Below are 55,661 nucleotides of genomic sequence, written 5' to 3' on the forward strand. Positions count from 1 at the left end.
GGCGAAGCCCAGCTGATCTACAACTGGGAGGCGCTGCCGGCCGAGGTGGCCCAGCTCATCCTCTCCCGCCCCGCAGGGGCCACTTGACGCTCCGGACCAGGCCACTTAGCGTCCGGTCAACACATGTGGACAGGTAGGGCGGCGATGGCAGACTCCTCGGATTCCCCCGACAACAGATCCACCGGCCGGCAGCTCCAGATGGAGGCGCACGGGCTCGACGTGATCGGCGACACCGAGCGCAAGGGCACTCCACGGACGCTGTTCTGGCCCTGGTTCGGGGCGAACGTCTCCGTCCTCGGACTGAGTTACGGCGCCTTCGCCCTCGGTTTCGGGATCTCCTTCTGGCAGGCGCTCGTCTCCGGAGCGATCGGGATCGTCTTCTCCTTCCTGCTGTGCGGGTTCATCGCGGTCGCGGGCAAGCGCGGGTCGGCGCCCACGATGGTGCTCAGCCGCGCCGCATACGGAGTGCGCGGCAACAGGCTCCCGTCGGTGATCTCCTGGGTGCTCACCGTCGGCTGGGAGACCGTCCTGACCGCGCTCGCCACCATGGCCACCGCGACCGTCTTCGGACGGCTCGGCTGGGGCGGCGGCACCGGGACCAAGGTGGTCGCCCTGGTCCTGGTCGGCGCGCTGACCGTCATCGGCGGCGTCATGGGCTTCGATCTGATCATGCGGCTGCAGACGGTGATCACCGTGGTCACGGGCGTGCTCACCGTCGTCTACGTCGTCCTTGTCGCCGATCACATCCACTGGCACACGGTCGGCGCCCTTCCGGCGGGCTCGGCCCAGGAGTTCATCGGAGCGCTGGTCTTCATGATGACCGGCTTCGGCCTCGGCTGGGTCAACGCCGCCGCGGACTACTCGCGTTATCTGCCGCGCGGCGCGGCCGGCCGGGGCGTGATCGGCTGGACCACGTTCGGCGCGTCGGTGGCGCCTCTGCTCCTGCTGGTCTTCGGCCTGCTGCTCGCCGGTTCCTCCAGCACACTCGACAAGGCCGTGGCCGCCGACCCGATCGGTGCGCTGACGACGATCCTGCCCACCTGGTTCCTGGTCCCGTTCGCCGTGGTCGCGGTCCTCGGCCTGGTCGGCGGTGCCGTGCTGGACATCTACTCCTCCGGGCTGGCCCTGCTGTCGGCCGGCCTGCGCGTGCCCCGCTACCTCGCCGCACTCGTCGACGGGGTTCTGATGATCGCGGGCTCGGTCTACATCGTCTTCTTCGCCGACAACTTCCTCGGCCAGTTCATGGGCTTTCTGACCACGCTCGGCGTCCCCATCGCGGCCTGGTGCGGCATCATGCTCGCCGACCTGGCCCTGCGCCGCCGTGACTACGACGAGGACGATCTCTACCGCCCGCACGGCCGCTACGGGGACGTACCGCTCACGCCCCTGCTGCTCACCCTCGCGGCCACGGCGATCGGCTGGGGCCTGGTCACCAACACCGCCGCGAGCTGGCTGGACTGGCAGGGCTATCTTCTCGGCCCGCTCGGCCTCGGCGGCACGACGGGCGCCTGGGCGTACGCCAATCTCGGTGTCCTGGCCGCTCTGGTGGTGGGTTTCCTGGGCACCCTGACCCTGGGCCGTGGGCGCGTGCACAGGCAGGAACAGCAGGCGCCCGGCCCGGCGGTCGACAACGGGGTGCCGATCGCATGACCACCAGCGACCTGCTCGCCGTCATCGACATGCAACGCGTCTTCGCCGAGCCCGGCAGCCCCTGGGCCGCTCCCCGCTACGGGGAGGCGGCGGACGGCGTACGACGACTGCTGCCGGCCTTCAGGGAGCGCGTCACCTTCACTCGCTTCCTGGCACCGGAGAAACCCGTCGGCGCGTGGCGGGCGTACTACGAGCAGTGGCCCTTCGCGCTGCAGCCGCCGGATGCCCCGCTGTGGCGTCTGACCGACGACTTCGAGACCCGGGCACGGCACGTGCTGGACGCCACCACGTTCGGCAAGTGGACACCTGAGCTGGCCGAGCGCGTCGGCCCCGAAGGCCGTCTGGTGCTGGCCGGCGTCAGCACCGACTGCTGCGTGCTGTCCACGGCCCTTGCCGCGGCGGACGCCGGAGCCGAGGTCGTGGTGGTCGCCGACGCCTGCGCGGGCGCCGACGACGACGCGCACGAAAAGGCTCTGCACATCATGGACCTGTACCGTCCGCTGATCCGCGTGGTCACCTCGGCCGAGCTGCTCGGGGAGTCCCGGGCCTCGGGGAGTCCCGGGCCTCGGGGAGTCCCGGGCCTAGGGGAGTCCCGGGCCTAGGGGAGTCCCGGGCCTAGGGGAGTCCCGGGCCTGGAGGGGAGTCCCGGGCCTGGAGGGGAGTCCCTGGCAGCGGCCTGTCTTCCGGCCGTGGACTTCCCGGCATCCGATATCCCGGATGGGCCGGCCGCATGGGAAGGAATGTCCTGGCCTTGGAGGGGTACGCGACGGGAGCGCCCGGTGCCGTTGGTACCCGGGCGTGCCTGTCCGTACTACCCGGGGATTTGCCATGGACACGCCTGAGAACAGGAACCATCCGACCGCGGCCCAGGCAGCACTCGACACCCTCGCGGTGGACGCCGCCGACTCGGACGCGCTGGATGCGCTGGCCGGAAGCGACGTGCTCGTCCCCGTGCCGGACGACGTCACCGAGGAGGACGCGGGCAACCCCAACACCGTGGCGCTGCCCGTCCTGGAGCAGCCCGACGGGGAGCAGACGGTGCCGGTGTTCACCTCCGAGACCGAGATGGCGGACCTGCTGCCGTTCGTCTCGCGCTACCGGCTCGTGCCCCTCGGCGCGCTCGCCTCCCAGTGGCCGACCGACGACCTCACGCTCACCATCGACGCGGCCTCCCCGCACGGCCTGACGCTCAACTCCGAGGGGGTGCGTACGCTCCTTATCCGGCCCCAGGGGTGACCCGGGGGAGGAGGCGGACCGGCCGCCTGCGGCGCCCTGCGGGGGCTGCTGCTCCGGGGGAGCCGGAGTACGGTTCACAATGACCGAATGAAATGGATCATCGGCGTCGCCGGCGCCCTGCTCCTCGTGCTGGTCCTCGCCAACATCCTGCGTACGCTCGTCGTGCCCCGTGGTCTGTACAGCGCGTTCGTGATCCGGCTGTGGCGCACGATGCGCTTCGTGCTGCGGCCGGCGGCCCTGCGCGGCGGCTACCTCGCCCACGACCGGGCGCAGACCTGGCTGGCCCCGCTGATGCTGATGAGCATGCTGGTGAGCTGGCTCGGTGCGTCGCTCGTCAGCTTCTCCCTGCTCCTGTACTCCCTGTCCTCGCTGAGTTTCGCCGACGCCCTCCGCGAGGCCGGTTCCAGCATGTTCACGCTCGGCTTCGCCAGCGGCGCCCGGCTGCGTCTGTCCGCTCTGGACTTCGCCGCGGCGGTCACCGGACCGGTCGTCATCGCCCTCCAGATCGCCTACCTGCCCACGCTGTACGCCGCCTACAACCGCCGCGAACTGGAGGTCACCCTCCTGCAGTCGCGGGCCGGGGAGCCCGCCTGGGGCCCGGAGATCCTCGCCCGCCAGTTCCTGGTCGACACCGAGACGGCCCTGCCCGAGCTGTACCGCGCCTGGGAGCGGCTCGCCGCCGACATCGGCGAGAGCCACTCCACGTATCCGGTCCTGCTGGCCTTCCGCTCGCCGCGTCCCCACCGCAGCTGGATCGTCGGCCTGATCGCCGTGATGGACGCGGCGGCCATGCAGCTCTCGCTGGCGCCGGCCGCGGCCTCGCCCCAAGCGCGACTGGTGCTGCGCGCCGGGTTCACCGCCCTGCGTGACATCGCCCGCGCCCTGCGCTTCGACTTCGACGTCGACCCGGCCCCCGACGCCGCGATCCACCTCACCTTCGTCGAGTTCGAGGCGGCCGTGGCGATGGTGGAGGCGACGGGCTTCCCGTCCGAACGCACCGCCGAGGAGGCATGGCCGCACTTCCACGGCTGGCGCGTCAACTACGAGGCGATCGCGTACGAGCTGTGCCGTCGCGGGGATGCCGTGCCCGCGCTGTGGACCGGGCCGCGCGACTACCCCTGGGCCCCGCTCCCGCCGCAGCGGCCTGTGGACCGTCGGCCGGGTCAAGGACGGCCAAAACTGCCCCCTGCCATCGAGTAGTCCGGCCCGACCCGGCGGGAAGATGCCAGCGGAGGACATCGACACGGAGGGTGGGGTTGTGGTGAGGGTCGTCCTGCTGGGTACGGCCGCCGGCGGCGGATTCCCGCAGTGGAACTGTGCATGCGCGCTGTGCGCAGCCGCCCGCGCCGGTGAACTGCCCTCCCGCACCCAGGAGTGCGTCGCCGTCACAGGCAACGGCCGCGACTGGTGGCTGCTCAATGCCTCACCGGACATCCGTACGCAGTTGGCGGCCACCGCCGCGCTCTGGCCGGGCCCGGGACCCCGGGACACCCCGCTCAGGGGTGTTCTCCTGACGGACGCGGAGGCGGACCACCTCGCGGGCCTGCCGGTGCTGCGCGGCGGCGCGGGCCTGAAGGTGTACGCCGCCCCGCCGGTCCTGGCCGCACTGGGCCCGCTCCGCACGGCACTCGACCGCTATGCCGCGTGGGAGTGGGCGGACGCGCTGACCGAGGGCGGTTTCGTCCTGGCGGGCGGGCTGGTCGTCACGGCGCACCCGGTGGGCGCGAAGGCTCCCAAGTACCTCCCGGCTGCCGCGGCGGACGACCGCTGGGTGATCGCGTACCGCATCGAGGACCTGGCCACCGGCGGAACCCTGGTGTACGCGCCCTGCGTGGGCGCCTGGTCGCCCGTCCTGGACGAGCTGCTGCGCACGGCGGACTGCGTGTTGCTGGACGGCACGTTCCATTCCGCCGACGAGATGGACGTCACGGTTCGGGGCGAGGCCGGGCAGGCGGCCATGGGCCACCTGCCCGTGGCGGGCCCGCACGGCAGTCTGACGGCCTTCGCCCGCCACCCCGGCCCGCGCCGGATCTACACCCACCTCAACAACACGAACCCGCTGCTCGATCCGGCCTCGGCGGCCCGGCACAGGATCGCCGAAGCAGGCGTTGAGGTCCTCGCGGACGGGGCCGAGCTGGTCGTCTGAGGCCTACTCCGGGGCCGTGCCCGTTCCCTCCGCGGGCGGCTGGGCATTCAGCATGCGGGCCAGGACGTCGCGTTGCAGCGGCAGCACCTCGGCATGCAGCTCCCGGCCCTTCTCGGTGAGGGCGACCCACACCCCGCGGCGGTCCTCCTGGCACACGGAGCGCTGCACCAGGCCGTCCTTCTCCAGCCGTCCGATCAGCCGGGACAGGGCACTCTGGCTCAGATGGACGCGCCCGGCGATGTTCTGCACCCGGCACTGATCGCCGTGCGCCGATGTCTCGGCGGCGAGGATGTCCAGCACCTCGAAGTCGCTTGCGCCGAGCCCGTGCGGGTGCAGCACGCGGTCGATCTCGCACATCGTGCGGGCGTGCACCGACAGGATGTCCCGCCACTGTTCCTCGAGCCGGGCACCGGCCGTTCTCGCTGCCATACTCGCACGGTAACAGAAAACGGCTCATTTATTTACTGTGCAACTAGTGCGCCTGCAAGCAACCGGCCATGGATGGAGATGTGCGACCGTGCCCCGCACAGTCCCTATGCGGCGGTGTCCTGGATGATCCCCACGAGGTTCCCGTCCGTGTCCTTCACCGACGCGATCAGCCTGCCGCCACCGACGTCCTGCACGTCCTGCAGCAGCTCGGCCCCAGCGTCCAGCAGAGCCGCGAGCCGCGCCCTGATGTCGTCCACGTGCCAGTAGGGCACCGGACCGGTCATCCCCTTGGCGTGGCCGTTCGGGTCGAGGCCGACGTCCTGCCCCGCGTCCTTGAACCCGACGTAGTACGGCTCGTCCGCGTACGGCTCCACCTCCAGCAGGGCGCTGAACAGGGCCTTTGCCCGGGCGAGGTCCTTGACGGGGTAGATGATCGTCTTGAGGCCGGCGGTCATGGCGTACTCCTCCGAGATGCGTGGGCCGACGTCGTTCGTCGGTGGTTCCACGCTAGGCCGGGGGATCGTCGGAAGGCTTCTCCAAAACTGACGGGTCGCGCGTGGCGACGGTCCGCGCCCTGTGCCGGGCCGTCGGACGTCAGCAGCGAGCGGATGGCTCTCGGGGACAGCCCGGCCTCCTTGGCACGCAGGACCACCGCCACACGGGTGAGGTCAGCCGCCGTGTACCGGCGGGCTCCGCGGGGTGGCGCGCGGGCACGATCGATCGTGCCGGCCGACCGCACGCCGAGCCCCAGACCGCGCGCCGCCATCGCGCTCTGCTGCTGGACTTCCGCGTCGTGGCCGCGTACGGACAGCCATTGCCCGACCGCTCGGCAAGGGGCTACCGCGCCGAGAAGGTCCTCCGCGAGCTCGCCGCACCCGAGCCGCCCTGGCCGGACCCGCCGCGTCCTGGTGCCCGGAGGCCGGATCGTGCACGCCCGCGCCGACCTGATCCCGCCCCAGGCCGCGCGCCGCCATCGTGCTCTGCTGCTGGACGCCGGCTGAACAGAGGTGCCGGCCGAGGTGCGGGCCGGGATCCTCACGGGAGCCGGAACGCAGCCCACGCTCACCGGCCCCGCCGAGGCCGCCTGCGCGGTCGGAGCCGTGAGCCGCGGGCGCGCCGACGCCCCCGTCGCCGAGCAGCGCGCCCGTACGGATGCCGACCGGCGTGATCCTCAGGTCGACTCGCGTCTGACCAGCTCCGTCGGCAGGATCACCGCCGCCGGGTCCTCCCCGCCGATCTGGGCCAGCAGCACCCGTACCATCTCGTTGCTGATCCGGTCCCACGGCTGACGGATCGTGGTGAGCGCGGGACTCACCGCCGTAGCGGCGGGGGAGTCGTCGAAGCCGCCCACCGCCACGTCCTCCGGTACCCGGCGCCCGGCCTTCTGGAGCGCGCTCAGCACCCCTTGGGCCATCAGGTCGGAGGCCACGAACACCGCGTCCAAGTCGGGTGCCTGCGCCAGGAGCCGTTCGGCGCCCGCCTCACCGCTGGCCCGGCTGTAGTCGCCCGGGACGACGAGCCTCTCGTCGATGTCGATGCCCGCCCAGGTGAGCACCTCTTTGTAGCCCGCGAGCCGCTCCACGCCTCCCGGCGTGTCCAGCGGACCCGTGACCACACCGATCCGCCGCCGCCCCAGCGACAGCAGATGGCGCACCATGTCCCGCGCGCCGTCCCGGTCGTCCGCCGCCACATAACTCACCTTGGAGCCCAGCCCGATGGGCTTGCCGCACGCGACCAGCGGTACGCCCGCCTCGCGCAGCTCCTCGGCGACCGGATCGCCCGAGTGGCTGGAGACCAGCAGCACCCCGTCGACATGGCCCGCGGTGATGTACCGGGTGATGCGGCGCCGCTCGTCCTTCGTGCCGGCGAGCATCAGCAGCAGCGGGATGTCATGCGCGGCCAGTGCCTGGGTACAGCCGCGCAGCAGGACGTTGAAGTTAGGGTCCTCGAAGAACCGCTCCTGGGGCTCGGTCAGCAGGAAGCCGATCGAGTCCGAGCGGCCGGTGATCAGCGAGCGGGCGTGCCGGTTCACGACGTACCCGGTCCTGCGGATGGCGGCGTTGACCGCCTCCTGCGCCGCCGGGCTCACGTAGTGTCCGCCGTTGAGCACGCGCGAGACGGTGCCGCGTGAGACACCTGCCTCGCGCGCGACGTCGTGGATCGTCGGCGGTCTGCGCCGACCCCCCGTGTTGCTCATGGTCATGACTTTACGGCCCCGGAGAGCAGATCGAGGCTCCAGAAGCGCTGGACGACCAGGAAGAGGGCGATCAGCGGGATGACCGCGAGGAACGCGCCCGTGATCACGAGGGTGTAGAGCGCCGGAGTGTTCGCGCCCTGCTCCAGGAGGGTCTGCAGGCCGAGCGTGATCGGGAACTTCTCGTCGTCGCTGAGCATGATGTACGGCAGCAGGAAGTTGTTCCACACCGCCACGAACTGGAACAGGAACACCGTGACCAGACCGGGCACCATCATCGGCAGTGCGATCCGCGTGAAGATCCGCCACTCGCTCGCGCCGTCCATCCGCCCGGCCTCGACGACGTCCGCGGGCACGGCGGCGCTCGCGTAGATGCGGGCGAGGTAGACGCCGTACGGCGACAGGACCTGGGGCAGGAACACGGACACGTAGGAGTCCGTCATGTTCACCTTCGCCAGCAGCAGGTACTGCGGGACGGCGAGGATCACCGGTGGCATCAGCACGCCCGCCAGCAGGATGTTGAACATCGTCTCGCGGCCCCTGAAGCGGTAGACCGCGAGCGCATACCCGCTGACCGCCGAGACGGCCGTCGACAGGAGGGCACCGAGTCCGGCGTAGAGCGCGGAGTTGCCCATCCACTTCCAGTAGATGCCGTCGCGGTAGGCGTTCAGGTCCTTCAGGTTGTCGGCGAAGCCCGTGCCCGGCCAGAAGGTGAAGGTGGAGAACAGCTCCTTGCCGGACTTCGTGGAGGCGATCACCACCCAGGCCACCGGCAGCAGACAGTAGATCGCTCCGGCCAGCAGTGTGACCGTCGGGACGAGACCGATCCGGCGGCGCAGCGGCGGACCCTGCGCCGTGCCTGGGGTGGCGCCGGCGGCCGGAGCGGACTTGCGGATGGCAAGAGAACTCATCGTGCTTCCTCCTGCTTGTTCCGGGAGTTCGCGGCCCACAGGAAGCCGAAGGACAGGACGAGCGTGACGAGGGCGATGAGTACGGCCTCCGCGGCGGCCGAGTAGACATCGCCCGCACCGAAGGCGTCCCGGTACACCTTCATCAGCGGACTCCAGGTCGTGGAGACGGAGTTGGTGAGGGGCTTGAGGATGGTCGGCTCGCTGAACACCTGGAGCGTCGCGATGATCGAGAAGAAGAAGGTGAGCACCAGCGAGGGAGCCACCATCGGGATCTTGATCTTGAGTGCGATCTGCAGCGGGGTGGCGCCGTCGAGCTTGGCCGCCTCGTACACCTCGGCCGGGATGGCCTGCAACGAGGTGTAGATGACGATCATGTTGAAGCCGGTGCCGCCCCAGACCGCGATGTTCGACAGGGCCAGGTACAGCGGCCCGCCGTCGAGGAGGTTCGGCTGCGGCAGCCCCAGCCTGTCGAGGACGAAGTAGAACGGGCTGACGTCCGGCAGGTACAGGAAACCCCACAGGGTCGCCGAGACGACGCCGGGGACGGCATACGGCAGAAAGATCGAGAGCCGGCTGAACGGGGCGAGCCGCACCCGGTCGGTGTCGAGCATCAGCGCGAACAGCAGGGCGAGACCGAGCATCACCGGGACGACGATCGTGCCGTACCCGAGCACGCGCAGCGCGCCGTGCAGCAGTTCGGAGTCCTTGAAGGCGTCGGTGTAGTTCTCCAGTCCGGCCCAGACTTCTTTCCGCACACCGGACCCCAGGCCCAGACCGGAGACGTGCACCTTGTGGAGGCTGAGCCAGAGCGCGTAGCCGATGGGCAGCGCGAAGAACAGGGCGAAGAGCACCGTGGCGGGGACAAGGAAGAAGTAGGGCGCGCGCAGCGCTCCTTTGAGGGCGGTGGTGGGAGACGGGTGGGCGTACGGGGCCGCCTTGACCCCGTACGACGTCTGACGTGCGTCGGTCACTGAGCGACCTCGAAGCCCTGCTTCTTCATGTCGGCGACCGTGCTGTCCTGCATGGTCTTCAGGGCGGTCAGGAAGTCCGACTTGTCCTTGGCGGCCGCGCCGAACGCGTCCTTGAAGGACTGGTACGCGACATTCACGTTCGGGCCCCACGCCGAGGGCGCCGTGGTCTTCGCGATCTCCGAGGCGCGGGTGTAGAAGTCGGACTGGCCGGAGAAGAAGGCCGGCGGCTGGGCGAACGCGTCACTGGTCTGTGCGGTGGTGGCGGCCGGGTAGATGCCGCCCTCCTTCGCGAGCGCGGTCAGCGCCTCGGGGTCGGTGTTCAGCCAGGCCGCGAACTTCGCGGCGGCCGACTTGTGCTGCGAGTCGGTGGTGACGGCGGTCGAGGAGCCGCCCCAACTGCCCGTCACATCCTCCGTCTTCGACCACTGCGGCAGCGGCGCCATCGCCCACTTGCCCTTGGTGTCCGGCGCGGCAGTGGTCAGCGTGCCCGGCGCCCACACCGCGCTCACCCAGGCGATCTGCTTGCCGGTGTCCAGGGCCTTGTTCCAGGCCGGTGTGTACATCGGCTGGTTGTCGATTGCGCCCTCCTTGACGAGGCCGCCCCAGAAATTGGCGACCTTCTGCGTCGCCTCGTCGTCGATGCCGACCTTCCACTTCTGGCCGGAGGTTGTCCACCACTTGGCGCCGGCCTGCTGGGCGAGACCGGCGAAGAGTCCCGAGTCATTGGCGGAGAACGTGGTCAGGGCCTTGTCCGGGGCCTTCTTCTTCAGGTCGCGAGCGGTCTGCGCGAACTCGTCCCAGGTCGTCGGGACCTTCAGGCCGTACCGCTTGAACAGGTCCGTGCGGTAGTAGAACATCATCGGCCCGATGTCCTGCGGGATCGCGTAGACCGCGTCCGAGCCGAGCGTGGTCTGCTGCCAGACGCCCGCCGCGAACTTGCTCTTCGCGTCGCCCGCCTCCTTGGAGATGTCGGCGAGCGCGTCATTGCTGACCAGCGTGGGCAGCGCCTGGTACTCGGCCTGCACCAGGTCGGGCGCCTTCTTCGCCTTGTGCGCGGTGAGGATCTTGGTGACCAGTGTGTCGCCGGAGGCCTGCTTCTTCGCGGTGACCGTGATCTGCTGCTTCTTGCCCGGCCCCTTGTTCCACAGGTCCACGACCTTGTCCATGCCCGGGGTCCAGGTCCAGTACGTCAGCGAGACGGGCCCGGACTGGGCGTCGCTCTTGTCGTCGGACGAGCCGCAGGCGGCGAGCGTGGTGGCGCCGAGCGTGACGGCGACGGCGGTGGCTGCATATCTACGGAGCCGCATGTGCTTCGTGCTGGGCATGGATCGTTCTCCCCTGACCTGGGTCTCCGCCTGCTGCGGAGACCAGCCCTGATTCATGCGCGGCTCGCCTCCGAGGGTCGTGCCGCGCTCGCGGTGCTTCTGTGAGCGTTCACAGTAGAGAAACATCCAGGACACTTGTCAATGCTTGTTGCTGTGCGGTTATGTTGGGCTCGCGCAGCTGACCATGTGTGTGCACGTTCCCAAATGATCGATCCACCGGGAGATTCCATGCCGGACACCACCCCCACGGGCCTCACCAGGCTCGCCTTCGGCGGGGACTACAACCCCGAGCAGTGGCCGGAAACCGTCTGGCACGAGGACGTGCGGCTCATGCGCGAGGCGGGCGTGACCATGGTGAGCGTCGGGATCTTCTCCTGGGCGCTGCTCGAACCCTCACCGGGAGAGTTCGACTTCGGCTGGCTGGACCGCCTCCTGGACCTGCTGCACGAGAACGGCATCCGCGTCGGCCTGGGCACGCCCACGGTGGCACCGCCCGCCTGGTTCTACCGCGAGCACCCCGACGCGCTGCCCGTGACCGCCGACGGCACCCGGTACGAGTTCGGTTCCCGCGGCGCCATCTGCCACAGCAACACCGACTACCGGTCGGCCGCCGCGGCCATCACCACGCAGCTCGCGACGCGGTACGGCGACCATCCCGCGCTCGCGCTGTGGCACGTGCACAACGAGTACGGCGTCCCCGTCTCGGCCTGCTACTGCGAGTCCTGCGCCGCGCACTTCCGCCGTCGGCTCGTGGCCACCTACGGCACGGTCGAGCAGCTCAACGAGGCCTGGGGCACGGCCTTCTGGGGCCAGCGCTATACGGACTTCGCCCAGATCAACCCGCCACGCGTGACACCCACGGCCGGCAACCCCACCCAGGCACTGGACTACAAGCGGTTCACCGACGCCACCATCCGCGAGAACTTCGTGAGGGAGCGGGACATCCTCCACCGGCTGTCCCCGGGCGTCCCCGTCACCACCAACTTCATGACCGCGCTCAGCCAGTGCGACTCGATCGACTACTGGGCCTGGGGCCGCGAGGTCGATCTCGTCACCAACGACCACTACCTGATCACCGACGGCCGACGCACCCACGTCAACCTCGCCATGGCCGCCGACATCACCCGCTCCGTCGCCGGCGGCGCGCCCTGGCTGCTGCTCGAACACTCCACCTCGGGCGTCAACTGGCAGCCCCGCAACCCCGCGAAAGCACCGGGCCAGATGGCCCGTAACTCCCTCGGGCACGTGGCCCGCGGCTCCGACGGCGCCATGTTCTTCCAGTGGCGGCAGTCGCGGCGCGGCGCCGAGAAGTTCCACTCGGCGATGCTCCCGCACGGCGGCACGGACACCAGGGTGTGGCGCGAGGTCGTCGAACTCGGAGCCGCCGTAGACTCGTTGAGCGCGATCCGTGGCACCCGTACACAGGCCGATGTGGCCGTCCTGTGGGACTGGCAGTCCTGGTGGGCGCAGAACCTCCAGTGGCGCCCCAGCGAGGACCATGACCCGCGCGAGCGCGCCGACGCCTTCTACGAGGCCCTCTACGACCGCCACCTCACCGTCGACTTCGCCCACCCGGAAGCCGACTTGTCGGCGTATCCCCTTGTCGTCGTTCCCGCGCTGTACCTGATGACGGAGGCGGCCGGGAACAACCTCAGGGAGTACGTCGAGAACGGCGGCACCCTCGTCGTCTCGTACTTCTCCGGCATCGTCGACGAGCACGACGCCGTCCACGAGGGTCCCCACCCGGGCGCCCTGCGCGACGTCCTCGGCCTGACCGTCGAGGAGTTCTCGCCGCTGCTGAAGGACGAACGGATCCGCATCACCGGCCCCGACGGCTCGGAGCTGAGCGGTGACGTGTGGAGCGAGTTCGTCGTCCCGCGCGGCGCCGAGACCGTGTGGACGTACGCCGACGGGCTCGCCGCGGGCCACCCCGCGATCACCCGGCACCGGCTCGGCGAGGGCTCCGCCTGGTACGTCTCGACCCGCCTCGATGTGCACGGCCTGGACGCGCTGCTGGGCTGGGCCGCCGACGACGCCAGGATCGCGCCGCGCGCCGATCTGCCGCACGACGTCGAAGTGGTGCGGCGCACGGGGGAGTCGGGCACGTTTCTGTTCGTGATCAACCACTCCGCGCTCGACGCCAAGGTGCCGCTGGAGGCGCACGGCACGGAGCTGCTCACCGGCGAGCGCGCCGCCGGGCACCTGGGCGTGCCGGCGGGCGCCGTCAGGGTCGTACGGCTCGACGGCTGAGCTGCGCCATTTTGGGCTCGGTTCGCCTCCGGGGCGCCGCTGTGTCGACATCGCCTGACGGCTCACTCGCCACCGGGACCGAGCTCTTCGAACCCCGGCCGGACTTCCTGGGGGACCTCCGGCCGGTCCGGGCGGCGTCGGGGTCATACCTGCGGGTACGGCGCCGCTCGATCCCCCACTCCCCAAGGTCCCCGCCTTCGTCGAAGGGACGACGATGTTCCACGCGAGACGCGCTCTGAGGCCCCTGCTGATACCGCTCTTCGCAGGCCTCGCCCTCACCACGCTGCCCGCCACCGGCGCGCACGCCGCCTCGACGCTCACCAACGGCGGCTTCGAGTCGGACGGCACCGGCACCGCGACGCCGGCCGGCTGGTCCGAGTACGGCGACACCGGCGCCTCGTACACCGAGTCCGGCGGCCACAGCGGCAGTTACCGCCTGACCCACTACTCCGCCTCCGCGTACAAGGTGGAGACGTACCAGTACCTGTCGGGGCTGACCAACGGGAACTACAAGCTGACCGCCTGGGTCCGTTCCAGCGGTGGCCAGAACTCCGCGTACATAGCCCTGAAGAACTGCGGCAGCGCGGAGCAGCACACCGACCTGCCGGTGTCCTCCAGCGGCTGGATCCGGATCGTCACCCCGATCAAGGTCACGAACAACCAGTGCACGATCAGCATCAACTCCGATGCCCATGCGGGCAACTGGATCAACGTCGACGACCTCACCTTCGCCTCCGGCACGTCGAGCCTGTCCATCAAGGGCGCCGACATCTCGTCCCTCGCCAAGAGCGAGGCTCTGGGCGGTGTGTACAAGACCACCTCCGGCACCACCGGTGACGCGCTCGCCATCCTCAGGTCCGCCGGTATGAACTACGCGCGCCTGAAGGTCTGGGTCAACCCGGCCGACGGCTACAACAACAAGACCCGCGTCCTCGCGATGGCCAAGCGCATCAAGGCGCAGGGCATGAAGCTCCTGGTCGACTTCCACTACTCGGACACCTGGGCCGACCCGGGTGCCCAGACCAAGCCGGCCGCCTGGGCGGGGCACTCGTACAGCCGGCTGAAGACGGACGTCTACAACCACACGTACGACGTCCTCAACGCCCTGAAGGCGCAGGGCACCACGGCCGACATGGTGCAGATCGGCAACGAGATCAACGGCGGAATCCTGTGGTCCGAGGGTTCCACGAGCAACTGGCCGCAGCTCGCCGGTCTGCTCAACTCCGGCTACGACGCCGCCAAGGCGGTCTCCTCGTCCACCGTCGTGGCGCTGCATCTGGCGAAGGGCGGTGACAAATCGGGCACGGAGTGGTGGTTCGACAACGCGGTCGCCAACGGCATCAAGTTCGACGCCATCGGCCTGTCGTACTACGGCTACTGGCACGGCCCTCTCGCCGACTTCCAGACCACGCTCGACGATGCGGCCTCCCGCTACGGCAAGCCGGTGTTCGTCGCGGAGACCGCGTATCCGTTCCGCCTGGACAGCAAGGACTCGCTCACCAACCAGATCGACACCACCGGTGAGCTGGTGAACGGGTACCCGGCGACCACGGCCGGGCAGGCCGCCTGGCTGCGGGACGTGATGAACATCGTGGAGGCCGTCCCGAACGGCCGCGGTCTCGGCGCCTTCTACTGGGAGGCCACCTGGACCGCGGTCACCGGCAACGGCTGGGACCCGACCGACCCCTCCTCCGGCAACGGCTGGGAGAACCAGGCCATGTTCGGCTACGACGACAAGGCACTGCCCGCGATGAACTGGTTCAGCCACCGCTGAACCACCCGCAACACGAGGCCCGGCCGCCCGCGCGGCCGGGCCCGACCCCTGACCGCACCGTTCGACCCGGCCATTTCGGCCCGTTCGGATCTCGGCCCGGCACCGCACGACAGGCGAAAGTGGCCGGGAGGGCGGTACGGAGGGGACGAGATGCTGAAGACACCCGCGAGTGGGAAGCGGCTGCGGATCCTTGAATGGCTGAGGGACCCGGTCGCCCACTTCCCGCCGCAGCGCCACGGCGACCTCGTCGAGGACGGGGTGACGGCGGCGGCCGTCGCCGCGAAGCTCGGCGTGCCCCGGTCCGTCGCCGAAACCGATCTGCGCCTCCTCGCCGCCATCGGCCTCTTGCGCACCAAGAGGATCCGGCGGCGCACCTATTACCGCCGTGACGAGGTCCGTATCGCGGAGGTTGCGCGCATGTTCGAGAAGGGGTGGTAGCCGACGGCTCACAGAGGCACGCGCCTGCGAGGATGGGGTCGCCTCCGACAGTGAAGGGCAGGCGCACATGGACCGCCGCACGGCTCTCGTCCCACTCCGCTACGTCGCGATCGGCGGCCTGGGTCCGGAGGACGTGGTCGCCGATGCGCGCGGCCGGGTGCTGACCGGTGTGGAGGACGGCCGCATCCTGCGCCTCGACGGTCTGGCCGATCCGGCCCGGACCCGCATCGAGGTGCTCGCGGAGACCGGCGGCCGGCCCCTCGGCCTCGAACTCCTCCCGGACGGCGCCCTGCTGGTGTGCGACGCACACCTCGGGTTGCTGAGGGTCGACCCGGACGACGGCACCGTACGCATCCTCGCCGACTCGGTGGCGGGGGAGCCCCTGCGGTTCTGCAGCAATGCCGTCGCCCTCTCCGACGGCACGGTCTTCTTCACCGTCTCCAGCCTCCGCCACCCCCTGGAACAGTGGATCGGCGAGATGGTCGAACACACCGGGACGGGCCGGCTGCTGCGGCTGGCGCCCGGTGCCGACCGCCCCGAGGTGGTCCTGGAGGGGCTGCAGTTCGCCAACGGGCTCGTCCCGGGCAAGGACGAGTCCTTCCTGGTCGTGGCCGAGACCGGAGCCTGCCGGCTGACCCGCTACTGGCTCACCGGGACGAAGGCGGGCCGCGCCGAACCCTTCGTCGAGGGCCTCCCGGGCATGCCCGACAACCTCTGGCGCGAGGGACCCGACGGCCCGATCTGGGTGGCCCTGGCCAGCCCCCGAGTCCCCGCCCTGGACCTGCTGCACCGCGCGGCCCCGGCCGTGCGCCGCACCGCGGCCCGTGTCGCGGTGCGCGCTCCGTACCGCCCCGCGGCCACGGCAGGCATCCTGGCGGTCGACGACGAGGGGCGCATCCGCCGTCACCTGGCCCGCCGCCGCTCGGGCTTCCGGATGGTCACGAGCGCCTGTGTCGCCGACGGGCACCTGATCCTGGGCAGCGTCCTGGAGCGCGGTGTCGCCGTGTGCGAGCTGCCCGCGGGCGGCGACTGACCCGGGTGCGGTGCGCGAGCGCTCCGGTCAGGGTTACCCTTTTCCCCGGCCACGATCATGCATCGCGGCGCGGTGGTGGGGCCCGCCGTACCCGAACCGCGGCAGCACCGCCGCCAACGGTCCCTACTTGCGAACGAGCGTGCCCGTCCGTCAGGGCCCCTGCGAGTAGGAGAAGTACGTCCATGAGAGTCCCGCGCCCCAAGAGCGACGACCGGACCGGTGCCGCGGTGCCCGAGCCCGCCCGGCGGCCGTCGCCCTGGCAGGGGCAGGCCCCCGTCGTGGCGGTCGTCGCCGTCGGCGGCGCCATCGGTGCGTGCGCCCGTTACGGGGCTTCCCTGGTGTGGCCCGCGCAGACCGGCGGATTCCCCTGGGCCACCTTCTGGATCAACGTCGTCGGCTGCGCAGTGATCGGCGTCTTCATGGTGGTGATCACCGACGTGTGGGCGGCCCACCGGCTGGTGCGGCCCTTCTTCGGCACCGGTGTGCTCGGCGGCTTCACCACCTTCTCGACGTACGCCGTCGACATCCAGCGACTGATCGCCGCGGGTCACCCGCGCACCGCGTTCACCTACCTGTTCGCGACACTGCTCGGGGCCCTGGCGGCGGTGTGGCTCGCGATGACGGCCGCCCGTCGAGCCCTGGCGTGGCGGCAACGATGAACCAGAACCTTGGACCGGCCCCCGCGGAGGCGGCGATGACACGACTGACCGGAAGGGCCCTGCGGCTGACCGTCTTCATCGGCGAGCACGACCGGTGGCACCACAAACCCCTGTACGCCGAGATCGTGCACCGCGCGCACACCGCCGGCCTCGCCGGGGCAAGCGTGTTCCGCGGTATCGAGGGCTTCGGGGCCTCCTCGCTCATCCACACCTCGCGGCTGCTGTCGCTGAGCGAGGACCTGCCGGTGGCCGTCGTCATCGTCGACACCGAGGACCGCGTCCGCGCCTTCCTGCCGCAGCTCGACGAACTCGTCGCCGAGGGACTCGTGACGCTCGACGACTGCGAGGTCATCAGGTACGTGGGGCGCGGCGACGCACCGCGTGCGGGGGACGGGAAAGGTGAGAACTCGTTGTGAACTGGCTGCTGGTGATCATCGGCGCCATGGCCGGCGCCCCCCTGCGCTATCTCACCGACCGTGCGGTGCAGTTCAGGCATGACACCGTCTTCCCCTGGGGCACCCTGGTGGTCAATGTCACGGGCTGTTTCATCCTCGGCCTGCTGACCGGCGCAGCCTCGGCCGGTCATGCCTCACCGCACCTGCAGCTGCTGGTCGGCACCGGCCTGTGCGGCGCGCTGACCACATACTCGACGTTCTCCTACGAGACCCTGCAGCTGACCCGGACCGGCGCCGGGTTCTACGCTGCCGCCAACGTCGTCGCGAGCGTGACGGCGGGGCTCGGTGCGGCTTTTGCCGGAGTTTCGTTCGCCGAAGTCTGGTGAGACCCAGGTCCGCGGACGGCTCCCGCGCATAGTAAAAACGTCTCCAGCACCACCGTCTACAGCACTGTCGACCAACTCCTCAGAACTGGATCCCATGAGCGCCATCAGCCTCGGTCAGGCCGTCGTCCTCGGAATCGTCGAGGGCGTCACCGAATTCCTGCCCGTCTCCTCCACTGGCCACCTGAAGATCACCGAGGGGCTCATGAGCATCCCCGTCGACGACAAGTCCGTCGTCGGGTTCTCGGCCGTCATCCAGGTCGGCGCGATCGCGGCCGTGCTCCTGTACTTCTTCAAGGACATCCTGCGGATCGTCTCCGCCTGGTTCCGTGGTCTCACCAACCGGCAGGAGCGCCAGCACCACGACTACAAGTTCGCCTGGTGGGTGATCTACGCGACCATCCCGATCGTGATCGTGGGTCTTGCCGCCAAGAAGCTCGTCGAGGGGCCGCTGGGATCGCTGTGGGTGGTGGCCGGTTCGCTGATCGTCGGGTCCGGTGTGATGTGGGCGGCCGACCAGATGGGCCGGCACAAGCGCGGTGAGGACGACACCTCGTTCAAGGACGCGATGCTGGTCGGCTGCTCGCAGATCCTCGCCCTGCTCTTCCCCGGCTTCTCCCGCTCCGGCGCCACGATGTCCACCGCGCTCATCCTCGACCTGGACCGTGTCGCCGCCACCCGCCTGTCCTTCTTCCTCGGCATCCCGGCCCTCACCGGCGCCGGCATCTACGAACTGAAGGACGCGCTGGGTGCGGGCGTGGGCGCAGCGCCGCTGGCGGTCGGCACGATCGTGTCGTTCGTGGTCGCGTACGCCTCGATCGCGTGGCTGCTGAAGTTCGTCGCCAAGCACTCCTTCAACGCCTTCGTCGTCTACCGGATCGTCGTCGGTGTGGCGCTGCTCGGCCTGCTGGGGACCGGCGTCATCAGCAGCTGATCTGCGCAGGCCGTCAGCTGATCGCAGCAGATTGCCCAGGGGGCGTGAAGCCGATATACAGGCTTCGCGTCCCCTGAAAGTTTCCTTTCCGCACCCTTGACAGTCGCGTCCTGTTACCCGGAGGATCGCCCCGTGAACCTGTCAGACAGCCAGACAGGTGGTCCGGCACCGCGGCGCGTCAGCGCCATGGAAGCGGTACTCACCCACCTTCGCGGCGCGATCGAGCGCGGCGACTATGCGATCGGTGACAAGCTCCCCTCCGAGGCAGAGCTGTGCCGCACCCTGGAGATCAGCCGCCCCGTGCTGCGCGAGGCCCTGCGGGCCCTGCAGACCATGGGGCTGACGGTCTCCAGGACCGGCAAGGGCACCTTCGTCGTCGCCAACACTGTCGAGGACCCCACCTTCGGCGACTACGCGGCCAGTGACCTGCTGGAAGTGCGCCGCCACGTCGAGATCCCGGTCGCCGGGTACGCGGCGCAGCGCCGTACCCCGGAGAACCTCGACCACCTGGCTCACCTCCTGGACCGGATGGAGCGGGAGACCGACACCACCGCGTGGGTGGCGATGGACACCCTCTTCCACCTCGCCGTGGCCGAAGCCGCCCAGAACCCGGTGTTCCGCCGGGTGATCGAGGAGATCCGGGACGCACTGGCGCGTCAGTCGGCCTTCCTCAACGAGCTGGGCGGCCGGCGCGAGCAGTCCAACCGTGAGCACCGGGCGATCGTCGAGGCGCTGATCGACGGTTCCGAGAACGACGCGGTGGAGGCCATGTCCCACCACCTCGACCGCGTCGAGACGACCCTCACCGACATCGTGCGCCCCGCGCGCACGGACATCCCCACGGAAGGCGGACCCGAGGCGTGAGCGAGCAGCACCTCAAAGAAGAGACGCGCCCATCGTCCGGTCACGTCGACGCCGGCGACACGGGCTACAGCAAGTCCCTCAAGTCCCGGCACGTCAACATGATCGCCATCGGCGGCGCCATCGGCACCGGCCTCTTCCTCGGGGCGGGCGGCCGCCTCGCCGACGCCGGTCCCTCCCTCTTCGTCGCGTACGCGATCTGCGGCGTCTTCGCCTTCCTCGTCGTGCGCGCACTCGGCGAGCTCGTCCTGTACCGGCCCTCCTCCGGCGCGTTCGTCTCCTACGCCCGGGAGTTCCTCGGCGAGAAGGGCGCGTACACCGCGGGCTGGATGTACTTCCTCAACTGGGCGACCACCGGCATCGCCGACATCACCGCCGTGGCCACCTACACCCACTACTGGGGCATGTTCTCCGACATCCCGCAGTGGGTGATCGCGCTCATCGCCCTGGCCGTCGTCCTCACGGTGAACCTCATCTCCGTGAAGATATTCGGCGAACTGGAGTTCTGGTTCGCCATCGTCAAGGTCAGCGCCCTTGTGATCTTCATGGTGATCGGTAACTTCCTGCTGGTCACCCAGCACCAGGTCGACGGCAACACCCCCGGCCCGTCGCTGATCACCGACCATGGCGGCGTCTTCCCCAACGGCGTGCTGCCGATGCTGCTGATCATCCAGGGCGTCGTCTTCGCCTACGCCTCCGTCGAGCTGGTCGGCGTCGCCGCGGGCGAGACCGAGAACCCCGAGAAGATCATGCCGAAGGCGATCAACTCGATCATGTGGCGCGTCGGCCTCTTCTACGTCGGCTCGGTCGTCCTGCTGTCGATGCTGCTGCCCTGGAACAAGTACCACGCCGGTGAGAGCCCCTTCGTGACGGTCCTTTCCCACATCGGCGTCCCGGCGGCCGGCGGCGTGATGAACCTCGTCGTCCTCACCGCGGCCATGTCCTCGCTCAACTCCGGTCTGTACTCCACCGGCCGCATCCTGCGCTCCATGGCGATGTCCGGCTCGGCGCCGAAGTTCACGAGCGTGATGAGCCGCACCCAGGTCCCGTACGGCGGCATCCTGCTCACCAGCGGCATCTGCGTCCTCGGCGTGGGCCTCAACTTCGTGGTCCCGGCGGACGCGTTCGAGATCGTGCTCAACTTCGCGGCCATCGGCATCCTGTCCACCTGGGGCATGATCATGGTCTGCCACCTGCTCTTCTGGCGGAAGACCCAGAACGGCGAGCTGTCCCGCCCGAGTTACCGCCTGCCCGGCTCCCCGTGGACCGAGATCGTCACGCTCGGCTTCCTCGCCTCCGTGTTCGTCCTGATGTACGCCGACGGCGGCGCCGGCCGCACCACCGTGCTGTGCCTGCCGCTGATCGTCGCCGCCCTGGTGGCCGGCTGGTACGGCATACGAGGACGGGTCGCCCGTAGTAAGTCCTCCAAGGTGAATGTGTGAACCACGCAGTGATGTACGGAAGTCCCGTGGCCGAGGCTCCTGTGATCCGGGAACCCCTCCACGCACCGGTCGCCCACCTCATCCGCGGTGGGGTCATCGAAGGCATCCACTACGGCTCGGTCGTCGTCCTCGGCGCCGACGGATCCGTGGAGTTCCAGCTCGGAGACATCGAGGCCGCCTTCTACCCGCGCTCGGCGCTCAAGCCGGTGCAGGCGGTGGCGATGCTCCGGGCGGGGCTGCCGCTCGAGGGGGAGCTGCTGTCGCTGACCGCGGCCAGCCACTCCGGCGAGGAGCGGCATCTGGCCGGCACCCGACGGATCCTGGAGCTGGCCGGGGCCGGTGAGGACGACCTGCGCAACGTCCCCGACCTGCCGTACGACCCGGTCGTACGTGACGCATGGGTGCGCGAGGGGCGCCTGCCGTCCCGGCTTGCGCAGAACTGCTCCGGCAAGCACGCGGCCATGCTCTACACCTGCAGGCTCAACGACTGGCCGCTGAAGGACTATCTCGATCCGGCGCACCCGCTCCAGCGGGCCATCGCCGAGATCGTCGAGGACCTCACCGGCCAGGCGATCGCCCAGGTGACCGTCGACGGCTGCGGAGCGCCCCTGTTCTCCGTCTCGCTGCACGGGCTCGCCCGCGCCGTGGCCCGGATCACCACCGCACCGGCCGGCACCCCGGAGGCGCGGGTGGCGGACGCGATGCGTGAGCACGCCGAGATGGCCTCCGGCACCGGGCGCGACGTCGCGGCGCTGATGCGCGCCGTGCCCGGTCTGCTCGCCAAGGACGGCTTCGAGGGGGTGCAGGTCGCCGCACTGCCCGACGGCCGGGCCATCGCCGTGAAGATCGCCGACGGGGCGAACCGGGCCCGGATCCCGGTCGCCGCAGCGGCCCTCGCCCGCGCCGGAGTCGACCCGGCCGCGCTCGCCGAGTTCGCGGGTGAACCGCTGCTCGGCGGCGGCGAGCCGGTCGGCAGCGTCCGCCCGGTCCGTGCGCTCGACCCTCCCCCAAGCTCTCGGCTTCGCCCGAACGGGGGGCACCCCCATCCCCAGACGTACGCCTGACCGAATCGTCCACCTCCGAAAGAGGACCCGCACAGCCATGACCGCCGCAGCCCACCGCAGCGAACACGATCTGCTCGGCTACCGGGACGTACCCGCAGAGGCGTACTGGGGCATCCACACCCTGCGCGCCAAGGAGAACTTCCCCATCACGGGGACGCCGATCTCCGCGTACCCGCACCTGATCGACGCCCTCGCCGCCGTCAAGGAGGCCGCCGCCCTCGCCAACGAGGAACTCGGCCTGCTGGAGGCGAAGAAGGCCGCCGCCGTCGTCGAGGCCTGCCGCGAGATCCGAGACGGCAAACTGCACGACCAGTTCGTCGTCGACGTCATCCAGGGCGGAGCCGGCACCTCGACCAACATGAACGCCAACGAGGTCGTCGCCAACCGGGCGCTGGAGCTGCTCGGCCACGCCAAGGGCGAGTACGAGCACCTGCACCCGAACGAGGACGTCAACCTCGGCCAGTCCACCAACGACGTCTATCCGACCGCCGTCAAGATCGCCACGGTCTTCGCCGTGCGCGGTCTGCTCAAGGCGATGGCCGTGCTCCAGGACGCCTTCGCCCGCAAGGCCGTCGAGTTCCGCGATGTGCTGAAGATGGGCCGCACCCAGCTGCAGGACGCGGTGCCCATGACGCTGGGGCAGGAGTTCTCGGCGTACGCGGTCATGCTCGACGAGGACCGCAGCAGGCTCGCGGAGGCCGTCGAGCTGATCCATGAGATCAACCTCGGCGCCACGGCGATCGGCACCGGCCTCAACGCCCCCGCCGGATACGCCGAGTCGGCGCGCCGCCACCTCGCGGAGATCACCGGGCTGCCTCTGGTGACGGCCGCCAACCTGGTGGAGGCCACCCAGGACTGCGGCGCCTTCGTACAGATGTCCGGAGTGCTCAAGCGGATCGCCGTCAAACTCTCCAAGAGCTGCAATGACCTGCGTCTGCTGTCGTCCGGTCCGCGCGCGGGCCTGAACGAGATCAACCTGCCGCCGGTCCAGGCCGGTTCGAGCATCATGCCCGGCAAGGTCAATCCGGTGATCCCGGAGGTCGTCAACCAGGTCGCCTTCGAGGTGATCGGCAACGACGTCACCATCACGATGGCGGCGGAGGCCGGGCAGCTCCAGCTGAACGCCTTCGAGCCGATCATCCTGCACTCCCTCTCCGAGAGCATCACGCACCTGGAGCGCGCCTGTCTGACGCTCGCCGATCGGTGCGTCGCCGGGATCACGGCCAACGAGGCGGAGCTGCGGGCCGCCGTGGAGAACTCCATCGGCCTGGTCACCGCCCTCAACCCGCACATCGGCTACGAGGCCGCCACCGGCATCGCCAAGGAGGCCCTCGCCAGCGGACGCGGTGTCGCCGAACTCGTCCTGGAGAAGGGGCTGCTGCCCGCCGAGCGGCTGGAGGCGCTACTGCGCCCCGAGGTGCTCGCGGGCAGCGGTTCACCGGTGGTCTGACGGCGGCCGGCGCGTTTCCCGGGCGGCGGCCGACGGCTGCCGCCCACGGCGGGGAACAGCGGCCATGGCGTCATAGGATCCATCGCATGATCATGAGGTGCCTCGGATGAGCGATCCGTCCCGTGGGGCGGCACGATGGTGACCATGGCCCCGTCGCCGACCTTCCAGCCCGTGCTGGAACGTATCGCGGAAGAACTGGAGAAGACGCCCGGGCGCGGGCGGGCCGCCGACTACATCCCGGCGCTCGCCGCCCGCGACCCGCGCCGCTTCGGCATGGCGGTCGCCGAGCTGGACGGCACGGTGTACGGCGTGGGGGAGTGGCGGGAGCCGTTCTCCGCACAGTCCATCACCAAGGTGTTCACGCTCGCCCTCGACCTGGCCCGAGAGGGAGACGAACTCTGGGAGTACGTGGGCCGGGAACCGTCCGGCAACCCGTTCAACTCCCTGGTCCAGCTGGAGTATGAGAACGGCATCCCGCGGAATCCTTTCATCAATGCGGGCGCCCTCGTCGTCACCGACCGGCTGCACACCCGCACGGGTGACGCGGCCGGCACCCTGCTCGACTTCCTGCGGACCGAGAGCGGCAACCCGGACATCTCCTTCGACACGGAGGTCGCCGCCTCCGAGGCCGCGCACGGCGACCGCAACGCCGCTCTCGGCCATTTCATGGCGTCCTACGGCAACATCGACAACCCGGTGCCGGTGCTGCTCGAGCAGTACTTCCGGCAGTGCTCCCTGGAGGCGTCCTGCGCCGACCTCGCCCTCGCCACCGGCTTCCTGGCCAGGCACGGCGTCCGAGCCGACGGCACCCGACTGCTGACCCGCAGCCAGGCCAAGCAGGTCAACGCGGTGATGCTGACCTGCGGCACGTACGACGCGGCGGGCGACTTCGCCTACCGGGTCGGTCTGCCCGGCAAGAGCGGCGTCGGCGGTGGCATCATCGCGGTCGTCCCCGGCCGCTGCACGCTGTGCGTGTGGAGCCCCGGCCTCGACGAGCGCGGCAACTCAGTGGCGGGCGTCGCGGCGCTGGATCGCTTCACCACGCTGACGGGGCTGTCGGTGTTCTGAGGACCCTGACCGGGACCTCCGTGTCCCATGAGAGCCGTTGGTCATACGGCGGTCATGTTCAGGCCGCCCCCGCGAGGGACAGGCGTCGCTTTCCGGCCACCCGGTGTTGACACGCTTCCCGAGTGTTGGCCATGGCTTTTCCCGTCGATCTCCGCCGCTGCCAGGCGCTCGGTCTGGCCGGTACCGCCTTTCTCGCGTTGGGCGGTGAGACCGCCGGGGCCCTGCCGGTCGCGGATCTCGTCTCCCCCGAGTCCGGGCGCGCCGCCCTCGGACTCGTGGGGGTGTACTTCGGTGTCGTCCTGCTCATCGCCGCATGGGCGCTGCTCGGCCGGGTGATACGAGGACCGGAGCCGCCGACGCCACGCGCCCTGCTGCTCGTTCTGGCCACATGGGCCGCGCCGCTGCTGCTCGCGCCACCGCTGTTCAGCCGGGACGTGTACAGCTACCTCGCCCAGGGCGCCATGGTCGACGCCCACATCGACGTGTACGCGCACGGGCCCGCGCAGCTCGGGGGTCCACTGGCGGACGAGGTGGCGCCGGTGTGGCGCGACACCGCGGCCCCGTACGGACCGGTGTTCCTCGTCGCCGCCTCCGCACTCTCCGCCCTGACCCGCGGCGAACTGCCGGCCGGGCTGCTGGGCATGCGGCTGCTCGCGCTCCTCGGCGTGGCCCTGATGGCCGCGGCGCTGCCACGGCTCGCCCGGCAGTGCGGCGCCGATCCGGCCGCCGCACTGTGGCTGGGCGCCCTCAACCCGCTGGTACTGCTGCACCTGGTCGCGGGAGCGCACAACGACGCCATCATGCTGGGGCTGCTCGGCATCGGCCTGCTCGCCGCCCGTGGCCGCCTGCACATCCTCGGCGTCGTCCTGGTCACACTCGCCGCGCTGGTCAAGGCCCCCGCCGTGCTCGGCCTGCTGGCGGTGATCGCGTTGCGCCGACACGTCGGCGTCGCGCGGGCGGTGGCGACGACCACGGCGGTCGCGCTCGCCACCACGGTCGTGGCCACCGCCGTCGCCGGCACCGGATACGGCTGGATAGCGGCCCTGAAGACGCCCGTCTCCCCGCACAACTGGTCCCCCACCAGCCTCCTCGGCCGGGTCACCGGCAATGTGCTCGACCGGCTCGGCAGCGACCTCTCGCCTCTCGCGATCCCGGTCTGGCATGCGGCGGGGCTTTTCGCGACCATGGTTGCCGTGGCGTTCATATGGCTGAAACTACGACCCGGACCGATCTACGCGCTCGGTCTGAGCCTCGCCGCCGTCGCCGTCCTCGGCCCGGCGATCCGTCCCTGGTACGCCCTGTGGGGGCTGTTCCTCATCGCCGCCGCGGCACCCAGCACCTCCGTACGCCACCGGGTGGCCGCCGCCACCGCCGTCCTCGCGCTCGCCGTGCTGCCCAGCGGTGGCCCGCCGGACCTCGCCCAGGTGCTCCTGGCCGTCTCCGGCGGTGTCCTCGGCGTGGTCGTGCTCTGGCAGGCCCACCAGGCGGCCCGCACCCCGGCCCTGGGACGGGCCGCGTGAGACCACCCCGTACCGAGAGGGGACGGCTCGTCCTCGTCCTGTGCCTCGCCTCCGCCGTTGCCGTCTTCACCGCCACCGTGCCGCTGCTGCGCGGCTGGTTCGACCTGCACGTCTACTACGGAACCGTGAACGCCTGGGTGCACCACGGCGGCCACATCTATGACTACCGGGAGCCGGGCACGACGTACGGCTTCACATACCCGCCGTTCGCCGCGCTGGTCATGCTGCCGATGGCGTTCGTCGGCCGCCCCACCGCGATCGGCCTCGCACTGGTGCTCAACCTCGTGGCGGTCGCCGCCGTCGTGTGGATCCTCGTCGGGCAGGAACTTCGTCGCTACGGCTGGTTCGGCTGGGCCCTGGCCGCGTGTGCGCTGGCCCTGCTCGAACCGGTGCGCGACACCTTCAGCTTCGGTCAGGTCAACCTACTGCTGCTGGCCCTCGTGCTCGCCGACGCCTGGCTGCTGTCCACCGGGCGCGGGCGCCTGGCGGGCATCGGCATCGGCCTGGCGGCGGCAGTCAAGCTCACGCCCGCGATCTTCATCGGCCTGCTGTTGCTCGCCCGGAAGTGGCGGGCCGCTGCCGTCGCGACCGCCGTCGCCGTGGGCGCCACCGCGCTCGCCGTCTGTGCGGTACCGGACGCCTCCCGCTTCTACTGGACGCACGCCGTCTGGGACACCACCCGCGTGGGCCGCCTCGACTATGTCTCCAACCAGTCCCTGCAGGGCGTCCTCGCCCGCCTCGTGGCACCGGCCGAACCGAGCCGTGCCGCCTGGGAGCTGGCCGTCGTCCTGGTCCTGGCGGTGTGGGTGTGGCGCACGCACCGGGCGCTGCGGGCAGGTGACTGGCGGGCCGCCTTCGCGCTCACCGGCCTCGCCGCCTGCCTGGTCAGCCCGATCACGTGGGTGCACCATCTCGTGTGGCTGCTGCCGTCGTTCGCCGTGCTCGTGCACAAGGGACGGCTGCGGCTCGCGGGTGCCCTGTACGTGGTGCTGTGCAGCAGTGTGGTGTGGCTGTGGTTCGACGACGCGTCCGGGATCGACGGTTTCCTCGGCAGCAACGCCTACGTGTGGATCACCCTCGGGCTGCTGCTCTGGCTGCCGGCCGGTCAGCCGCGGGTGAGCCGCTCGCTCTTCAGCCGAAGTGCCAGCGCGACCGCGGTTCCCACGCCCACACCGACGGCACCCGCGAGCAGCTCTCTCTCCGGCCAGTCGGCCCCCTCACGGTCCGCCGCCGGCGTCGTCGTGGGCAGCGGAGCGGGACCGGTGCGCGATGTGGGCCCGCCGCCCCGGGAAGGCAGGAGCGAGCCGACCGGCGTGACACGTCCGGCAGCGTCGAACCCCCAGTCGAGCAGCAAGCGGGCCTCCTCGTAGACCGCGAGGCCGCCGCCCGTCTGAGGGTTCATCACCGTCACCACGAGGGTGCGCCCGCCCCGGCGGGCGGCGGCCACGAGCGTGTTGCCCGCCTTGCTGGTGTAGCCGTTCTTGATGCCGATCAGCCCCGGGTAGGCCTCGACACCGTCGCGGCCGGTCAGCAGCCGGTTGGTGTTCGCGATCTCGTACGAGCCGCCGTCGCCGGGGAAGTTCGCATGGGCCGTGCCGCAGTAGCGTGTGAAGTCGGGGTTCTGCAGCCCGGCCCGCCCGAACACCGCCAGGTCGTACGCCGAGGACACCTGCTCCGGGGCGTCGTACCCGTCGGGTGTCACGACATGGGTGTCGAGGGCGCCCAGCGCACGGGCCTTGGCCTGCATCTTATGGACCGTGGTCTCCATGCCGCCGTTGAGCGCGGCCAGCACATGCACGGCGTCGTTGCCGGACTTGAGGAAGACCCCCTTCCACAGGTCGCTCACCCGGTAGGTGTGTCCCTCCTTGACCCCGACGAGGCTGCTGCCGGGGCCGATGTCCGCAAGTTCCCGTTGCGTGACGGTGTGCCAGGTGTTGCCCGGCAGGCCGGGCAGGACGGTGAGGGCGAACAGAGTCTTCAGGGTGCTCGCGGGCGGCAGCGGGCGGTGCGCGTCGTGCGCGGCGAGCACCTCGCCGGTGCCGGCGTCGGCGACCACCCATGACAGTGCCGACACCTCCGGGACCTCGGGGGCCCCTGGGAGCGGCCGCACCTGCGTCCCGGGTTCGTCCAGGAGCGGCGGCTGTGGGGCCGTGGCACGGAGGGCATCGGAATCGGCGCGCGTGGCGGCGACGGCAGTGTGCGGCGGGAGGGCCGGCACCCAGACCGCGCCGAGAGCGCAGCAGGAGACGACGGCGCGGGTCACGAATCCGATGGTCATACCGGAAACGGTATGAATGGGATGCGTGCGTATGCCCGGCTATGGTGAGCCGAGTGGGGGGATCGTGCACCCGGATGACGCACGCCGGGGGGCCGACCGGGCGGCGTGTCAGCCGGCCGGCAGCGTGGGTTGGACCTGGCGCAGGAAGGTCGCGTTGTCGGGCGTGGTCCGCAGCCGCTCCAGGAGTGTCTCCAGGTTCGCCTGGCCGTCGCGTGACTGCAGGGCGCGCCGCAGTCCGCGTACCGCCGTCAACTCTCCTGCGGGCAACAGGAGTTCTTCGCGGCGGGTGCCTGACGGGATGATGTCGACGGCCGGGTAGACCCGCCGCGAAGCGAGGGCGCGGTCGAGGCGGAGTTCCATGTTGCCGGTGCTCTTGAGCTCCTCGAAGAAGAAGTCGTCCGCGCGGGAACCCGTCTCGACCAGCGCGGTGGCCAGGATGGTGAGCGAGCCGCCCTCCTCGGCCAGGCGCGCGGCGCCGAACAGCCGCTTGGGGCCCTGCAGGGCGGCCGCGTCGACGCCGCCGCTGAGCGTGCGGCCACCGGCGGCCGCCGCATTGTTGTGCGCCCGGCACAGCCGGGTCAGCGAGTCGAGCAGGATGACGACGTCCTGCCCCTGCTCGACGAGGCGCTTGGCGCGCTCGACGACCAGTTCGGCGAGTGCGATGTGCTGCTTCGGCGTACGGTCGAACGTCGAGGCGTACACCTCGCCGCGCACCGAGCGTCGCATGTCGGTGACCTCTTCGGGCCGTTCGTCGAGCAGCACCACCATGAGGTGGCACTCGGGATGGTTGCCCGCCACGGCCGCGGCGATCTGCTGGAGCAGCACCGTCTTGCCGGTCTTGGGCGGCGCCACGATCAGTCCGCGCTGCCCCTTGCCGACGGGCGAGAGGAGGTCGATGACCCGCCCGGACAGGCCGGCCGCCGGGTGTTCGAGTCGCAGCCGCTTGTTGGGGTGCAGCGGGGTGAGGTCGCGGAAGTGCGGACGGCCGCGCAACTCGCCGGAGGTGCGGCCGTTGATCCGCTCGACCTCGGTGAGGGAGCGTCCGGTGCGGGTGCCGACGAGCATGTCTCCCTTGCGCAGACCGTGGCGGCGGATCAGGGCGGGGGAGACTTGGAGGTCGGCGGGCGAGGCCAGGCAGCTCTCGGCGCGCAGGTGCCCCTTGCCGTTCTGGTCGATGTCAAGGACGCCGGCTACGGACTGGGGCGGGACTTCCTGCTGTACGGCAGGGCGTTCGAGTGTGGTGGTCATGGGAGGTCCTTTCACGGACGGAAGCCAGAAAGAAGGCAGGGAACGGGGGAGTGAGCCGAGGAGACGGCATGATCACGCCTCGGTACGGCGGGGAACATCACCTCGGGTACGGCGGAAACGTGCGCTCACGAGGTGGTGTCGGAAAACTGACACGCCGGTCGGGAAACGACGGGCAGATCAGCGAACTGAGGAGGAACAAGCACCGGCGCCCGAGACGGGGCGTACACAGGTGCTGCCCGCACTATAGCACTCGACGCGCAGGCGCGGGTGTGATGCGTTGCTCAGCGACGTTCAACGCGTTGCCGATGTCGTCTATTCCTGGCCCCGGCGCAACCGATCCAGGGATTGGGCACCATCACCCACCCGAAGGGCTTCGCCGAGATGCTGCGCAGCGTGCTGTGAGCGGGCAGAATCGATCGGCGTACGACGTCAACCCGACCCCCTCGAACAGGAGTTACCGGTGGGCACCTCCTCCGCCGCACCACACCGCATGGACCCCGCCGGCGGCTGCCCGCACGCCGACAACGCGCGGCTGCTCGCACAGGGGGCCGTCGCGCCGGTGGTGCTGCCCGGGGAGATCGAAGGGATGGCCGTACTGGGGCACGATGCGCTCAAGGAGTTCCTCGCGCATCCTGATGTCGCCAAGAATGCACGGCACTTCTCGGCCCTCGGTGAAGGACGGATCGCCGAGGGCTGGCCGCTCATGACATTCGCGACCGTGCAGGGGATGACCACCGCCGACGGCGACGACCACCGGCGGCTGCGGTCGCTGGTGAGCCGGGCGTTCACCGCCCGGCGGGTCGAGGAACTCCGGCCCCGCATCGAGGAGTTGACGGCAGGCCTGCTCGACGACCTGGACCGTGTCGCCGAGGCGGGCGGCGGCGTCGCGGACCTGCGCCGGCACTTTGCGCTGCCCCTGCCGATGGCCGTCATCAGTGAGCTGCTCGGCGTCGACGCCACGTACCGGGACCGGCTGCACCACCTGTCCAACCAGGTCGTGGCGACCGACATCGGTCCCCAGCAGGCCGTCGCCGCCAATCGCGAACTCGTCGCCGTCCTCGCCGAGATCGCCGCCGCCAAGGCCGAGCACCCCGGCGACGACCTCACCAGCGCCCTCATCACCACCCGGGACGAGGACGGCGACCGGCTCAGCCAACCGGAGCTGATCGGCACGCTGGTGTTGATGATCATCGCCGGGCACGAGACCACGCTGAACCTGATCACCAACGCCGTACGGGCGCTGTGCGGTCACCGTGACCAGCTCGAACTTGTCCGGAAGGGGGAGGTGAGCTGGAGCGACGTCGTCGAGGAGACCCTGCGCTGGGACGCGCCCGTCAGCTACTTCCCCTTCCGGTATCCCGTGCGGGACCTGACCGTGGACGGGACCGTCATCCCCAAGGGCACCCCCGTACTCGCCGGGTACTCGGCCGCGGGCCGCGATCCGGCCGTCCACGGCCCTGACGCCGACCGGTTCGACGTCACCCGGCCCGGGCGGCCCGGTGCCGCACGGAACCTCTCGCTCGGGCACGGTGCCCACTACTGCCTGGGCGCGCCGCTCGCCCGTCTGGAGGCCGGGATCGCTCTGGAGCGGCTGTTCACCCGCTTCCCCGGGCTGGCACTCGCCGTGCCCGAGGACGAGCTCGCCCGCCACTCCAGTTTCGTGGGCAACAGCGTGCGGGCGCTTCCTGTGAGTCCGCGGCCCTGAGCCGTATACCAGCCATACGAACCCCCGATGGCCCTTCGCCGGGCGGCGGAGAAAAAAATCAGCGCGGGGTGTCGATTCGGTGCGTCCCGGCTCGTCGGTGGGGTGTAGGAAGCCCATGAGGACCTGGAGGAACCATGAAGTACATGCTGCTCGTGTGCGGCGACGACACGGCCGACGCCTCCGGCATGGCGCCCGTCGAACCCTGGGTGGAGGAGCTGAGCGCCGAGAGCCGTGTGCGGCTGCACGGGCACCGGCTCAGGGCGCCCGCCGACGCGGTCACCGTGCGGGTGCGCGGCGGCGAGGTGCTGCGCACCGACGGTCCGTTCGCGGAGACGAAGGAGTACGTCGCCGGATTCGACGTCCTCGACTGCGACAGCCTGGAGGAGGCGGTCCAGGCGGCGGCCAAGCACCCGGTGGCGACCATCGGGGCGATCGAGGTGCGGCCGTTCTGGGACGACGAGGACGAGGATGCCGAGGCCGCGATCCGCCGCCTCGACGCTGAACTGACCGCCGCGGCCCGCGAACGGGACGTCGAGCGGATGATGGCCTGCTACGCGCCGGACGTGGAGACGTTCCACCCCGTGGGAGGTGAGGAACAGGTCGGGATCGGCGCCGTCCGCAAGGCGGTGGAGGGGGTGTTCGCGGCGGTGAGCGGACCCGTGTCCCGCGAGGTGCTGAAGTTCCGCGTCCATGTCGACGAGAGCGTCGCGTTCGCCCACGCGCTCATCCGGATGCGCGGCACCCTCACCAACGGCGAACCGCTGGACGACGTCATGCGCGTCACCATCGGCTACCGTTTCGCCGGACTGCGCTGGCTGATCACCCACATGCACGTGTCGCCGGTCCCGGTCGACGCCGGGACCACGAAGGAGGCGTCATGAAATACGTGCTGTTCGTCTGCACCCCCGTGGGCGGCGAGGAACTCGACGCCGAGGACATCCTCACGGACCCGCGCTCCGCCCCGTACCTCCGGGACATGCTCGCCGGCGGCGCGGTGCGGAGCGGCACCCGGCTGCGTCCGTCCACCGACGCCACCACGGTACGGGTCCAGGGGGACGAAGTGCTGCTGAGCGACGGGCCGTTCGCGGAGACCAAGGAGTACATCGCGGGCGTCGACCTCATCGACGTGGCCGACCTCGACGAGGCCATCGCACTCGCCGCACGCCACCCCGTCGCCCTGCGCGGCGGCTCGGTCGAGGTGCGGCCGGTCTGGGAGTGAGCGGCACGAACGACGTCGAGAAGGCGGTCGCCGCCGCCTTCCGCGAGGAATGGGGCCAGGTCGTCGCCACCCTGATCCGGCTGACCGGCGACTGGGACCTCGCCGAGGAGTGCGCGCAGGACGCCTTCGCGCAGGCCCTCGACCGGTGGCGGCGCGACGGAGTGCCGCGCCGCCCCGGCGCCTGGCTCACCACGACCGCCCGCAACCGTGCCCGGGACGTGCTGCGCCGTGAGGCGGTGGGCGCGCAGAAGCTGCGGGAGGTGGCCGTGCTCGCGCGGGACGAGGGACCGTACGACCCCGAGGACGACAGCGGCGTCCAGGACGACCGGCTGCGGCTCGTCTTCACCTGCTGTCACCCGGCGCTGACCGTCGAGGCCCGGGTCGCGCTGACGCTCCGTACTCTCGCGGGACTGACCACACCCGAGATCGCTCGGGCGTTCCTCGTCCCCGAGGCGACGATGGCGCAGCGCCTCGTCCGCGCCAAGCGCAAGATCCGCAACGCCGGAATCCCCTACCGGGTGCCGCCCGCGCACCTCCTGCCGGAACGCACCACGGGCGTGCTCGCCGTCATCTACCTGCTCTTCAACGAGGGGTACGCGGCCACGGCCGGTGCCGACCTGGTGCGGACGAACCTGTGCGGGGAGTCCCTTCGCCTGGCCCGTGTCCTCGCCGGACTGATGCCGGACGAACCGGAGGTGCTGGGCCTGCTGGCGCTCCTGCTGCTGCACGACGCACGGCGGGGGACCCGGGTCGATGCGGTCGGCGACCTGGTGACCCTGGAGGACCAGGACCGTACGGCCTGGGACCGGGCCGAGATCGACGAGGGCGCCGCGCTCCTGGAGACAGCCCTGCGCCGGGGCCGCCCGGGCCCTTACCAGATCCAGGCCGCCATCGCGGCCTGCCACTCGACCGCGGCCACGGCCGCGGACACGGACTGGACCGACATCGCGGCGCTGTACGGCGAGCTCCAGCGACACGTCCCCTCCGCAGTCGTCCGGCTCAACCGCGCGGTCGCCGTGGGCATGGCCGAGGGCCCGGAGGCGGGCCTGGCACTGGTTGCGGAGCTGGAGGGAGAAGGAGACCTGGCCGGGTACCACCTGCTCCCGGCCACCCGCGCCGACCTGCTGCGCCGCATGGGCCGTCGCGAAGAGGCCGCGGAGGCGTACGGGCATGCACTGGAGCTTGTGGAGAACGAGGCGGAACGACGGTTCCTCCAGCGGCGGCTGACGGAAGTGACTACCGGCCGTCCAGCGCGTTCGTGATCGCCTTGACCCCGCCGTGCGCAGCGTATCCGCCGTCCACGGTGATCTCCGCACCGTTCACATACGCCGACTCGTCGGACAACAGGTACACCACCAGCGGGGCCATCTCCTCCGTGGCACCCGCCCTGCCCAGCGGCTGCCGCCACGGTTCGCCCGGATTCTCGCGCGCACAACCTAAGTTGAGTGCGGGCTGGAAGGCGAAGAAGTTCGGCAGATACGAGCCGGGGCGGGCGCCGGGGGAAGTGACGAAGCCCTCCGGGCGGCCCTCGGGGGCCCAGATGTAGCGATGGTCGTCCGGGTCGTCCGCCGAGGCCCTGAACCACGGATGCTCGACGGAGGTGTGCCCGGCGACGAGATCGAGGAGGACTCGGATGCCGCGGCGGCGCGCCTCGTCGACAAGCTTCGCCAGGTCGTCGGCCGAGCCGTAGCGGGGAGCGACGGTCAGGTAGTCGGAGATGTCGTACCCCGCGTCGTGGAACGGGGAGACGAAGCAGGGGTTGTGAACTGCTGTCGATTGACTGCGCACGAGCGCGTTCTGGCGTGTGTGAGTGAGTGTCCGGGCCGCGGCGGGTGCGGATGTCCGGGGGTGGGAACGGAGGTTCCTGTGTCGAATGCGTGACCTTTGCGAGTGGTGGTCGTTGGGTGAGGCGGTGGGTTCTTCGGCTTGTGTCGTACGGGGGTGAAAGGGTGGGTGGGCTGCGGGAGTTGGCGGCGCCGTTCGTGGTGCCCGGCCCGTCAGGGGTCGCGGTCCGTGACCGGCTCAAGCACCTCACCGTCGAGGATGAGAAGGCACGGTGCTCGGCTGGGCTGGAGCACGACAGCGAACGGTGGGCCGAGCGCAAGCGCATCCTCACGGAACAGTCCTCGTCGCGTCCAAGTGGGGCATCGAGCACTGGCAGAAGCCCCTCACCACCAAGACCAGGAAGACCACTCGCCACGACGCGGCCGCCGTGGCGATCGGCAGGCGCGCCCTGGGGCACCCGATCCGGCGACGGACGAACACCGCCCCCACACGACCGGAGTGATCGTGCGGGGCATCGGACCGTCCAGGCCGACTCGGTTGCCCCGGGGCGTGAGGAAACCCGCCCCCGCGTTCCCGGACAACGGACACGATCCGTGCACGCCGGGCGTGGAGCGAAAGCGGGCGACCAGTGTGTCCAACACCGTTCGGGGCACACGGCTGAGCACGGGTTCTGGCAACAGGACTCACTCCCACTCAGTCCCTAGGAACGTTTGAGCCACACGGTGTCGACACCCAGCCAGGCGGGGGCGGGACGGAACGAAGTCATGAACCGGACCATACGGGACGGTGGAAGACCCGGCCGGGGCGCGTCGCCCCTTGACCGAAGATGATCCGGTTCGAACATTCGATGATGTTCCTGTCCCGGTACCTCGCACTGTGCCTAAGCTGACCCTGATGTTCTCCCCGCACGGTCCCACCCTCCGCGAGCTGGCCGTTCAGGCGCTGTCCTCGGTCGAGCGAGGCTACGACCTGCTCGCGCCCAAGTTCGATCACACCCCCTTCCGGACGCCGGACACCGTCCTGGACGCCGTCGAAGGGACGCTGGCGGCCCTGGGCCCCTTCGACCACGGCCTCGATCTGTGCTGTGGCACGGGCGCGGGCATGGACGTGCTGCGCACGGTCTGCCGCGAGAGCGTTACCGGCCTGGACTTCAGCACGGGGATGCTCGCCGTCGCGCGGGAGCAGATACGGTCCGACGGACCGCCGCGGGTCGGCTGGGTGCGCGGTGACGCCCGTGCCCTGCCCTTCGGCTCCGCCTTCGACCTGGTCGTGAGCTTCGGCGCCTTCGGCCACTTCCTGCCCGGCGAGCTGCCCTGTCTGTTCACGCAGGTCCACTCCGTGCTGCGGCCGGGCGGACGGTTCGCGTTCCCGGTCGTCGCCCCGCCGCGCCCGTCCTCGCCCTGGTACTGGGCGCTGCTCGGCTTCGACGCCACGATGCGCGTCCGCAACGCCCTCTGGCGGCCGCCGTTCGTCATGTACTACCGGGCGTTCCGCTTCGGTGACGTACGGCGTGAGCTGGTCCGCGCCGGTTTCACGGTGGAGCACCATGCGCTGCCGGACTTCGGCCACCGGCCCGACGGCAGTCCGCGTTGCCGGCTGATCGTGGCCCGCCGCGTCACTGCCGGCTGAAGACCAACGGCCGGCGCGGCTCTGCCGGCTGAAGACCAACGGCCGGCGCGGGTCAGCCGGCCGCGGGCAATGTGAACTCATAGACAAGCGGGTCGCGTTGGGCCTCCACCACGAGATCGGTGATCTCCAGCGGCCGGTTCCACTGGTCGTGCACCTGCCGGGTCACCCGCACCGACGGCGGCAAGGGGGTGATCGCGTCGCGGTGGTGCAGGGCCAGACCGGCGGTGCGCATCCAGTCGTACGCGCGCCACAGTTCTGCGGAGGCCCGGCCGTCCGCCCGGTCGCGGTAGCGCGCCAGTTCCGGCACCTCGGTGACGGCGACCGGGGAGAACGAGGTGACGGCCGTCCGTACGCCCGTCCCGTCCGCCGCGGCCGACGCGTAGCGGTGGACCAGGGTCGGCCGCCGGGGCGCAAGGTTCAGTGCGCGGGCGTGCTCGGGGGAGGGGACCTCCCAGGTGACGGTCGCCCGGCCCGGTTCGGTGTCGTGCGCCCCCACCGGAAAGGTCAGTGACGGGACGTGCTCGGCCGTGGCGCCGGGCAGCATCGCGTGGCTGCCGCGCCGGTCGGTGACGACCAGGCCCCCGCGTCGCAGGATCTGCAGGGCCTGGCGTACGGTCGTCCGGCTGACCCGGAAGTGCGCGGCCAACTGGCGTTCTCCGGGCAGCCGTTCGCCGGGCGGAATGCTGCCGTCGTGCAGTTCGCCGAGCAGTTCCGTGGCGATGCGCCAGTAGAGCGGCTCCTCGCGCGGGCGGGGGTGAGGGTGGTCGGATCGGGTGGTGCGGGCCATGTCCGCGCCTCCTGGTGACAAGACGTAGCTGTGCGGAATCGGTGCGCGACCACATCTAGCATTGGTCTAAACCACCAGGGAAGGGCGGACCGGGAGTTCGGCCGAATCCGACCCGTGCCACCCACGTGTCACCGCAACGCGCTGTACAGGGCGTCGACCAGCGCCATCTTCCTCGGGTCGTCCGCGATGTGCGGGCCCATGCGGTTCATGACGTACCCCAGCGAGACGCCCGCCTCGGGGTCCGCGAGACCGCTGGATCCGCCGAAGCCGTCGTGTCCGAAAGCCCTCGGGTTCGGACCGTACGAACCCTCGGGGCCGCTGAGCCAGAGCCCGAGCCCGATCTCCGTGTCCCTGCCGAGCCCGGCCCCCAGCACCAGGTCACGGCAGCTGCCCTGCCCCTCGCGCACCCGTTCGGCGGCCTCCGGGGACAGTACCTGCCGCCCGTCCCAGGACCCGCCGAGGGCGAAGATCCCGTACAGCGCGGCCACCGCGCGGGCCGTGCCATGGCCGTTGAGCGCCGGGAGTTCGGCCGCCCGCCACTCGTCGCTGTTGGCCTCGGCCGCGCCGACGACCGGGTTGGTCAGCGCGGCCAGCGCCGCGGGCGTCAACTGGGCGAAGATCGCCGCCTGTTCACTGCTGCCCGCGACGGCCGGCTGCACCAGCTCCGCCGCCCGGTCCGCCTCCTTCTCGGGCAGCCCGATGGTGAAGTCGATACCGAGCGGCCCGGTCACCTCCCGCTCCAGGAACGCGCCGGGCAGCAGCCCCGAAACCCGCCGGACCACCTCACCCACCAGGAAGCCGTACGTCAGCGCGTGATACCCGGACCGCGTCCCCGGCTCCCACCAGGGTTCCGTCGCCGCGAGCCGCGCGACGGTCAGCTCCCAGTCGTAGAGCTGCTGCTCCGAGTGCGGCTCCCGCAGCCCCGAGAGGCCGGCGCGATGCGACAGCAGATACCGGACGGGGACCGACTCCTTCCCCGCGGCCGAGAACTCGGGCCAGTACGCGGCCACCGGCGCGTCCAGGTCGAGCAGGCCGCGGTCGGCCAGGATGTGCAGGCACAGGGCCGCCGGGCCCTTGGTCGTGGACCAGACGTTGACCAGGGTGTCGCGCTCCCACGGACGCGTGCGCGCAGCATCGGCCCAGCCGCCCCACAGGTCCACCACCGTCTCGCCGTGCAGCGTGACGGTGACCGCAGCGCCCAGCTCCTCCCGTTCCCGGAAGTTCTCCTCGAAGGCCGCGCGCACGGCCGCGAAACGCGGCTCGCACCGGCCGTCCACCTGTGGCACGTTCTGGGACATGGGTCCTCCGTTCCGTCGCGGGTGTGCCCGGCCGGAAGCCGGGCGTGATGAACGTACCGACTGGTCGGACTGGAGGGAACCCGTCGAACGCACCCGCCGCACCGATCAGGACTCCGTGGCGTCAGACGAAGAACAACGGACCCGTCGGCTCCTGATGGCCGGTTGCGGTGTGCCAGTAGTCCCGTGTCTCCACCGCCAGCCCCTCCTCGTCGAAGCGCACGAAGACGCAGCCGGCGAGGGTCGAGGGCGTGCCGTCCTCCTCGGCCAGCACCCGGAACTCCGCGACCGCCCGCCCCTCGGGGCCGACGAGCGGCTCGGAGAAGCGGACGTCGAGCGTTCGCTCGCCCGCGAACGACCAGCGCAGATATGCGGAGAGTTCGGCCCGCCCCCGGTGCGGCGCGCGGAACGGCATCGACCGGTGGACGCAGTCCCGCGCGTACAGCGCGAGGATCGCCTCCACGTCGTGCGCCGCCCACGCCCGCTCCCACACCCGGACGAACCGGCGCGCCGCCTCGGCGGTGTCCATGGCCCGTCAGAAACGAGCCGGCAGCCAGCGCAGCCTGACCGCCTCCTGGTAGGGGCCGCCGCCTTCGTGGTCGTTGAAGTCGTACACCTCGATCGTCTTGTCCTCGTGCGCCCATGCGTTGAACGCGGCGAAGACCGTCGACGGCGGGCACGTCTGGTCCTCCAGCGCCGCCGAGAACAGCGCGGGCGCCCGGCCGCGCGCCGCGAAGTGCACACCGTCGAAGTACGACAGCGTCCGCAGCACCCGCTCGGTGCGGCCGCGGTGCGTCTTGAGGTAGTTGCCGATCTCCCGGTACGGGTTACGGTCCGTGAGCGTCGTCGCGCGCGGGAAGTCGCACAGGAACGGCACGTCCGGCGCGACCGCCACCAGATCCGGTACGAGACCGCCGACCGCGATCGTGATGCCGCCGCCCTGGCTGGCCCCGACGGCCGCGGTGCGGGCGGCGTCGGTCAGCGGATGCGCACGGGCGGCCTCCACGGCCCGCACCCCGTCCGTGAACAGCCGCCGGTAGTAGTACGTTTCGGGGTCCTCGACGCCGCGCGTCATGAACCCGGGGAACGCCGGTGCACTGCCCACCGGATCCGGCGTGTCACCGCCGCCCCATGCGCTGCCCTGACCCCGCGTGTCCATCACGAAGTGCGCGAAGCCCGCCGAGGCCCACAGCAGGTGCATGTGCGGGAGGGCGCGCCCGCCGCCGTAGCCGATGAACTCCACGACCGTGGGCAGCGGCCCGTCCACGGACACCGGCACGGTCAGCCAGCCCTTCACCGGATGCCCGCCGAACCCCGCGAACGTCACGTCGTACACCTGAACCGTCTTCAGACCCGTCTCGACGGGCTCGAAGCGGGCGTCCAGGGCGTGCGCGCGGGTCTCCTGCAGCGTCTTCGCCCAGAACGCGTCGAAGTCCGCCGGCTCGACGGAGGCGCTGCGGTACTCGTGGAGTTCGTCGAGCGACAGGTCGAACAGGGCCATGGAGGACCACCTTTGACGTCAGGAGTGCGGATGATCACACCGTACGGTGGCCACAGGGGAGCCGCCAGACCTCGATTCCGACCGCCGTGACTCCCGTGACGATGTCGTCACGCTCAGTTAGCATGACGGCGTGGATCTACTGGTGCGGGACGCCGAGCTGCTGGTCGTGGACGGGGAGCGGGAGATCCCGGGCGGCTGGGCCGTGATCGAGGCGGGCCGGATCGTCGACGTGGGTCGGGCCGGGACCGAACCGGGTGCCCGGCGGATCCTCTCCGCGGCGGGGCGGCTCGTGACCCCCGGCCTGATCAACACGCACCACCACATCCACCAGAACCTCACCCGCTCCTACGCCCCCGCTGTGAACGCCTCCCTGTTCGACTGGCTCACCACGCTCTACCCGCTGTGGGCCGCGCTCGACGACGAGGCCGTTTATGTGTCTGCGTACGTCGGCATGGCCGAACTGCTCCTGGGCGGCTGCACCACCTCGTCCGACCACCGCTACGTCCATCCAAGGCCGCGGCTGGTGGACGCGGAGATCCGCGCGGCGCGCGACATCGGCTTCCGGTTCCATGCCACGCGCGGCTCGATGACCCGGTCCGTGGAGGACGGCGGACTGCCTCCGCGGAGCGTCACCCAGACCGAGGACGAGGTCCTCGCCGACAGCGAGCGGCTGATCAAGGCCCACCACGACCCCGCCCCGGGCGCGCTCGTGCGGGTCGCGCTCGCGCCCTGCTCGCCGTTCTCGGTGACCAGGGAGCTGATGAGGGCGACCGCGGAACTCGCCGAGCGGTACGACGTACGCCTGCACACCCATCTCGCCGAGGACCGCGACGAGGACACGTACTGCCTGGAGACCTACGGCTGCCGGCCCGTGGAGTACTTCGAGGACACGGGCTGGATGAGCGACCGCAGCTGGGTCGCGCACTGCATCCATGCAAACGACGCCGAACTCGGCCGGCTCGCCGCCGCGGGCGTCGGCGTGGCGCACTGCCCCAGCTCCAACATGCTCATCGCGGGCGGGACCGCGCCGGTGCGCCGGATGAGGGAGCTGGGAATGCCGGTCGGCATCGGCTGCGACGGATCGGCGTCGACCGACCACGCCTCGCTGTGGCTGGAGGCCCGCACAGCCCTCCTCCTCGGCCGCCACCGGAACGGCCCCGCTGCGATGAGCGCCCGCGACGTCCTCGGTATGGCGACCCATGGCTCGGCCCGTTGCCTGGGCCGGGACGGCGAACTGGGCCACCTGCGGCCCGGGGCCTGCGCCGACCTCGTCGTGTGGGACCTGCCCGAGGTCGCGCTGGCGGGCGCGGTCAGCGATCCCGTCGAGGCCTGGCTGCGCTGCGGCCCCGCCCGCGCCTGGACCACCGTTGTCGGCGGCCGGATCCTGGTCGACCGTGGCGAACCCACCCTGCCCGCGCTCACCGACACGCTGCGGGAGCACCGCCGGATCGCGCGGCGTGTCCAGGGCATCGTGTGAGGGGGCGCCTCGCGTTGTCCACGGCATCGTGTGAGGGGGGGCGGAGCCTGACGAGTCCGCACGCCAGGGGGCTCCGGCGGAGCAAGCGCGGGCCCCGACGGCTGTTCACCGCCGGGGCCCGCTCAACTCCGCGTGGAACTCCCTGCGTCACGCAGTCCTGCGCCCCCACTCAGGCCCCGTGCGGGCCCACTCCGCCTCCCACTCCGCCATGCGGTGCCGCTCGGCCACCCGCCTGAACACGGCGCGGGCCAGGAGGACGGCCCCCGCCGCGCCGCCCGCGGCCCACACTCCGGCCGTCAGCGTGTGCTGCCACACCGCGGCGTCGCTCGGCGGAGGGGCGACGCCGTGGCCCTTGGCGTCCAGCCACACCTCCGCCGGGTCGCCGCGCCGCGAGCCCGCCTGCACCTGGGCGAGCGTGGTCCGGGGGGCCTTGCCGGGCTCGGTCAGACGCACCTTCACCTGGTACAGGGGCTGCTTCCCGCCCTGCGCCGAGGGCACGGCGGCCGGGGCGTCCTCGACCAGCACCGCGGGCACCTGATGGCGCTGGGCGCGCTGGGTCACCTGCGTCGCGTGCGCGTTGCCGTACGCCCACCAGCCCACGGCCGTGCCGGCCAGCGGCGCTCCGAAGCACAGCAGAACGGCGACGATCACCGTCGTCCACGCCTCGATGACATCCGATCGACGGCGCAGCGGATTGCGTCGCCAGCGCCAGCCGCGCACCCGGGTTCGCATCACGACCTCCTTGCCGCCGCGTCCCGCTGTGGCGGGGCCCGGCCGCACCCCCGCCCGGGCAGGTCCGCCGCACCTGGCGTACCGCGCCCGTATGCGGGCGTCCACCGCGGACCCGGCGTCGACTCCGCGCCCGCACGACCGGTCCGAGCCCCGCGTCGCCCACGTACAAGTGTGTACGCGGCACGGGATGCTTCCGACACGGAACGGCTTTTTATGGCAATTCTCCTCCTGGGCGAGGTTCCCGGCCATATGGCCGGCTACCCGAGAACGGCCCTTACCGCAACCCGGGACCGGCCTTGCCGGCTGTCCGGAGCCCGGTCAGCCGAAGCGTTCGATCCGGATGCGGTCCACCGGCTGCCCGGCCTGGACGAGCAGCCGCGAGGCGTGCTCCGCGAACCCGTTGGAGCCGCACACATAGGCCTCCCACCCACCGGGAGGCGCCCCGGCCAGGAGCGGCGCCACATGGGCCGCCGACATACGGCCCACGGGCACCCCCTCGGGCGCGGTACGCGTGAAGACGGGCGTGGTCTCGGCGCCGTACTCGTCCGCGTAGATCAGCTCCCGCGGCCCGCGGGCCGACACCAGCAGTCGCAGCGGGACGTCCAGACGGCGCGTCCGGTGGTGGCGCACCATCGACATCAGCGGGACGACCCCGGAGCCGGCGCCGATCAGCAGCGCGGGCCGGTCGCCGGGCCAGGCGAAGAAACCGCTCAGCGGCCCCCGCACCTCCACCTCGTCCCAGGGCCTGGCCACTGTGTGGAACCAGCCGGAGACCTCACCGCCCTCGACGTGATCCAGGGTCAGCTCGATATGACCGGAGTCGTCGGGCGCCGACGCGATCGAATAGTGGCGCTGCGCCACATAGCCGTCCTGTGCGGTCAGCCGCAGCATCAGGTGCTGGCCGGGCAGATGTCCCGCCCAGCCGGGCACCGCGAACCGGAACGTCGCCGCGTGCGGTGTCTCCCGGCGGATCCCGGTCAGTGTCGCGGTCTGCCAGACGGCGGCTGCGCGGTTGCTCACGGATATCCGCCCGGGCACGGCGAAGCGCGTGGGCGGAACGAAGGGGCTGGGCGTCATGGTCGTCTCAGTCACCGGAGTACCGCTGTTCCTCCCACGGGTTGCCCCGCGCGTGATACCCGTTCTGCTCCCAGAACCCCGGCTCGTCGTGGTCGAGGATCCTCAGTCCCGCGATCCATTTGGCGCTCTTCCAGAAGTACAGGTGCGGCACGGTCAGCCGCGCGGGACCCCCGTGCTCGGCCGGCAGCGGTTTCCCGTCGTACTCGAAGGCGATCCACGCGCGCCCGCCGATGAGGTCGGCGAGCGGGAGGTTCGTGGTGTACCCGGTGTGGGAGTAGGCGACGGCGTGCGTGGCCGTCGCCCCGGGCCGCACGAGGTCGAGGAACACATCCAGGGACACGCCCCCGAACCGCACGCCGAACTTCGACCAGCCGGTCACGCAGTGGATGTCGCCCTCGTACGCCGACGCCTGCAGCACGTGCGCCTCTTCCCAGCCCCAGGTGCGCGGCTCGGCCACCAGACCGTCGATCCTGAGCGACCACTCCGTGACCGTGAGCTCGGGTGTGACCTCGGCGGACAGGACGGGCCAGTCGTCGCCCGCGTCGTACTGCCCGGGCGGCAGCCCGGGGTCGGGGACGCGCGAGCGCCCCGTGAAGCCTCGGGTGACGTTCATGGCGGCTGGTGCCTCCAGGCAGTCCGGACGGGACCGCCGGTCGAGCGTGATCAATGCGTACGCAGTCAACCGTACGTGCCCGCCGAGCGTGCTCCCGCCCCTGCCCGACCTCGATCATTGCGGGTGTATGAACTCTCCGGCGGCCCGGGAATAGCCGTCCCGTGATCTTCCTTGCCGTCCAGTGGCCGGCACGCGTGGCTCCTGCGACGGGTCGTCCGGCGACAGCGAAGGAGAGTGAGGCAGGACATGCCCAAGGCGTACGCATACACGCAGTACGGCGGCCCGGAGACCGAGGCCCTCATCGACGTGGAGCGGCCGAGCCCCGGCCCCGGACAGGTTCTCGTCGCGGTGCGCGCGGCGGGCGTGAACCCCATCGACTGGAAGCTGCGCTCGGGCTTCCGGCGCCCCGGCGAGTCCGGCTCGCCCGTCTTCCCCGTGGTGTTCGGGAGCGAGGCCGCCGGAGTCGTCGAGGAGGTCGGCGAGGGCGTGACCGGCTTCGCCGTCGGGGACGCGGTCTTCGGCAACACGGTGGCCGGCGGATACGCCGAGTACGCGCTGCTGCCCGCGACGGTGACCGCGCGGGTGCCGGACGGGCTGTCCTTCACGGACGCCGCCGTCCTGCCGGTCGCCGCGGCCACCGCGTACGACGGGATCCGCCAGCTCGACCTGCCCGCCGGCGCGACCCTGCTGGTCACCGGAGCCGGCGGGGGAGTCGGGGTCGCCGCCGTGCAGATCGCCCGCGCGTTCGGGCTGCGCGTCATCGGCACGGCGAGCGACGGCAAGAAGGACTTCGTCGAGCACCTCGGTGCCCTGCACGTCCCCTCGGGCCCCGACCTGGCCACGCGGGTGCGGGCGGCCGCCCCGGACGGCGTCGACGGCGTCTTCGACCTCGTCGGCGGTGACGTACTGGAAGAAGCGGCGACACTGCTCACCGACCGCTCCGAGCTGATCACCGCCGGGGCGCCGCCCCAGGACGTCGAGCGGCTGGGCGGGGCGCGCGTCGTGCGGGCCCGTACCTCCGCCGTGCTCGACGAGGTCGCGGGCATGGTCGAGCGCGGCGACCTGGGCCCCCACATCACGCAGATCTTCCCGTTGGACCGGGCCGGGGAGGCCCTCCGCACCGTCGAGGACGGCCACGCCCGCGGCAAGGTCGTGATCGAGGTCGGCGTATGAGCACCGAACGGCACGTCCTCGACAACCCCGCGCTCGCCTCGCTGACCGGCCCGCACGCCCACTTCGCCGAGCGCCGCGGCCGTGTGCTGCGCTATCCCCTGGACGTGTCGCCGTGGGTGGGCCTGCCCGACGACCCCGGTGCCGACGACTGGGCCGACCTCGCGGCGCTCGCGGGCCCGGGCGCCGAGGCTCCGCTGCCCGGGTTCCGGGGCGAGGTGCCGGAGGGCTGGGAGATCACCTTCGCCGTCGACGGTGTGCAGCTCGTCGACGACGGGATCGCCGCCGCGCCCGACCCCGAGGCCGTCGTGCTCACCCCGGCCGACGTGCCCGAGATGCTGGACCTGGTGGAACGCACCCAGCCCGGCCCGTTTCTGCCGCGCACCATCGAACTGGGCGCCTACCTGGGCATCCGCCGGGGCGGCGCCCTGGTCGCCATGGCGGGCGAGCGGCTGCACCCGCCGGGCTGGACCGAGATCAGCGCCGTGTGCACCGACCCGGACTTCCGCGGTCAGGGGCTGGCCACCCGGCTCGTCCTGGCCGTGGCGCACGGTATCCGGGAGCGCGGTGAGACCCCGTTCCTGCACACCGGCGCGGGCAACACCGATGCGATCCGGCTCTACGAGTCCCTGGGCTTCCGGCTGCGCCGCGCCACCAAGTTCCTGTCGGCACGGGTTCCGGAGCACTCGGCGGACGGCCAGGCTGTGGGGATCTGATCAGCCGGCGGCCGTGCCGGGCGGCCTGACGGGCGTGACGGCCGCCGCCGCGTTGTACCGCGTCAGATACGCCGCGAAGCGTTCCAGGTCTTCCTCCGGCCAGCCGGCGAGCCGCTCCCGGAACGCTTCGCGGCGGCTCTCGGTGACCTGGGCGAGGATGCGTGTGCCCGCGTCGGTCAGGTGCAGCAGCTGGACCCGGTGGTCGTCCGGATCGACTCGCCGCTCGATCAGCCCGGCCCGCTCCAGCGAGGCCACCTGCCGGCTGACCGTGGACTTGTCCAGCGCGTAGTGCGCGGCCAGGTCGGTCGCGCGGCAGCCGCCGCTCTCCTCCAGATGCCCGAGCAGTGTGTAGGAGACCAGGGACAGCTCGGGATGCATGCGTCCGGCCGAGGCGCGGGCGCGCCGGGCGAACGTCGTCAACTCACGGTGAATGGTCTCGACGGCAGCGGCGGCCCCGGGCGACGCGGCGGCGTCGTACTCCGTGACCGCGGTCCCGCCGGACCGCTCGGCTGCCTTCACGGGACCTCCTCGCGCTTCTCGTTGTACGGTACAACTTAAAGGGCGGGTCGATGGGGCAGACCGGTGCCGCCAGGACGTCGGTCTGCGGGTCCCCTGCTAAGGTGACCGTCCCGGCCGCCGATCCCCCCAGCCGGCTGTGGCCGAGGAGGTGAGCCCCATTTCTGCTGTGTCGCTCGGGTGCTCTCACCTCAGGACAGCGCGGCTCACCGACGGCTGGTGACCGCGAGGGCGCCCTTCGGTCAACCGGAAGGCTTCTCGGCTCCATGCCACCACTGTCGCGTTCCAGCGTCGTCTCCGCGCTTCGTTCCGCCGGCTGCGTCTTCGCCGAGGACGAGGCGGAGTTGATCCTCTCCACCGCCCGTACGCCCGACGAGGTCACCGCCATGGTCGACCGGCGTGCCGCGGGCCTGCCCCTCGAACACGTCCTGGGCTGGGCCGAGTTCCACGGGCTGCGCCTCGCCGTGGAACCGGGCGTGTTCGTGCCCCGCCGCCGTACCGAGTTCCTCGTCGACCAGGCCCTCGCTCAGGGGCGGAACGCCTCCCTCGTCGTGGACCTGTGCTGCGGCTCGGGCGCGGTCGGCGCGGCCCTCGCCGCGGCGCTCGACGGGGCCGCGCTGCACGCGGCCGACATCGATCCGGCCGCCGTGCGCTGTGCCCGCCGAAACCTCGCCGCCCATGGCGGCCGGGTCCATGAGGGCGACCTGTTCGACGCCCTCCCGGACGACCTGCGCCGGCGAGTCGACATCCTGGTCGCCAACGTGCCCTACGTCCCCACGGACCAGGTTGCGCTGCTGCCGTCCGAAGCCCGTGACCACGAGCCCCTGGTGGCCCTGGACGGGGGCTCGGACGGCCTGGACGTCCTGCGCCGGGTCACCGCCGAGGCGCATCGGTGGCTCGCCCCGGGCGGCTGTCTGCTCGTCGAGACGAGTGAACGCCAAGTCCCGTCCGCTGTCGAGGCGTTCACCCGCGGCGGCCTCGATGTCCGGGTCGCCGTCTCGGATGAGCTCTACGCCAACGTGCTGATAGGCACCCGGCGATAGGCCCTGTCGTCACACTCCCGTCTGCCCCGCGACGCCATGCGGGGCTGACCAAGCTCACACCCTCCCGATTGTGCAACTAGTTGCAATAGGGAGCCGTCGTCGTCTACAACGGACGCACGACACGCCGTACGGAGGGCCTGATGAGCCGCTACCCGCATCTGCTGACCCCGCTCGACCTGGGCTTCACCACCCTGCCCAACCGTGTGCTCATGGGCTCGATGCACGTGGGCCTTGAGGAGGCCGAGCGAGGCTTCGAGCGCATGGCCGCCTTCTACGCCGCCCGGGCACGCGGGGGAGTGGGGCTCATCGTCACCGGCGGCATCGCGCCCAACGAGGCCGGACGCCCGTACGAGGGGGGCGCCAAGCTCACCACAGAGGCGGAGGCCGAGCAGCACTCCGTCATCACCGGGGCCGTGCACCGCGAGGGCGGGCGGATCGCGATGCAGATCCTCCACTTCGGCCGGTACGCCTACCACCAGGACCTCGTCGCGCCCAGCGCCCTTCAGGCCCCGATCAGCCCGTTCGTCCCGCATGCGCTCACCGGTGACGAGGTCGAGCAGACCATCGACGACTACGCGCGCGCCGCCCGCCTCGCCCGGCAGGCCGGGTACGACGGTGTCGAGATCATGGGCTCCGAGGGCTACCTCATCAACGAGTTCATCGCGGCGCAGACCAACCGGCGCGAGGACGGCTGGGGCGGCTCGTACGAGAACCGGATGCGCTTCCCCGTCGAGGTCGTCCGCCGTGTCCGTGAGGCGGTCGGTGAGGACTTCATCATCATCTACCGGCTGTCCATGCTCGACCTCGTCCCCGGCGGCTCCTCCCTCGACGAGGTCATCACGCTCGCCAAGGCGGTCGAGGCCGCCGGCGCGACCATCATCAACACCGGCATCGGCTGGCACGAGGCCCGCATCCCGACCATCGCCACCTCCGTGCCGCGCGGCGCGTACACATGGGTGACCAAGAAGGTCATGGGTGCCGTCTCGGTTCCGCTCGTGACGACCAACCGCATCAACACCCCTGAACTGGCCGAGGAGTTGCTCGCCGAGGGGTACGCCGACATGGTGTCCCTGGCCCGGCCCATGCTCGCCGACCCCGACTTCGTCGCCAAGGCCGCGGACGGGCGGCCGGAAGCCATCAACACCTGCATCGGCTGCAACCAGGCCTGCCTCGACCACACCTTCAGCGGGAAGATCACCTCCTGCCTGGTCAACCCGCGAGCCTGCCACGAGACCGAGCTGGTGCTGTCCCCGACCCGGTTGCGCAAGCGCGTCGCCGTGGTCGGCGCCGGTCCCGCCGGGCTCGCCTGCGCCGTCTCCGCGGCCGAGCGCGGGCACGAGGTCACCCTGTACGACGCGGCCGGTGAGATCGGCGGCCAGCTGAACGTCGCCCGCAAGGTCCCCGGCAAGCAGGAGTTCGACGAGACGCTCCGTTACTTCCGCAACCGGCTCGAACAGCACGGCGTGGATGTCCGGCTGAACACTCCTGTCGCCGCCGCGGACCTCGCCGGCCACGACGAGATCGTCGTCGCGACCGGTGTCACCCCGCGCACCCCGGAGATTCCCGGCAGCGACCACCCCAAGGTCCTCGGCTACCTCGATGTGCTGCGCGACGGTGCGCCCGTCGGTGACCGCGTCGCCATCCTGGGCGCCGGCGGCATCGGCTTCGACGTCGCGGAATACCTCACCGACGGCGGCGACAAGGCGAGCGAGGACCCGGCGACGTACTTCCGCAACTGGGGTGTCGACATGGACTACCGCGCCCCGGGCGGCCTCGCCGCTCCCGCGCGTCCTGCCCCGCCGCGCACCGTCCACCTCCTCCAGCGCAAGACCTCCAAGGTCGGCGCCGGGCTGGGCAAGACCACCGGCTGGATCCACCGCACCGAGCTGAAGCACCGGGGCGTCACCATGGTCCCGGGCGTGAGCTACGACCGGATCGACGACGCCGGGCTGCACATCACCGTGGACGGTGCGAGCCAGGTCCTGGAGGTCGACACGATCGTCCTGTGCACCGGGCAGGAACCGCGCCGCGACCTGTACGAGGAGCTGGTGGCCGCGGGCCGGGCGCCGCACCTCATCGGCGGCGCCGACGTGGCGGCCGAGTTGGACGCCAAGCGGGCGATCAAGCAGGGCACGGAGCTGGCGGCGGCCCTGTAGGTCCTGTCGTCGGACGCCGCCGGGCCCGCCCTCCGGGCGGACGGCGGGAGTCTGACGACAGGACCCAGGAGCCGTACGCCGCCTCCCTAGGATGGGTCCATGTCACTCCCGCACGCGATTCTGACCGCCCTGCTGGAGAGGCCGTCGTCGGGACTCGAACTGACCCGTCGGTTCGACAGGTCGATCGGCTACTTCTGGTCGGCGACCCACCAGCAGATCTATCGCGAACTGGGACGGCTCGAGAGCGACGGCCTGATCCGCGCCCTGCCCGCCGAGCAGCCCGTCCGCGGGCAGAAGAAGGCGTACGAGGTCCTGCCCGCGGGCCGCGCCGAACTCGCCCGCTGGACGGCCGCGTCCCAGGACCCGAAGCCGGCGCGCGACGTGCTGCTGCTGCGTCTGCGCGCCTCGGCCGTGGTCGGCACCGAGGGCATCGAGGCCGACCTGCGCCGTCATCTGGACCTGCATCAGCGGCAGTTGGACGAGTACAAGGAGATCGAGAAACGCGACTTCGGGCCCGGCAGGGACTCTGTGCAGGACCGCCTTCAGCACCTCGTACTGCGGGCGGGCATCGACCTTGAGTCCTTCTGGACCCAGTGGCTGACCCACGCCCTGGAGGAGTTCGGAAAGCTGCCCGAGCACGAGTAGCCGCCCCCGCGGCCCGGTCGTCCGTCGACCCTCCTGAGGCCGGCTGGACCGACTGCCTCCCGGCGGGCCTGCATGGCGTGGGCACATCAAAATGGGGCGGTGTTCGCCGCGGAGCGCCCGGGCTACGTATGCTGGTGCGCGACGCGGCGTGAACTCGCTTGTCATCCAGGGCAGTTCGTGCCGACGGCGCGGTCCGCTGTCGTCGCTGATCCCGCGCCGGCGAGCGCGGTCGGGTGGCCCGGGGCGGTTCGGCCCGGCCACCCGACCGCCCCATGCGCCTGTGCTCCGTCCGGACGCCTCGAAGTGGACGGACGTCGAAGAGTGGCACCACGGTGGGTGAGTGATCATCACTGTCCCCGAGGAGAGGGTCCCTCATCGTGCTCGTCCAGTCGCTGAAGCTGGCCGCGGCCGGCGCCGCCCTGCTCGTCCCCGCCGCGCTTCCCGCCGCCGCCCGCCCGCACCGGCCCTCGACGGCCCTTGAAGGCATCGTCCGCGCCGCCGACCTGCTGGCGAAGGTGCGCACATGCACCCAGGTGTCGCACGCCCGCTACCGCAGCGACCAGGGCGCCCCCGCCGTCATCCCCGTCTGCGGCAAGCGCGGAGCCGTGTTCTGGAAGGCCGACATGGACATCGACTGCGACGGACGCCCCGGCACCCTGTGCAACGCGCGGACCGACCCGTACTTCTCCGCCACCACCGCCTACCTGCAGTCCGACGGGAGGTATCTGAGCGCCGAGACCCTGCCGTACATCGTGGTGCCCGGCGCAAGCACCATCTGGGACCACCGTGAGTACGGTGTCCGCGGCGGCTCCCTCGCCGCGGTGATCTACCAGGGCCGCGTCCAGTACGCGGTCGTCGGCGACATAGGTCCGAAAGAGGTCATCGGCGAGGCCTCCTACGCCACCGCCAAGGCCCTCGGCATCCGCCCCGATCCGCGCACCGGCGGAGCGGACTCCGGGGTGACGTACATCGTCTTCCGGAACTCCCGCGTGTCGCCGATCGAGGACCACCGTGCGGCGGTGACCCTGGGGGAGAGCCTGGCGCGCACGTTCCTGCGGGAGAACTGATGCCACGGGAGACCTGGACTCCCGGAGCAGGAGAGGGGACTCCTGAAGGGGAGCCACTGCCGCTCCACGGCGGCAGCGGCTCCTGTGGAACGCGCTCACTCCTTGCGGTACGAGTACGCCTCCGTGGCCGCTGCCTCCACCCCCGCCAGGTCCGCGCCCGCCGAGGCCGTGACCACCGCGGCGACCGCGCCCTCGACGAACGGGGCGTCGACCAGCCGGGTGTTCTCCGGGAGCTCGTCGCCCTCCGCGAGCAGCGCCTTCACGGTGAGGACCGCACTGCCCAGGTCCATGAGCACGGCGACCCCCGCGCCCCGGTCCACTTCGGCGGCCGCATCGCAGACCAGCTCCGGACTGGTGCCGAGCCCGCCGTCGAGCGTGCCGCCCGCCGCGGCGACGGGCGCGATCGTGCCGCCGCCCGCCAGGCCCTTTGCCAGTTCGGCGACGGACTGCGCGACCGCCGCGCTGTGCGACACGAGCACGATGCCGACCAGCTTCTGCGCGCTGTCACTCACCGGCGGCCTCCACGAGCGCGGCGATCAGCAGGGCGGAGGACGTGGCCCCGGGGTCCTGGTGTCCGATGCTGCGCTCCCCCAGATAGCTCGCCCGGCCCTTACGGGCCTGCAACGGCGTCGTGGCGACGGCACCCTTCTCGGCGGCGGCGCCCGCCGCCTCGAACGAGGTGGCGAGCGCGTCCACCGCGGGCACCAGGGCGTCGACCATGGTCTTGTCGCCGGGCGTTGCCCCGCCGAGCGCCATGACCGCGTCCACGCCCGTCCGCAGCGCGTCCGTCAGCTGCTCCTCGGTGACCTCCGAGGCATCACCGAGGGTCTTGCCGGTGCGGCGCAACAGCGTTCCGTACAGCGGACCGGACGCACCGCCGACCGTCGAGATCAGCTGCCGGCCCGCCAACTGGAGAACCGCGCCGGGCGTGTCCGGCGCCTCCTTCTCCAGCGCGGCCGTGACCGCGCGGAAGCCGCGCTGCAGATTGCTGCCGTGGTCCGCGTCGCCGATCGGCGAGTCGAGCGCGGTGAGCCGCTCCGCCTCACGGTCGACGGACACGGCGGTCGCCGTCATCCAACGGCGGAAGAAGTCGGCGTCAAGCACTGAATCTCCTTGCGTGGTACGGACGTTGACCTCACTCACCTGCCCCAGCGCAGCCCCGGCGTGCGCACCGGCGCGTCCCACAGCCGCAGCAGTTCCTCGTCGACCTGGCACAGGGTGACCGAGGCGCCGGCCATGTCGAGGGAGGTGACGTAGTTTCCGACGAGAGTGCGGGCCACGGCGACGCCGCGCTCCGTCAGCACCCGCTGCACCTCTGCGTTGTAGCCGTACAGCTCCAGGAGCGGGGTGGCGCCCATCCCGTTGACCAGGACCAGCACAGGATTGCGCGGCTCCAGGTCGTCCAGGATGGCGTGCACCGAGAAGTCGGCGATCTCGCGGGAGGTCATCATCGCGCGGCGCTCGCGCCCCGGCTCGCCGTGAATGCCGACGCCCAACTCCAGCTCGCCCGGCGGGAGGTCGAAGGTGGGCGTGCCCTTCGCGGGCGTGGTGCAGGCGGTGAGGGCGACACCGAAGCTGCGGGAGTTCTCGTTGATCTGCCGGGCGATGGACTCCACGCGCTCCAGCGGCTGCCCCTCTTCCGCCGCCGCCCCGGCGATCTTCTCCACGAACAGCGTGGCGCCGGTGCCGCGCCGGCCCGCCGTGTAGAGGCTGTCGGTGACCGCCACGTCGTCGTTGACCAGGACTTTCGCGATCTGGATGCCCTCGTCCTCGGCGAGCTCGGCCGCCATGTCGAAGTTCAGCACGTCACCGGTGTAGTTCTTCACGATGAACAACACGCCCGCGCCGCTGTCCACCGCCGCCGCCGCGCGCACCATCTGGTCGGGCACGGGAGACGTGAACACCTCGCCGGGACAGGCGGCCGACAGCATGCCAGGGCCGACGAACCCGCCGTGCAGCGGCTCGTGCCCCGAGCCACCGCCGGAGACGAGGGCGACCTGTCCGGCGACCGGGGCGTCACGCCGTACGATCACCCGGTTCTCCACGTCGACGGTCAGCTCGGGATGCGCGGCCGCCATGCCCCGCAACGCGTCCGCGACCACCGATTCCGGGACGTTGATCAACATCTTCACGGGTACCTCCTGGTAAGCCTGCAAAGTGGCCCCCGACCTGTATCTTCCCTGGTCGGGGCGGGTGAGTTCAGTTTTTGATCTCGGCGATCGGCGATCGGCGGTCGGTGGAGGCGGAGTCCGGCGCGTCCGATGCCGACCGGTAGCTGACTTCGCTGACGGGTCGTCAGGCCTGGGTGTGATGCGGATGAGTGGTGTCGGCGGTCCACTGTCGGAAGTATCCGCGCTGACGAGGCGATGGTCACGTGTGTTGACATTCCTCGGTGCGTACGAGTCGCACGTTCGCTCGGTCGGGCCGCCGGGGAGGGTGAAAAGCATGACACGGTTCGTCTGGTGAAGCAGACTTCACTGATCGGGTGACTTGGGTGCATGATGACCGCGCTGATATGAGCCGTCGCCGGCCGCGGCGCCACCACGCCCGCGACAGGCAAGGGACTCGTTCCCGTGCACGGACTCACTGCGGAGTGGCGGTCCTGTGAGGAGTCATCGATGAGCACAAGCGAGTTTCCGGAGGCCACGACCACGACGGGCGCGGTGCGCGGTCGTCGTGAGGACGGCCTGGCGGTCTTCCGTGGCATCCCGTTCGCGCAGCCTCCGGTGGGCGAGCTCCGCTTCGCGGCACCGCGACCGGCGGACCGCTGGGACGGCGTACGGGAGGCGTTCGCGTTCGGGCCGCCTCCCCCGCAGGAGGCGATGGGCACCGAAGCCGCTCCGCCCGGCAGCCTCCCGGCCGGCGACGACTGGCTGACCGTCAACGTGTGGACGCCCGAGCCCGATCCGGCATCCCGACGGCCGGTGATGGTCTGGATCTACGGCGGCGCCTACAAATACGGCTCTGCCGACGATCCCGCCTACAACGGCAGCCGCCTCGCCCATGACGGCGAGCTCGTCGTCGTCACCCTCAACTACCGGGTCGGCATCGAAGGGTTCGCCCGGATCGAGGGTGCCCCGCCGAACCGGGGGCTGCTCGACCAGGTCGCGGCCCTGGAGTGGGTGCGCGAGAACATCACCGCCTTCGGCGGCGACCCCGATCAGGTCACCGTCTTCGGCGAATCGGCGGGTGCCGGGTCCATCGCCGCCCTGATGACCATGCCGAGGACGCGGGGCCTGTTCCGGCGGGCCATCGCTCAGAGCGTGCCGGGCACGTACTTCTCGGACGCACTGGCCGGGGACATCGCCGAGGCCCTGGCCGGCGAGGTGGGGCTGCGTCCCACCACGACCGACCTCTCCGGCGTGGATCCGCGCAAGCTGCCCGAGGCGGGGTCCGCGGTGAGCGCCCGGATGCGTCAGTACGTGGAACGATGGGGCGCCGTCGCCCTCACCCCGACCCCGTACTCGCCCGTGGTCGACGGCGATGTCCTGCCGACCACGCCGTGGGAGGCCCTGGCCGGCGGCGCCGCACGGGACGTGGAGCTGATCGCAGGGCACAACCGCGACGAGTTCCGCCTCTTCGTCATGCTCGGCGGGCTGCTCGGCCGGGTGGACGAAGGCCTGGCGGCGTCGGCTCTGCGGCTGTTCGGGCCGGCTCAGGACGCCGAGCAGGCCTACCGCGCCGCGTTCCCGGAAGCCTCCGCGGAGTACCTGTTCGAACTCGTACAGTCCGACTGGCTGTTCCGTATGCCCTCGCTGCACCTGGCCGAGGCGCAGGTGGCCGGCGGCGGCCGGGCGCACATGTACGAGCTCACCTGGTCCGCCCCCGCCAATGGCGGAGTCCTGGGCGCCTGCCACGGCCTGGACGTACCCCTGACCTTCGGTGCGTACGACGGCCTCGGCGGCATGCTGGTAGGGCCGACGCCCTCGCCCGAGACCGAGGCGCTCTCCGCCCGGATCCGCTCCGCCTGGACCGCCTTCGCCACCACGGGTGATCCGGGCTGGCCCGCCTACGACATCGAACGCCGTCTCGTCCGCATCCTCGACACCGAGCCCACGGTCGCCGCCTACCCCGAGGAGGCCTCCCGGGGCCTGTGGCGGCACCACACATTTGCTGCCCTGCCTCTGGTGACGGCGTAACCGCCGCTCACCCGTGAGCTGCAGGACCTGTGCGGCCCGCGCCGCGGGCGCGACTGAGTGGCCGCGCCCGCAGAAGGGGCTCAGTCACCGATCGCGCTGGTGATGAGTGCACGCAGCTGCGCCTCCACAAGGTCGAGGGGCTCGATGCTGCGCTTGGCGCGGCACATGGCCACGGTCCCCTCGACGGCGGCGACCACGAGCGTGGCCAGTTGCGCGGCCAGTTCCGGGTCGGCGCCGTGTTCACGCAGGGAACCGGTCAGCAGGGACTCCCAGGTGCCGAACACCTCGGCGGCGGCCAGCAGGGCGTCGGGGGTCTCGTCGGCGGGCGGCTCCTCGATGGAGACCGCGAGGACGGGGCAGCCGGCGCGGAAGTCGCTGTCGACGACGATCCCGCGCCACAGGGCGAGGAAGGCGCTCAGTCCTGCGACCGGGCCCGCCCGGAGTTCCTCGCGCAGGCCCCGGGCGACCCATTCGCCGGTGTAGCGGACCGCCTCGGTGGCCAGCTGCTGCTTGCCCTCGGGGAAGTAGTGATAGGTCGAGCCGAGGGGTGCCTTGGCGTGTTTGGCCAGCTCCCGGATGCTCGTGGCGTTGAGCCCCCGTCGGCTGATCATGTCGGCAGCACCGGCCACGATGCGCTCGCGGGACGGTGTGCTGGGCTTGGCCAATTGCGTGCTCCCCTCTGGATATAACGCTCGTCATAGTCTAGCGTGACCTCCGCTTATAACGACTG

General features: G+C 71.1%; 53 protein-coding genes and 3 pseudogenes. 34 read left to right on the top strand and 22 right to left on the bottom strand.

Going from position 1 to position 55,661, the window contains the following annotated elements:
* Positions 1-144: 144 nt before the first annotated feature.
* From ABT186_RS29200 to pqqB, 5 genes are all read left to right on the top strand, one after another.
* Entirely contained in the window at positions 145-1,650 is a 1,506-nt protein-coding gene (locus ABT186_RS29200) for a purine-cytosine permease family protein (RefSeq protein ID WP_351927575.1), read from the top strand.
* Positions 1,647-2,252, top strand: coding sequence for a cysteine hydrolase family protein (locus ABT186_RS29205; protein WP_351927577.1), 606 nt, complete (start codon positions 1,647-1,649; stop codon positions 2,250-2,252). Before ABT186_RS29200 ends, ABT186_RS29205 begins: the two co-directional genes overlap by 4 nt.
* 226 nt (positions 2,253-2,478) lie before the next feature.
* On the top strand, positions 2,479-2,886 hold the full coding sequence (locus tag ABT186_RS29210; RefSeq protein ID WP_351237526.1) for an SseB family protein: 408 nt from the start codon (positions 2,479-2,481) through the stop codon (positions 2,884-2,886).
* 87 nt (positions 2,887-2,973) lie between these two features.
* Positions 2,974-4,086, top strand: a complete 1,113-nt coding sequence (locus ABT186_RS29215; RefSeq protein ID WP_351927579.1) for a hypothetical protein — start codon at positions 2,974-2,976, stop codon at positions 4,084-4,086.
* A gap of 22 nt (positions 4,087-4,108) precedes the next feature.
* Entirely contained in the window at positions 4,109-5,032 is a 924-nt protein-coding gene (gene pqqB, locus ABT186_RS29220; protein WP_351237530.1) for a pyrroloquinoline quinone biosynthesis protein PqqB, read from the top strand.
* Between the two features lie 3 nt (positions 5,033-5,035).
* Here the strand turns inward: pqqB and ABT186_RS29225 are convergent, their stop codons facing one another.
* The 7 genes from ABT186_RS29225 to ABT186_RS29250 all read right to left on the bottom strand — a co-directional run bounded on the left by ABT186_RS29225 (position 5,036) and on the right by ABT186_RS29250 (position 10,862).
* Positions 5,036-5,461, bottom strand: a complete 426-nt coding sequence (locus ABT186_RS29225) for a MarR family winged helix-turn-helix transcriptional regulator (RefSeq protein ID WP_351237532.1) — start codon at positions 5,459-5,461, stop codon at positions 5,036-5,038.
* 104 nt (positions 5,462-5,565) lie between these two features.
* Entirely contained in the window at positions 5,566-5,916 is a 351-nt protein-coding gene (locus ABT186_RS29230) for a VOC family protein (RefSeq protein ID WP_351229302.1), read from the bottom strand.
* Positions 5,913-6,227, bottom strand: coding sequence for a MerR family transcriptional regulator (locus ABT186_RS48055; RefSeq protein WP_502973358.1), 315 nt, complete (start codon positions 6,225-6,227; stop codon positions 5,913-5,915). The genes ABT186_RS29230 and ABT186_RS48055 overlap by 4 nt, the downstream gene beginning before the upstream one ends.
* Before the next feature lie 405 nt (positions 6,228-6,632).
* Positions 6,633-7,664, bottom strand: coding sequence for a LacI family DNA-binding transcriptional regulator (locus tag ABT186_RS29235; RefSeq protein ID WP_351229306.1), 1,032 nt, complete (start codon positions 7,662-7,664; stop codon positions 6,633-6,635).
* Positions 7,661-8,566: a carbohydrate ABC transporter permease gene (locus ABT186_RS29240; RefSeq protein ID WP_351229308.1), complete on the bottom strand. Its 906-nt coding sequence runs from the start codon at positions 8,564-8,566 to the stop codon at positions 7,661-7,663. Before ABT186_RS29240 ends, ABT186_RS29235 begins: the two co-directional genes overlap by 4 nt.
* The gene (locus tag ABT186_RS29245) at positions 8,563-9,537 is read right to left on the bottom strand and encodes a carbohydrate ABC transporter permease (protein WP_351927581.1); all 975 of its coding nucleotides are present in this window, start codon (positions 9,535-9,537) and stop codon (positions 8,563-8,565) included. Before ABT186_RS29245 ends, ABT186_RS29240 begins: the two co-directional genes overlap by 4 nt.
* Positions 9,534-10,862 (bottom strand): ABC transporter substrate-binding protein, encoded by a 1,329-nt coding sequence (locus tag ABT186_RS29250; protein WP_351229312.1) that lies wholly within the window; start codon positions 10,860-10,862, stop codon positions 9,534-9,536. Before ABT186_RS29250 ends, ABT186_RS29245 begins: the two co-directional genes overlap by 4 nt.
* A gap of 228 nt (positions 10,863-11,090) precedes the next feature.
* Here ABT186_RS29250 and ABT186_RS29255 point away from each other — a divergent pair, with 228 nt between their 5' ends.
* From ABT186_RS29255 to ABT186_RS29325, 15 genes are all read left to right on the top strand, one after another.
* Positions 11,091-13,112, top strand: a complete 2,022-nt coding sequence (locus ABT186_RS29255; protein ID WP_351927583.1) for a beta-galactosidase — start codon at positions 11,091-11,093, stop codon at positions 13,110-13,112.
* A 214-nt stretch (positions 13,113-13,326) separates the two neighbouring features.
* Positions 13,327-14,886 carry a glycosyl hydrolase 53 family protein gene (locus tag ABT186_RS29260; RefSeq protein ID WP_351229315.1) on the top strand — a complete coding sequence of 520 codons (1,560 nt, stop codon included), beginning with the start codon at positions 13,327-13,329 and terminating at the stop codon, positions 14,884-14,886.
* A gap of 150 nt (positions 14,887-15,036) precedes the next feature.
* Positions 15,037-15,324, top strand: coding sequence for an ArsR family transcriptional regulator (locus ABT186_RS29265; protein WP_351229317.1), 288 nt, complete (start codon positions 15,037-15,039; stop codon positions 15,322-15,324).
* 67 nt (positions 15,325-15,391) lie between these two features.
* Positions 15,392-16,357, top strand: coding sequence for an SMP-30/gluconolactonase/LRE family protein (locus ABT186_RS29270; protein WP_351927585.1), 966 nt, complete (start codon positions 15,392-15,394; stop codon positions 16,355-16,357).
* 182 nt (positions 16,358-16,539) lie between these two features.
* Entirely contained in the window at positions 16,540-17,016 is a 477-nt protein-coding gene (crcB, locus tag ABT186_RS29275) for a fluoride efflux transporter CrcB (protein ID WP_351229321.1), read from the top strand.
* 35 nt (positions 17,017-17,051) lie between these two features.
* Positions 17,052-17,432: a DUF190 domain-containing protein gene (locus tag ABT186_RS29280; protein WP_351229323.1), complete on the top strand. Its 381-nt coding sequence runs from the start codon at positions 17,052-17,054 to the stop codon at positions 17,430-17,432.
* Entirely contained in the window at positions 17,429-17,797 is a 369-nt protein-coding gene (crcB, locus tag ABT186_RS29285; RefSeq protein WP_351229325.1) for a fluoride efflux transporter CrcB, read from the top strand. Before ABT186_RS29280 ends, crcB (ABT186_RS29285) begins: the two co-directional genes overlap by 4 nt.
* Before the next feature lie 94 nt (positions 17,798-17,891).
* Complete coding sequence (locus ABT186_RS29290; protein WP_351229326.1) at positions 17,892-18,728, top strand: undecaprenyl-diphosphate phosphatase; 837 nt, start codon at positions 17,892-17,894, stop codon at positions 18,726-18,728.
* Between the two features lie 186 nt (positions 18,729-18,914).
* Entirely contained in the window at positions 18,915-19,592 is a 678-nt protein-coding gene (locus tag ABT186_RS29295; protein WP_351229355.1) for a FadR/GntR family transcriptional regulator, read from the top strand.
* Entirely contained in the window at positions 19,589-21,031 is a 1,443-nt protein-coding gene (locus ABT186_RS29300; RefSeq protein WP_351927587.1) for an amino acid permease, read from the top strand. Before ABT186_RS29295 ends, ABT186_RS29300 begins: the two co-directional genes overlap by 4 nt.
* Positions 21,032-21,042: 11 nt before the next feature.
* On the top strand, positions 21,043-22,095 hold the full coding sequence (locus ABT186_RS29305; protein ID WP_351229357.1) for an asparaginase: 1,053 nt from the start codon (positions 21,043-21,045) through the stop codon (positions 22,093-22,095).
* A gap of 37 nt (positions 22,096-22,132) precedes the next feature.
* On the top strand, positions 22,133-23,545 hold the full coding sequence (gene aspA / locus ABT186_RS29310) for an aspartate ammonia-lyase (protein ID WP_351229329.1): 1,413 nt from the start codon (positions 22,133-22,135) through the stop codon (positions 23,543-23,545).
* A 144-nt stretch (positions 23,546-23,689) separates the two neighbouring features.
* On the top strand, positions 23,690-24,613 hold the full coding sequence (locus tag ABT186_RS29315; RefSeq protein ID WP_502973360.1) for a glutaminase: 924 nt from the start codon (positions 23,690-23,692) through the stop codon (positions 24,611-24,613).
* 131 nt (positions 24,614-24,744) lie between these two features.
* Positions 24,745-26,133 (top strand): polyprenol phosphomannose-dependent alpha 1,6 mannosyltransferase MptB, encoded by a 1,389-nt coding sequence (gene mptB, locus ABT186_RS29320; RefSeq protein ID WP_351229333.1) that lies wholly within the window; start codon positions 24,745-24,747, stop codon positions 26,131-26,133.
* Entirely contained in the window at positions 26,130-27,503 is a 1,374-nt protein-coding gene (locus ABT186_RS29325; protein ID WP_351927589.1) for a glycosyltransferase 87 family protein, read from the top strand. The genes mptB and ABT186_RS29325 overlap by 4 nt, the downstream gene beginning before the upstream one ends.
* An 80-nt stretch (positions 27,504-27,583) precedes the next feature.
* On the opposite strand, the pseudogene ABT186_RS29330 reads toward ABT186_RS29325, so the two are convergent.
* Positions 27,584-28,411 (bottom strand): annotated as a pseudogene (locus ABT186_RS29330) (D-alanyl-D-alanine carboxypeptidase family protein); the annotation flags it as partial.
* 108 nt (positions 28,412-28,519) lie between these two features.
* Complete coding sequence (rho, locus tag ABT186_RS29335) at positions 28,520-29,659, bottom strand: transcription termination factor Rho (RefSeq protein WP_351229337.1); 1,140 nt, start codon at positions 29,657-29,659, stop codon at positions 28,520-28,522.
* Between the two features lie 490 nt (positions 29,660-30,149).
* Between rho and ABT186_RS29340 the strand changes: the two genes are divergently transcribed.
* The 4 genes from ABT186_RS29340 to ABT186_RS29355 all read left to right on the top strand — a co-directional run bounded on the left by ABT186_RS29340 (position 30,150) and on the right by ABT186_RS29355 (position 33,845).
* Entirely contained in the window at positions 30,150-31,364 is a 1,215-nt protein-coding gene (locus ABT186_RS29340) for a cytochrome P450 family protein (RefSeq protein WP_351229359.1), read from the top strand.
* Between the two features lie 134 nt (positions 31,365-31,498).
* Positions 31,499-32,245: an SgcJ/EcaC family oxidoreductase gene (locus ABT186_RS29345; RefSeq protein WP_351229339.1), complete on the top strand. Its 747-nt coding sequence runs from the start codon at positions 31,499-31,501 to the stop codon at positions 32,243-32,245.
* On the top strand, positions 32,242-32,583 hold the full coding sequence (locus ABT186_RS29350; RefSeq protein ID WP_351229341.1) for a YciI family protein: 342 nt from the start codon (positions 32,242-32,244) through the stop codon (positions 32,581-32,583). The genes ABT186_RS29345 and ABT186_RS29350 overlap by 4 nt, the downstream gene beginning before the upstream one ends.
* Positions 32,580-33,845, top strand: a complete 1,266-nt coding sequence (locus ABT186_RS29355; protein ID WP_351229343.1) for an RNA polymerase sigma factor — start codon at positions 32,580-32,582, stop codon at positions 33,843-33,845. The genes ABT186_RS29350 and ABT186_RS29355 overlap by 4 nt, the downstream gene beginning before the upstream one ends.
* Here the strand turns inward: ABT186_RS29355 and ABT186_RS29360 are convergent.
* Positions 33,820-34,344 (bottom strand): annotated as a pseudogene (locus ABT186_RS29360) (SDR family oxidoreductase); the annotation flags it as partial. The gene ABT186_RS29355 and the pseudogene ABT186_RS29360 overlap by 26 nt on opposite strands.
* Positions 34,345-34,717: 373 nt before the next feature.
* Here ABT186_RS29360 and ABT186_RS29365 point away from each other — a divergent pair.
* Positions 34,718-35,072: pseudogene (locus tag ABT186_RS29365) on the top strand (IS200/IS605 family accessory protein TnpB-related protein); the annotation flags it as partial.
* A 190-nt stretch (positions 35,073-35,262) separates the two neighbouring features.
* On the top strand, positions 35,263-35,997 hold the full coding sequence (locus ABT186_RS29370; protein ID WP_351229361.1) for a class I SAM-dependent methyltransferase: 735 nt from the start codon (positions 35,263-35,265) through the stop codon (positions 35,995-35,997).
* A gap of 52 nt (positions 35,998-36,049) precedes the next feature.
* Here the strand turns inward: ABT186_RS29370 and ABT186_RS29375 are convergent, their stop codons facing one another.
* The 4 genes from ABT186_RS29375 to ABT186_RS29390 form a co-directional block, all read right to left on the bottom strand.
* Positions 36,050-36,784: a GntR family transcriptional regulator gene (locus tag ABT186_RS29375; protein WP_351229345.1), complete on the bottom strand. Its 735-nt coding sequence runs from the start codon at positions 36,782-36,784 to the stop codon at positions 36,050-36,052.
* A gap of 128 nt (positions 36,785-36,912) precedes the next feature.
* Positions 36,913-38,082: a serine hydrolase domain-containing protein gene (locus ABT186_RS29380; RefSeq protein ID WP_351229347.1), complete on the bottom strand. Its 1,170-nt coding sequence runs from the start codon at positions 38,080-38,082 to the stop codon at positions 36,913-36,915.
* A 121-nt stretch (positions 38,083-38,203) separates the two neighbouring features.
* Complete coding sequence (locus tag ABT186_RS29385; RefSeq protein ID WP_351927591.1) at positions 38,204-38,608, bottom strand: nuclear transport factor 2 family protein; 405 nt, start codon at positions 38,606-38,608, stop codon at positions 38,204-38,206.
* Between the two features lie 6 nt (positions 38,609-38,614).
* Complete coding sequence (locus ABT186_RS29390) at positions 38,615-39,580, bottom strand: acetylxylan esterase (RefSeq protein ID WP_351229351.1); 966 nt, start codon at positions 39,578-39,580, stop codon at positions 38,615-38,617.
* A gap of 130 nt (positions 39,581-39,710) precedes the next feature.
* Here ABT186_RS29390 and ABT186_RS29395 point away from each other — a divergent pair, with 130 nt between their 5' ends.
* Entirely contained in the window at positions 39,711-41,057 is a 1,347-nt protein-coding gene (locus tag ABT186_RS29395) for an 8-oxoguanine deaminase (protein ID WP_351927593.1), read from the top strand.
* Between the two features lie 147 nt (positions 41,058-41,204).
* On the opposite strand, the gene ABT186_RS29400 is transcribed toward ABT186_RS29395, so the two are convergent.
* The 3 genes from ABT186_RS29400 to ABT186_RS29410 form a co-directional block, all read right to left on the bottom strand.
* On the bottom strand, positions 41,205-41,789 hold the full coding sequence (locus tag ABT186_RS29400; protein WP_351927595.1) for an Rv1733c family protein: 585 nt from the start codon (positions 41,787-41,789) through the stop codon (positions 41,205-41,207).
* Between the two features lie 318 nt (positions 41,790-42,107).
* Positions 42,108-42,866, bottom strand: a complete 759-nt coding sequence (locus tag ABT186_RS29405; protein ID WP_351927621.1) for a ferredoxin reductase — start codon at positions 42,864-42,866, stop codon at positions 42,108-42,110.
* A 7-nt stretch (positions 42,867-42,873) separates the two neighbouring features.
* A complete protein-coding gene (locus ABT186_RS29410) occupies positions 42,874-43,479 on the bottom strand; it encodes a sulfite oxidase-like oxidoreductase (protein ID WP_351927597.1) in 606 nt (201 codons plus the stop codon).
* Positions 43,480-43,725: 246 nt separating this feature from the next.
* Between ABT186_RS29410 and ABT186_RS29415 the strand changes: the two genes are divergently transcribed.
* Entirely contained in the window at positions 43,726-44,652 is a 927-nt protein-coding gene (locus tag ABT186_RS29415) for an NADP-dependent oxidoreductase (protein WP_351236215.1), read from the top strand.
* Complete coding sequence (locus tag ABT186_RS29420; RefSeq protein WP_351927599.1) at positions 44,649-45,365, top strand: GNAT family N-acetyltransferase; 717 nt, start codon at positions 44,649-44,651, stop codon at positions 45,363-45,365. Before ABT186_RS29415 ends, ABT186_RS29420 begins: the two co-directional genes overlap by 4 nt.
* Here ABT186_RS29420 and ABT186_RS29425 read toward each other — a convergent pair whose 3' ends face one another.
* Positions 45,366-45,797 (bottom strand): MarR family winged helix-turn-helix transcriptional regulator, encoded by a 432-nt coding sequence (locus ABT186_RS29425; protein ID WP_351927623.1) that lies wholly within the window; start codon positions 45,795-45,797, stop codon positions 45,366-45,368.
* A 350-nt stretch (positions 45,798-46,147) separates the two neighbouring features.
* On the opposite strand from ABT186_RS29425, the gene ABT186_RS29430 reads away from it, so the two are divergent.
* The 4 genes from ABT186_RS29430 to ABT186_RS29445 all read left to right on the top strand — a co-directional run bounded on the left by ABT186_RS29430 (position 46,148) and on the right by ABT186_RS29445 (position 50,792).
* Positions 46,148-46,924, top strand: coding sequence for a putative protein N(5)-glutamine methyltransferase (locus ABT186_RS29430; protein ID WP_351927601.1), 777 nt, complete (start codon positions 46,148-46,150; stop codon positions 46,922-46,924).
* A gap of 140 nt (positions 46,925-47,064) precedes the next feature.
* On the top strand, positions 47,065-49,080 hold the full coding sequence (locus ABT186_RS29435) for an oxidoreductase (protein WP_351236220.1): 2,016 nt from the start codon (positions 47,065-47,067) through the stop codon (positions 49,078-49,080).
* A gap of 99 nt (positions 49,081-49,179) precedes the next feature.
* Positions 49,180-49,725, top strand: a complete 546-nt coding sequence (locus tag ABT186_RS29440) for a PadR family transcriptional regulator (protein ID WP_351236222.1) — start codon at positions 49,180-49,182, stop codon at positions 49,723-49,725.
* A gap of 377 nt (positions 49,726-50,102) precedes the next feature.
* Positions 50,103-50,792 carry a glycoside hydrolase family 75 protein gene (locus ABT186_RS29445; RefSeq protein ID WP_351236224.1) on the top strand — a complete coding sequence of 230 codons (690 nt, stop codon included), beginning with the start codon at positions 50,103-50,105 and terminating at the stop codon, positions 50,790-50,792.
* Between the two features lie 95 nt (positions 50,793-50,887).
* Here the strand turns inward: ABT186_RS29445 and ABT186_RS29450 are convergent, their stop codons facing one another.
* The 3 genes from ABT186_RS29450 to dhaK are packed head-to-tail and all read right to left on the bottom strand — an operon-like array spanning position 50,888 to position 52,924.
* Positions 50,888-51,304, bottom strand: a complete 417-nt coding sequence (locus tag ABT186_RS29450) for a PTS-dependent dihydroxyacetone kinase phosphotransferase subunit DhaM (RefSeq protein WP_351236226.1) — start codon at positions 51,302-51,304, stop codon at positions 50,888-50,890.
* A complete protein-coding gene (gene dhaL / locus ABT186_RS29455) occupies positions 51,297-51,896 on the bottom strand; it encodes a dihydroxyacetone kinase subunit DhaL (RefSeq protein WP_351236228.1) in 600 nt (199 codons plus the stop codon). Before dhaL ends, ABT186_RS29450 begins: the two co-directional genes overlap by 8 nt.
* 35 nt (positions 51,897-51,931) lie before the next feature.
* A complete protein-coding gene (gene dhaK, locus ABT186_RS29460; protein WP_351927603.1) occupies positions 51,932-52,924 on the bottom strand; it encodes a dihydroxyacetone kinase subunit DhaK in 993 nt (330 codons plus the stop codon).
* Positions 52,925-53,410: 486 nt separating this feature from the next.
* Here dhaK and ABT186_RS29465 point away from each other — a divergent pair, with 486 nt between their 5' ends.
* On the top strand, positions 53,411-54,931 hold the full coding sequence (locus ABT186_RS29465) for a carboxylesterase/lipase family protein (protein ID WP_351927605.1): 1,521 nt from the start codon (positions 53,411-53,413) through the stop codon (positions 54,929-54,931).
* Positions 54,932-55,011: 80 nt separating this feature from the next.
* On the opposite strand, the gene ABT186_RS29470 is transcribed toward ABT186_RS29465, so the two are convergent.
* Positions 55,012-55,596, bottom strand: coding sequence for a TetR/AcrR family transcriptional regulator (locus ABT186_RS29470; protein WP_351235885.1), 585 nt, complete (start codon positions 55,594-55,596; stop codon positions 55,012-55,014).
* Between the last annotated feature and the right edge of the window lie 65 nt (positions 55,597-55,661).

Source organism: Streptomyces sp. NPDC001634 (genome assembly GCF_040298185.1).
Classification (GTDB): Bacteria; Actinomycetota; Actinomycetes; order Streptomycetales; family Streptomycetaceae; genus Streptomyces.

Excerpts from the sequence above, each read along its gene's own strand:
- ABT186_RS29250 (WP_351229312.1), bottom strand. The coding sequence starts at position 10,862 with ATGCCCAGCACGAAGCACATGCGGCTCCGTAGATATGCAGCCACCGCC.
- ABT186_RS29385 (WP_351927591.1), bottom strand. The coding sequence starts at position 38,608 with ATGGACACCGCCGAGGCGGCGCGCCGGTTCGTCCGGGTGTGGGAGCGG.
- ABT186_RS29270 (WP_351927585.1), top strand. The coding sequence starts at position 15,392 with ATGGACCGCCGCACGGCTCTCGTCCCACTCCGCTACGTCGCGATCGGC.
- ABT186_RS29315 (WP_502973360.1), top strand. The coding sequence starts at position 23,690 with ATGGCCCCGTCGCCGACCTTCCAGCCCGTGCTGGAACGTATCGCGGAA.
- ABT186_RS29295 (WP_351229355.1), top strand. The coding sequence starts at position 18,915 with ATGGAAGCGGTACTCACCCACCTTCGCGGCGCGATCGAGCGCGGCGAC.
- ABT186_RS29345 (WP_351229339.1), top strand. The coding sequence starts at position 31,499 with ATGAAGTACATGCTGCTCGTGTGCGGCGACGACACGGCCGACGCCTCC.
- mptB (WP_351229333.1), top strand. The coding sequence starts at position 24,745 with ATGGCTTTTCCCGTCGATCTCCGCCGCTGCCAGGCGCTCGGTCTGGCC.
- ABT186_RS29410 (WP_351927597.1), bottom strand. The coding sequence starts at position 43,479 with ATGAACGTCACCCGAGGCTTCACGGGGCGCTCGCGCGTCCCCGACCCC.
- ABT186_RS29415 (WP_351236215.1), top strand. The coding sequence starts at position 43,726 with ATGCCCAAGGCGTACGCATACACGCAGTACGGCGGCCCGGAGACCGAG.
- ABT186_RS29370 (WP_351229361.1), top strand. The coding sequence starts at position 35,263 with ATGTTCTCCCCGCACGGTCCCACCCTCCGCGAGCTGGCCGTTCAGGCG.
- ABT186_RS29240 (WP_351229308.1), bottom strand. The coding sequence starts at position 8,566 with ATGAGTTCTCTTGCCATCCGCAAGTCCGCTCCGGCCGCCGGCGCCACC.
- ABT186_RS29225 (WP_351237532.1), bottom strand. The coding sequence starts at position 5,461 with ATGGCAGCGAGAACGGCCGGTGCCCGGCTCGAGGAACAGTGGCGGGAC.
- ABT186_RS29290 (WP_351229326.1), top strand. The coding sequence starts at position 17,892 with ATGAGCGCCATCAGCCTCGGTCAGGCCGTCGTCCTCGGAATCGTCGAG.
- ABT186_RS29350 (WP_351229341.1), top strand. The coding sequence starts at position 32,242 with ATGAAATACGTGCTGTTCGTCTGCACCCCCGTGGGCGGCGAGGAACTC.
- crcB (WP_351229321.1), top strand. The coding sequence starts at position 16,540 with ATGAGAGTCCCGCGCCCCAAGAGCGACGACCGGACCGGTGCCGCGGTG.
- pqqB (WP_351237530.1), top strand. The coding sequence starts at position 4,109 with ATGCCAGCGGAGGACATCGACACGGAGGGTGGGGTTGTGGTGAGGGTC.
- aspA (WP_351229329.1), top strand. The coding sequence starts at position 22,133 with ATGACCGCCGCAGCCCACCGCAGCGAACACGATCTGCTCGGCTACCGG.
- ABT186_RS29280 (WP_351229323.1), top strand. The coding sequence starts at position 17,052 with ATGACACGACTGACCGGAAGGGCCCTGCGGCTGACCGTCTTCATCGGC.
- ABT186_RS29205 (WP_351927577.1), top strand. The coding sequence starts at position 1,647 with ATGACCACCAGCGACCTGCTCGCCGTCATCGACATGCAACGCGTCTTC.
- ABT186_RS29215 (WP_351927579.1), top strand. The coding sequence starts at position 2,974 with ATGAAATGGATCATCGGCGTCGCCGGCGCCCTGCTCCTCGTGCTGGTC.
- ABT186_RS29430 (WP_351927601.1), top strand. The coding sequence starts at position 46,148 with ATGCCACCACTGTCGCGTTCCAGCGTCGTCTCCGCGCTTCGTTCCGCC.
- ABT186_RS29340 (WP_351229359.1), top strand. The coding sequence starts at position 30,150 with ATGGACCCCGCCGGCGGCTGCCCGCACGCCGACAACGCGCGGCTGCTC.
- ABT186_RS29400 (WP_351927595.1), bottom strand. The coding sequence starts at position 41,789 with ATGCGAACCCGGGTGCGCGGCTGGCGCTGGCGACGCAATCCGCTGCGC.
- ABT186_RS29380 (WP_351229347.1), bottom strand. The coding sequence starts at position 38,082 with ATGTCCCAGAACGTGCCACAGGTGGACGGCCGGTGCGAGCCGCGTTTC.
- ABT186_RS29200 (WP_351927575.1), top strand. The coding sequence starts at position 145 with ATGGCAGACTCCTCGGATTCCCCCGACAACAGATCCACCGGCCGGCAG.
- ABT186_RS29305 (WP_351229357.1), top strand. The coding sequence starts at position 21,043 with ATGTACGGAAGTCCCGTGGCCGAGGCTCCTGTGATCCGGGAACCCCTC.
- ABT186_RS29230 (WP_351229302.1), bottom strand. The coding sequence starts at position 5,916 with ATGACCGCCGGCCTCAAGACGATCATCTACCCCGTCAAGGACCTCGCC.
- ABT186_RS29260 (WP_351229315.1), top strand. The coding sequence starts at position 13,327 with ATGTTCCACGCGAGACGCGCTCTGAGGCCCCTGCTGATACCGCTCTTC.
- ABT186_RS29390 (WP_351229351.1), bottom strand. The coding sequence starts at position 39,580 with ATGGCCCTGTTCGACCTGTCGCTCGACGAACTCCACGAGTACCGCAGC.
- ABT186_RS29375 (WP_351229345.1), bottom strand. The coding sequence starts at position 36,784 with ATGGCCCGCACCACCCGATCCGACCACCCTCACCCCCGCCCGCGCGAG.
- ABT186_RS29405 (WP_351927621.1), bottom strand. The coding sequence starts at position 42,866 with ATGACGCCCAGCCCCTTCGTTCCGCCCACGCGCTTCGCCGTGCCCGGG.
- ABT186_RS48055 (WP_502973358.1), bottom strand. The coding sequence starts at position 6,227 with ATGGCGGCGCGCGGTCTGGGGCTCGGCGTGCGGTCGGCCGGCACGATC.
- ABT186_RS29255 (WP_351927583.1), top strand. The coding sequence starts at position 11,091 with ATGCCGGACACCACCCCCACGGGCCTCACCAGGCTCGCCTTCGGCGGG.
- ABT186_RS29420 (WP_351927599.1), top strand. The coding sequence starts at position 44,649 with ATGAGCACCGAACGGCACGTCCTCGACAACCCCGCGCTCGCCTCGCTG.
- ABT186_RS29235 (WP_351229306.1), bottom strand. The coding sequence starts at position 7,664 with ATGACCATGAGCAACACGGGGGGTCGGCGCAGACCGCCGACGATCCAC.
- ABT186_RS29465 (WP_351927605.1), top strand. The coding sequence starts at position 53,411 with ATGAGCACAAGCGAGTTTCCGGAGGCCACGACCACGACGGGCGCGGTG.
- ABT186_RS29210 (WP_351237526.1), top strand. The coding sequence starts at position 2,479 with ATGGACACGCCTGAGAACAGGAACCATCCGACCGCGGCCCAGGCAGCA.
- rho (WP_351229337.1), bottom strand. The coding sequence starts at position 29,659 with ATGACCACCACACTCGAACGCCCTGCCGTACAGCAGGAAGTCCCGCCC.
- ABT186_RS29265 (WP_351229317.1), top strand. The coding sequence starts at position 15,037 with ATGCTGAAGACACCCGCGAGTGGGAAGCGGCTGCGGATCCTTGAATGG.
- ABT186_RS29440 (WP_351236222.1), top strand. The coding sequence starts at position 49,180 with ATGTCACTCCCGCACGCGATTCTGACCGCCCTGCTGGAGAGGCCGTCG.
- ABT186_RS29435 (WP_351236220.1), top strand. The coding sequence starts at position 47,065 with ATGAGCCGCTACCCGCATCTGCTGACCCCGCTCGACCTGGGCTTCACC.